The following is a 56,509-nucleotide window of genomic DNA, read 5'->3' on the forward strand; positions in this document are numbered from 1 at the left end:
AGCCGCCCGCCTTGATGACCGCGATCGGCAGGAGCAGCAGCAGGACACCGATCGTCTTGACGACGAACTGCACCATGTCGGTGAGCGTGATCGACCACATGCCGCCGAGCGTCGAGTACGCGACGACGATGGCGCCGCCGAGGATGATCGAGAGGGTCCGGTTCAGGTCGAAGAGGACGTCGAAGATGGTGGCGTACGCGATGGTCGAGGTGACCGCGAGCATCAGCGTGTAGGCCCACATGACGACGCCGGAGATGAGCCCGGCCCGGCCGCCGTAGCGCAGGTCGAGCATCTCGGAGACGGTGTAGACCTTCAGCCGGGCGATGCGGGCCGAGAAGAAGACGGACAGGGCGAGCAGCCCGAGGCCGATGGTGAAGACCATCCAGGCGCCGGAGAGCCCGTACTGGTAGCCGAGGCCGACGCCACCGATCGTGGAGGCACCGCCGAGGACGATCGCGGCCATGGTGCCGGAGTACATCCAGGGGCCGAGCCGCCGGCCGGCGACCAGGAACTCGCTCTTGGACTTGGCGCGGCGCATGCCCCACCAGCCCATGGCGAGCATGCCGGCCAGATAGACGACGATCACTGCGTAGTCGACAGCCATGGGCTTCCTCCGTCTCGTCTCGATACACGGGTCGTGTGTCGTGAAGACGGTAGGTGGCCGGAAGCCGACGCTGAAGTGTACGTTTCATCCACTCTCCGTTCCCCGAATGGATGGACCATCCATGCCGGACTCCCCCGCCGGACCACCGACCCCGCCCATTCCCCTGGCCGAGCTGCTGGCCAGGGAGGAACTCGGGCTGCGCCGGATCGCCGGTCCGGACCACGCGGATCTGCTGTGGGTGCACACCTCGGAGATGGCCGACCCGTACCCGTATCTGCTCGGTGGTGAGCTGCTGCTCAGTGCCGGGGTCCTGCTCACCGACCCGGACACGTATGTGGCCCGGCTGGTGGAGGCGGGGGCGGCGGCGCTCGGCTTCGGGGTGGCCCCGGTGCACGACACGGTGCCGGCAGCGCTGGTGGAGGCGTGCGACCGGCACGGTCTGCCGCTGCTCGAAGTGCCCCCTGAAACCCCCTTCACAGCGATCGCGCGGGCGGTGTGGCGGCTGATGGCGGAGGCCCGCCACCGCGAGCTGCGCCGGGTGACCCGCGCCCAGCAGGCCCTGGCGGCCGCCGCGGCCCGCCCCGACCCGGTGCCCGCGGTGCTCCACCAGCTCGCCGTACAGCTGGAGGGCCGGGTGGTGCTGCTCACCGGCGAGGGCGAGGAGCTGCACGTGGCGGGCGGCCGTCCGCCGCCGGAGGAGCGGGCAGCCCTGGTCCAGCTGTCCCGGGTGGTCTCCTCCCGCCGGAGGGGCTCCCCCGCATCCGCCACCGACACCCTGGAGGGCATGCAGCTCGCCGCCTACGCACTGAGCGGCGGCCAGGGGCTGGCCCTGGCCCTGGCGACCCGTCGGCGCAATCCCGGTGACCACACCGTCGCCGGCATCGCCGTCGTCCTGCTCGCCCTGCTGACCGCCCCGCACCAGGGGGCCGACGCGGCGGGCCGTTCGGCAGCGCTCGTACGGATGCTGCTGGGGGCGCCCCCGCAGGACGTGGCGCCGCTCCTCTCCGACGGCGGGGCCCTGTGGACGGTGGTCCATGCCCGTCGCGCGGACGGCACGGCCCCCGACCCGCTCACCGCCGGAGCTCTCGGTACGTCGCTGGGCTCCGCCCTGGTCGACGCGGACTGCGAAACGGTACGGGTCCTGCTCACCGACCGCCGCGAGGCGACGGCGCAGACGGGCTGGATCCTCGGCGCCTCCGCCCCCTCCCCCGTCACCGCCCTGTCCACCGCCGACATCGAGGCGGCCCGCGCCCTGGGCCGCGCGGAGGCCACCCGCTCCCCGCTGGCCACGCACCGCACCGGTGTCGGAGGCCTGGCCGCCCTGATCCCCGCCGACCGGGCCGAGGCCCACGCCCGTACCCTCCTGGCCCCGCTCACCGAACCGCTGACCGAGACACTGCGGTGCTGGCTGAGCCTGCACGGCAGCTGGGACCGGACGGCGGTCGCCCTCAAGGTCCATCGCAATACGGTCCGCCAACGCATTGCACGCTGCGCGGAGTTGCTGGACGCGGACCTGGACGACATGGACGTACGAGCGGAGTTGTGGCTGGTGCTGCGCTGACGGACGCCGCCGGACAGGCCCTGACCGCCGTGGACCGCCTTCGACTCCCCGAGCGTGTCCGCGAGGTCACGTGCGGGAACGGCAGTGACGGCGGCCGGCTTCGGCGGACCCGCGGGGGGCTCTGACGCCCCCGAGACCCTGATCCGGCCGAGTACCGCGCGGTCGAACGGAGCAGAGGAGACCGAAGGCTCGTGCCACCCGGTCCGCACGGGGGCCCGGACCTGTTGTCAGTACCGCCTGACAAGATCGTGAGTATGACCAGCAGCACCGGAACTCCCGTCCCGTTCCCGGCCGATCACCACAACTCCGAGACGTACGCCGACTGGGCGCGCACTCAGGGACCGGGCGTCGAAACCGACGCCCGTGACACGCTGGAACGGGCGGGCAGCAGCCGACACCGGTCCTGGGAGAAGCCCGGCCGGTTCGTGGACGATGCGGAGCGCGTGGCCCGGGGTCTGCCGACTGCCCATCTGCCCTGGTTCTGGGACACCATCGGCCATTGGATGTTGGAGACGCACCGGCGTTCCGCGGCGCGCGCCTACGGGCTGGCCCGTACCGCCGAAAGCGCCCACGGGCTGCCGGTCGCCCCGGGCTGGCGCCGGGCAAACGCAGCGTTGTTCGCCCGCTTCGGCGCCCTGCCGGCCACCGAGCTCAGCAAAGCCCCCGTCTGGCTGGCCGATGTCCTCGAACCGGGCGACGCACACCACGAGTTCGTCGCCCTGCTGACCGCCTGGGCCGCGTCACCCGGCGAGCTCCCCGCCGACCTGGCCCGCCGGATCCGGGACTCGGCCCGCGCCGCCGGTCTCGGCATCGAGGAGGAGGCCCGGGTACTGGGCGGGCTGCTGGCCGCTTCCCGCGGCAAGGCCGTGCCCGACCGGCTGCTCGACGCGGCCGTCGGCCCGCTCACCGCGCACCCGCCCGCCGACGAGCAGGCCGCCGCCCTTCTCGACATGTTTCCCGAGTCGAAGAACGACGCGGCGGCCTGGCTGCGGCTGCTCATCGCCTGCGGAGCCGCCGACGCGGCCGCGGCCGGCCGGATCGCCCCGAAGGACGGCCTCGGGGACTGGCTGCGCCGGTACGCCGCCGGGTACTCGCACCGCACGGTCGCCGGAGGCGGGGTGACCGGACAGCCCATGCCGTCGGAACTCTTCGAGCTGGTACGCCGGTTCGCCCCGCGGCTGCGCGCGGACGGCGCCCCGGTCCGGCTGCACGAGGACCGCTACCGATGGCCGCATCTCGACGCCGACCTGCTCGACCTCTGCCTCGCCGAGGGCATGGCCGTGCACGACCCCGGTCCTGCGATCGGCCTGGAATTCTGGGGCGACCGCTCCCGGCGCGATCTCAAGGCGCTCGCCGCCGACCCGGTGTTCGGCCCCCGGCTGGAAGGCACCGTGCACGCCGGGCTCCGCACCCGTGGCGGCACCGCCATCAGCCGGCTCCCGCACAATCCGGGCATCACCGCCGAGGTGCACGCCCGCGTCGAGAAGCTGCTCGACGCCCTGCGCGGTGGCGGACTCGCCGCCGCCGACGAGGCCCTCGACGAACTGCACGGCCTCCTCGACCGGCCCACCGCCATCGCCCTGGACGGCATCGAGGAAGCCCTCGACGCCCTCGATCTCACGGGCCCGCTGGCCCGCGCCCTGCGGGCCGGGCTGCCCGAGGAGTTGGGCTGGCCCGCCCTGGAGCAGGCCCTTGCCGAGTTCCGGCCCGACGAAACCGTGCATGTCACCTGCACCTGGCCGGTGCTCACCGTGTACGGGGAGACGCGCGCCCTCGCCGTCGATCACGCCGGGCTGCGCGGCGACCACGTCCTGGATCTGCCCGACGGCTCGCTGGGGCACACCGTGCACTGGGTCGGCGGCCAGTTCCTCGTCGCCTGGAACGAGGAGCACGAGGACAACGTCCCCAGCACCGCCTACTGGTCCGGCCGCCCCGACGAGACGTTCGAGCCGGAGCAGACCTACGGGCTGCGCCCCTACGGCGGCAGCATCCAGGGCGGCCTCGGCTACCAGTTCGAAACCCTGGACGGTGGCGGCCGGTTCGACGGCGAGCGCGTCCTTCGGGCCGGGGGCCGTGAGGGCATCGGCCATCGCGACTACCAGATGAGCGACGGCCACGCCTTCTGGAGCACCGCGGTGTTCAGCGAGGACCACGGCGGCTGGAAGCGGCTGGACACGGCCACCGGCGTTCCCACCGCCGACCGCACCCTTCCCGCCTTCCACGACCCCGCCGATCCCCCGGCCGGCACCAAGCCCTTCCCCGACCACCGGATCCTCGCCGCGCTGCCGCCCGGCGCCCCGCCCTCCCCGCTCGGCCAGGACAAAGGACTCACCGGCTGCCGGGTCGACTACCGCACGCCGTACGGGGGGCCGTCGCCCCGCGAGTTCGTACTGGAGTCCATCGACGGCCGTACCGCCCCCTACCGCAGCCGCAACTGGGGCCGCCGCCCGTGGGGCATCCTCGCCCTGCCGCTCGACGGCGAGGACGCCGTCCTGGCCGGCGGGACCACCATCCGCTGCCACGCCGCCGACGACAACTCGCTGCTCTGGCAGGTCCGGGGCTTCCCCGGAAGCCGCAACAGTTCCCGGGGCCGCGCCACCCTGGGCGAGCTGGCCGGGCCGGTGCCGCCGCCCGCCTTCTGGCACTTCCTCACCCCGCGCGACGAGCCCTCCTCCCGCGCCCTGCGGACGGTCGCGGACACCGCCGTACACGAACTGCTGCACCCCGGCACCGGGAGCGCCCTGCCCGGGGTGACCGACCCGAGGGTCCGGGACGGCGTGGACCGCGCCGCCCGGCTCGCCGCGGACCTACTGCGCCGCCGCCGGGAGCTGTCCCACCGGGTCGCCGTCATGCGGGCCGGACCGGTCGTGGACCTGCCCGACCCGGAGCCGGACACCCGGCTCGTCCCGGCCCTCCACGGCTTGCTGCCCCAGCTGCGCGGCTACGAGGAACGGCGGCTGCAGCCGCAGCCCGCCCTCCTCACCTCGGTCGCAGCCGACGGCCGGCACCTGCGCGGCGAGATCGACGACGAGGTGCGGGTGCTCGCCCTGCCCGCCCCGCCGCCCGAGTGGGCGGTGCTGACCGGCCGGATCGATGCCGTGGCCTGGCGGGCCGTCGTCGCGGCCACGCCCGACGAGCAGCGGCAGGCGCTCACGGCGTTGCTCGGCATCTGGAGCAGGCAGCCGTTCGCGGAGGCCGGCAGCACCTGGCGGACCGGCCGGTCACCGGAGCGACGGATCGCCGAACTCCGCGCGGACGGCGTCACCGTGGCCTCCGGGCCCGTCCGCAGCGACCTCGCCCCCTTCCTTCAGCGAGCAGCCGATCCGGCGCCCGCCGACGCCGAGGAGTGCGCCACGCACACCATCACCTCCGACGACACCGTCCGGCTCCCCCGCCTGCTGGCCCTGCTCGCCGAACAGGGCCCGCTGCCGGTGTCCGAGGAGGCCGTGGACCTGTTCCGCTGGCGCACCGGAGTGCCGCGCCCCGTCGCCGCCCTGGTCCTCGACGGATTCGCCGGCAGCGACGACTACGAGGCGCACCGCAAACTGCTCCGCTCCAAGCCGTACAAGGCGGACCGGACCATCTCGTTCGCGTACGACGAGTTCCAGCGGCGGCTCGGTCCGGCCGGCCGGCGCACCGTGCTCGCGGCCGCTCTGCCCGGCGACCCGGCGGAGCTCTGGGCCCCTGGTGGGACGACCGAGGCCGCGGACCGGATGGCCGCCGCCTGGGCCGAGCTGCTCGGCACGTCTCCGTACACCGATGACGGCAGCCACGCCGCGGCCCTCGCCTCGGAACACGGCCTCCCGGAGACCTGGGCGACGGCCCTGCTCACCGGCCGCGTCGAGGAGCGGCTGGACGCCGACGGCATACGGGCTGCTGCCACCGCCGCCGCGTGGGCTCTCGCCGAACGCCCGGTCGGGGACCCCGCGGCGGAGGGCGCCCGCGCCCTGCTCGACCGGCTCACGGACCTTCCCGCCGATCTGCTCGCCGCTCTGCGCAGGCTCGCGGACCGGTCCGCCGCCACCCCGGTCCCGCCCGGCCAGTACGAGGCCAACCCGCTGTTCGGCGCCCCGGACCTGGTGGACGAGGTGGCGGGGGACCTCGGTGTCAGCCGTGACGCGGCCGCCCTCCACCTCCAGCTGCACGCCTTCGACCGCCCGGCCGATCGCACCGTCCGCCGCTGGAACTCCTGGTCCCTCGACCACCACCGCGCCGTCCGCAAGGAGTTGACCGCCGTGAAGGCCCCGCGCCCGGCACCCGCCGCGCCGGCGGAAGCCCCCGCCGCGGTACCGCCGCCCGCGCACGAGCGGTTCGCCCGCGCCTGGGCGCAGGGGGCGGCACGGCCTCGGACGAAGGCATGACGCCGCTGCTGTGAGCCGTCCGCTCAGCCGTGAGGACGTGCCGGGGTGTCACCGATCGGCGCAGGCGTCAGGGCCATCCTCACGAGCGTGCCCGAGTCGTTGATCAGCAGCTCCGGCACATGGTCCTCGTAGAACCGGATCTGCCCGATGACGCCCTCGGTCCGGCAGTGGTGGGCCAGCCGCTCCAGGAGCGCGTCCAGATCGGGCAGGAGTTCGGCGTGCACCTCCTGCCGCGCGGTCAGTGACCAGCCGTCGCCGGTTCGGGCGATCTCTCCCACCAGGAGCCCGCCGATGCGCATCGCGGGCCCGCGTTCGGCGAGCAGCGGCACCGGGTCGTCCTGCCCGTCGTCCTGCCCGTCCGGATGTGTCCCGAGGTGCCGGCGAAGATCGTCCATCACGGCGCCCGGCACGGAGGCCGGAAGGTCCAGTGCGAGATCCACTGCGTACATGTCACCCATTCACGCAGCCTAAGGGCCCTCGGACGCGCGGGCCGACCGAAAAGGCGAGGCGTGGGCGGAGAACTCTTGTGAGGATGAGGGCACTTCGACCGAGGAGGCCTGGACACGATGCCCGGTACCGTCACGTTGATCCGTTCCGCCCAGCTGTCCGACGTCGCCGAGTACGCCTACGCGGCCACGGCTCCCGCCGGCGCACGTCCGGTCTTCCTCGCCGGGGCGTGCCCGCTGAACGAGGACGGCTCGACGGCGGCTGTCGGTGACTACGCGGGCCAGGCGGCGAAGGCGTTCGAGAACATGCGGACCGCTCTCGCGGCTGCGGGCGCCTCCCTGGAGGACGTCATCAGTACGCGGGTGCTCGTCGCATCCACGCGACAGGAGGACCTGGTAGCCGCCTGGGACGTGGTCCGGGCGGCGTTCGGAGAGCATGACGCCCCCAGTACGTTGCTGGGCGTCACCGTACTCGGCTACGCCGACCAGCTCGTGGAGATCGAAGCCGTCGCTGCGGTGCTCGACTCCTGACGCGGCTCCCGATACCGCCCCCGCCCTCCGTCACCACTCCCGGGTGGCGATCAGCTCCTCCACGTCCGCGTCCGCGAACCCGTACGCCGTCGCGATGCACCAGAAGTCCTCGGCTATCTCCTCGCGGGCGACGGTCTCGATCTCACTGCCGGCTGCCTCGAACTCCGCCTCCAGGGCGTTGAACTCGTCGGTCGCCGCCGTCGTCAGCACGTACAGCGCCGCCAGGCCGGCGGGGCGCTCGGCCTCGATCCGTTCGCAGAGCCGGACCAGGACGGCCCTGCCCTTGTCCACGACGCGGTCGGGGAAGTACCCGTCCTCGTAGAGCCCCCGCAGGAACGCGTACTCCGTCATGCGCTGGTTCGTGATCGCCACGGCGATCCCCCCGTCCACTCGGTGATCCGTCGTCCCGATGCTGCACCAGACCACTGACAACACCGGGCGGAATGTATCCGCTGTGTATGCCCGCCTCCTTCAATCGCCGTGTCACCCGACGACAAGGGGAGAACCATGCACAGGAATTTTCGCCGGTCGCTGATCACCATGAGCGCGGTCGCGGCCGCCGTGCTCACCGCTCCGGCCGCTGTCGCGGCGCCGGTCGTGGACTCGTCGGAGGCCGCCGTGGCCGCTCGGCCCGCCTTCAAGATGCCCTTCGAGTGCAACCAGACATGGCTCGGCAGCAACTGGTCGGGGCACAGTCCCGCGCACGCGATCGACTGGAACCACTACGACGCGAACGGCACCCCTGACGACGAGGGCCGCCGGGTGTTCGCCAGTGCCGGTGGCACGGTGCTCGAATCGTATTACTCGACGGGCGCCGGATACGGGAACACCATAGTCATCGGCCACGGGGGCGGCTGGCAGACGCGGTACGCGCATCTGAAGACTCGTTCGGTGGCCGCGGGCGCCACGGTGAACGTGGGCCAGCTGATAGGCGAGGTCGGCAATACCTCCGCCCTCTACGACCTGTCCCCGCACCTGCACTACGAGCAGAAGCTCAACGGCGCGGTCGTCGTCGCAGTAGTCCAGGGCGTCACGTGGAGCGACTACCTCAAGCGCAACCAGGTCAGCAAGAACAGATGCTGACGTACCGCCGGGTGCCGGCGGGAGGACGGGCCGGCACCCGGTGACCCGTGTGCCAGGTGCGGGTGCGACGGCGGTTGCACCCGCACCTGTCCTCCATCGGCGCCGCTCAGCGCATCGAGCGGAGTTTCGCGTCCACCAGTCCGGCCTCGTCGGACAGGCCCAGGCGGCGCCAGGTCGCGAGGGAGCGGTGGAAGTAGTGCCGCGCGGTCTGCTTGCGGCCGGTCGCGTCGTGCAGCTCGCCCAGCAGGCCGGCCACCCGGGCCTCGGCGCGGCGGTCCCCGAGCTGCTGCTGCACGGCGAGTGCCCCGATCAACAGCGCCGACGCCTCACCGGCATCGCCCTGCCGCAAGCACAGTTCCGCGATGCTCTGCTGCACGTATGCGGCGCAGTGCAGGTCGGCCAGCTCGTCGAAGGTGCCGAGGGCCCGCTCCAGTTCGCCACGCGCCGACTGCGGTTCGCCGCGCAGCTCGTGCAGTACGGCGACCCTGCGGCGCACCTGTGCCTCGCGGTGGCGGTCCCCGTCGGCACGGGACAGCTCCAGGGCCCCGCGCAGCCAGCCGGCCGCGGTCTCCGGGTCCTTGCGCTCCAGCCAGACGGAGGCGATCGCGTTGCGTGCCACCGCCTCGCCGTGCCGGTCGCCGGCCGCGGCGAAGTCCTGGAGCGCGGCGGTGAACGTCCCGAGTGCGGTGCTGAGATCACCCACGACACGGTGGACCGAGCCGGCCCCCACCGCGGCGATCGCTTCCCCCGTCGGGTGGCCGAGCTCGGCGAAGAGCGCCCTGGCCCGGTCGAAGGAGGCGAGCGCGTCGGGGTACCGGTCCTGGTAGAGATGCAGCTGGCCGAGGTTGCGCAGCAGCGCCGCCGCCCTGAGGTCGTCGTGGTGCGGCATGGCGTCGAGCACGAGCCGGTGGGTCCGCAGCCAGTCACCGTAGTAGCCCCGCATGTCGAAGAATCCCGCCAGTTCGATCGCGAGGTCGGCGGCCCGGTCGGTCCGCCCGAGCCGGACGGCTGCGTCGACGGCGGCGACGAGGTTGCGGTGCTCGCTCTCGAACCAGTCCACGGGCCGGGCGCGCACCGTGGAGGCGACAGCGTGCGCCGGTCCTTCCGGTAAGCCCCGCTCGTCGGGCTCGCCCAGCACGCCGAGGAAGCGGGTGGGCATGGCGGCGTTGGCGGAGCGGGAGAGGGCGGTGAGCGCGTCGATGACCCGGAGGCGCCGCCGCAGCCGTATCTCCTGATTGTCCGTCAAGGCGATTTCGCGGGCGTAGGACCGCAGCAGGTCGTGCATGCGGTAACGGTTCAGACCGAGATGATCCCTGCCCACGACTTCGACGAGATGTTCGTCGAGCAGGGTCTCCAGACCCCCCTCCGTATCGCTGTCGCACCCCGTCGCAACGGCGACGAGCCAGCCCGGGACGGCGTCGTCGGGCAGGTCACCGAACGTGCGGAAGGCATGGGCGGCGGGCTCGGGCAGATGGCGGTAGCTGAGTTCGGCGCCGGCCCGCACCTCCAGCTCACCCCCGGATCCGACCGCTCCGAGGCGACCGCGCTCGTCGCGCAGCGAGTCGGCCAGCGTGCCGACGCTCCAGCCGGGCCGGTTCACGAGCCGGGCGGCCGCGATCCGTACCGCCAGCGGCAGTGATCCGCACTCGGCGAGGACACGGTCGGCGTCGGCCCCCTCCCGGCGCAGCCGGTCCGCGCCGACGATGGCTCCGAACAGGGCACGGGCGTCGTCGTGCCGCATCAGCCCGAGCGGGCAGGCGTGCGCCGGCAGACCGGGCATCCGGCGCCGCGAGCTGACCAGCACCGCCGAGCCGCCGGTGCCCGGGAGCAGCAGGCTCACCTGTGCGCCGTCCAGGGCGTCGTCGAGCACGATGAGGAATCGCCGCTGGGCCAGGCGGGACCTGAACATCGCGGCACGTTCGCCCGGTTCCCCGGGTATCGCGCTGTCGATGACGCCCAGGCCACGCAGCATCTCGGCCAGGACGTCCGCCGCCTCACGGGGGCACTCGCTCGTTCCGGCCAGGTCGACGAAGAGCTGCCCGTCGGGGAACGCGTCACGCACCCGGTGGGCGACATGCACGGCCAGCGTGGACTTCCCGGCACCCGGCGGCCCCGACACCGCCGCGACCACGGGCTGCCGGCCGGCGGTGGACAGTAACTCCTCCAGGTCGGCGACCTCGACGGCGCGGCCGGTGAAGTCGGGTATGTCCATCGGGAGTTGGCAGACGGGAACGGGCGTTGCTGCGCGGCGGCGGCCAGTGTAGCCGTTGACCTCGGCGCCGATGGCCCGCAGCGGTTCGCTCGGCCCGATCCCGAGCTCGGCGGCGATCACGTGCTCCGCCTCGGCGTACGCGGACCGCGCCTCGGCGCTGCGGCCCGCGTCGTTCAGCGCGTGCACGAGCATCCGCCACAGGTCCTCCCGCAGAGGGCTCTCGGTCAGCCGGGACCGCAGGCCGGAGACCAGGTGGGCGTAGTCCCCGAGCCGGAGCCGCAACTCCAGGCACTCGTCGGCCGCGAGCGACCTCAGCCCCTCCAGGCGCGTGACGGCCGGGTCCCACACCACGCTGGAGGCCACGTCCTGGAGCACCCCGCCGCGCCACAGCCCCAGGGCCGACTCGTAGGCGCGCAGTGCGGCGGCGTCCTCACCGCGCTCGCGCGCGGCACGGGCCGCCGCGAGCTGCTGCTCGAAGAGCAGCATGTCCACCTGGCCGGGTGCGACGTCCAGCGAGTAGCCGGAGGGCTCGGTACGCAGTCCGTCGACCGCCTCGGGGGGCAGCCGCAGCCGTAGCGTCCGTACATACGTGCGCACGTTGGCGACCGCGGACCGAGGTGCGCCACCGGGCCACAGGACCTCCGTCAGCAGGTCCAGTGAGACGAAGCCGTTCGGCTGGAGCAGCAGAGTCGCCAGTACGGCGCGGGGCTTGGCTCCGCCGATCCGTACCGGGACACCGTGCGCCTTCACCTGGAGCGGCCCCAGGACTCCGAATGTCGGCTCCCCCACCGCAGGCCTCCGCGCTCTCGGCAACTGCGGTGCAGCGTAACGATGTTCGAAGACTCTCCAGACGAAATCCGGGTGACGACTCCCAACCGATTCGTTCAGCGCTCGCCGCCGGTCCCGACGCCTCGGTGGGCAGAACCGGCGGGCGGGCGCGCGGCTCACTGCACGCGGGCGGACGCCCGGCGGCGGCTCTCCTCGTCCTCGCTGTCTTCGTCCTCGTCCTCGTCCGGGACATGGACGTCGAAGACGTTGATGTTGATCTCGACGACTTCCAGGCCGGTCATCGTCTCCACCGCGTCCGTCACATGGGTCCTGACCTGCTCGGCGAGCTCATGGATCGGGACGCCGTACTCCACCTCGATGTCGACATCGATCGCCGTCTGCTTCTCCCCCACTTCCACCTTGACGGAGCGTCCGTGTCCGGACGACCCGGACACCCGCCCGGTGACGGCACCCAGGGCCTTCGCTGCTCCTCGGCCGACCGAATGCACGCCGTCGGTCTCGCGGATGGCGATTCCGGCGATGGTGGCCACCACGTTGTCGGCGATGGTGGTCCTGCCGCGCCCGCCTTGTCCCCCACTCCTGCCTGTCGTTGAACTCCCGTCCTGGGACTCGACATCAGCCATGACTGCCTCACAGAGGGTTGTTGCGACGAGGCTGCCCTCGTCCTCGTCGGCTCCTCATTCACTCTGCGCCCGACCGTCGCGCACCGCCATTCGGGTGTACGCAGCGCTCGGCGTCAGCACTCTCTGCTACGGGTGCCTCAGGAGGTGCGGGCGTGCTGAGCATCACCCTGGACAGCCGCTGTGACCGCCGGGTAACTTTGACCAGGACTGAGCAAGCGCTTAGCCACCCCGCATCGAAGCTGCAGCTGACACCAGGAGGCATCCCGTGCGCCGTACGGTTTACAACGAGGACCACGAGGCGTTCCGGGAGACCATCCGCGCCTTCATCGCAGCCGAGGTCGTCCCCGTCTACGACGAGTGGTTCGCCGCGGGTCAGACGCCGCGCGAGTTCTACCTCAAGCTCGGCGAGCTGGGTGTCTTCGGCATCGAGGTGGACGAGGAGTACGGCGGCGCCGGCATCGACTCGCACAAGTACGAGGCCGTGATCTACGAGGAGACCGCCCGCGCCGGTGTCTCCTTCGGCGGCTCAGGTGTGCACACCCTGCTCGGCCTGCCGTACATCAAGATGCTCGCCAGCGACGAGCAGAAGAAGCGCTGGCTGCCGAAGTTCGCCACCGGCGAGGAGATGTGGGCCCTCGCGATGACCGAGCCGGGCACCGGCTCCGACGTCGCGGGCATGAAGACCACCGCCAAGCTCTCCGAGGACGGCACGCACTACGTCCTCAACGGCTCCAAGACCTTCATCACCGGTGGCGTGCATGCCGACCGCGTGATCGTGTGCGCACGCACGTCCGCGCCCCGCGAGGACGACCGCCGCTTCGGCATCTCCCTGTTCGCCGTGGACACCAAGTCGGCGGGCTACTCCGTCGGCCGCAAGCTGGACAAGCTCGGCCTGAAGGTCTCCGACACCGCCGAGCTCGCCTTCGTCGACGTCAAGGTGCCCGTCGAGGACCTGCTCGGCGAGGAGAACAAGGGCTTCGGCTACCTCGGCACCAACCTGGCGTCCGAGCGCTGGGGCATTGCCTTCGGCGCCTACGCGCAGGCCGCTGCCGCTGTCCGGTTCGCCACGGAGTACGTGCAGGACCGCACGGTCTTCGGCAAGACCGTCGCCTCGTTCCAGAACACCAAGTTCGAGCTGGCCGCCTGCCAGGCCGAGGTGGACGCCGCCCAGGCCGTCGCCGACCGCGCGCTGGAGGCCCTCGACGCCGGCGAGCTGTCCGCCGCCGAGGCCGCCTCCGCGAAGCTGTTCTGCACCGAGGTCGCGCACCGCGTGATCGACCGCTGCCTCCAGCTGCACGGCGGCTACGGCTTCATGAACGAGTACCCGATCGCCCGCCTGTACGCGGACAACCGGGTCAACCGCATCTACGGCGGCACCAGCGAGGTCATGAAGTCGATCATCGCCAAGTCCATGGGTCTGTAAGAGCGGCTACGTTCTCCTCCATGAGCGCAGCACTTGAATCCCTGCTCGATCTGCTCGATCTGGAGCAGATCGAGCAGGACATCTTCCGGGGCATGAGCCGCAGCGCGGTCGTGCCCCGGGTCTTCGGCGGCCAGGTCGCCGCACAGGCCCTGGTCGCCGCGGGCCGTACGGTCCCGGCGGACAGGTCGGCCCACTCCCTGCACGCGTACTTCCTGCGCCCCGGGGATCCGGGGGCGCCGATCGTCTACACCGTGGACCGCATCCGTGACGGGCGGTCCTTCGCGACCCGCCGGGTCGTCGCGGTGCAGCACGGCAAACCGATCTTCCACCTCTCGGCCTCCTTCCAGGCGTACGAGGAGGGCATGGACCACCAGGCGCCCATGCCGTCCGCCCCGGACCCGGAGACGTTGCCCACGGCTGCGCAGATGCTGCCCCGGTACGCGGACCGCTTCACCGATCCCCTCATGGTGGACCGGCTGATCGAGGCGCGGGCGGCCGTCGATCTGCGGTACGTGGACGCCCCGCCGTTCGCCACCGCAGGCGAACCGCGCGAGCCACGGTCCCAGGTGTGGTTCCGGACGCACGGCAAGCTGGCGGACGATCCACTGCTGCACGTCTGCATGGCGACGTACGTCTCCGACATGACCCTGCTCGACTCGGTGCTGCTCGCCCACGGGCGCGGCGGCTGGGCGGTCGGTGACGTGGTGGGGGCCAGCCTGGACCACGCCATGTGGTTCCACCGGCCCTTCCGCGCCGACGAATGGCTGCTGTACGACCAGGAGTCGCCGTCGGCCTCCGGCGGACGCGGTCTCGGCCAGGCCCGGATCTACACGGCGGACGGGCAGCTGGCCATCACGGTCATCCAGGAGGGTGTGGTCCGCGTCCCGCGGGACTGAAACCCCGTATACGGACATACTCCCCACCATGAGTGACGAGAAGAGTCATGGTGGGGAGTCCACGTTCACCGTCGTCGTCGCGGCCAACCTCGGTATCGCCGTGGCGAAGCTGGTGGCGGGTCTGATCAGCGGTTCGAGCGCCATGCTCTCGGAGGCCGCGCACTCGGTCGCCGACACCGTCACCGAAGTCATGCTCCTCACCGCGCTCAAGCGCAGCCGGAAACCCGCCGACGAGGAGCACCCACTGGGTTACGGCCCCGAGCGGTACATCTGGGCGATGCTCGCCTCCGTCGCCACGTTCGTCGGCGGCGCGGTCTTCTCGCTCTACGACGGCATCCACACCCTGGTCCAGGGGGAGGATCTCGGCGACCCGTTCGTGTCCTACCTCGTGCTCGGCGTCGCCTTCCTGCTGGAGGGCTACTCGCTGCGTACGGGGGTCCGGCAGGTCCGGCGCGAGGCGGCCGGCCTCGGTGTCCCCGCATCCCGCTATCTGCGCCGCACCCCCGACACCGCGGTCAAGGCCGTCGTGATGGAGGACTCGGCCGCCCTTGTCGGTCTCCTGCTGGCCGCCGGCGGTCTGCTCGGCGGCCGGCTCTCCGGATCGGGGGTGTGGGACGGCATCGCATCGGTTCTGATCGGAGTCCTGCTGGTGTACGTGGCCTGGGTGCTCGGCCGGTCCAACGCCCAGCTGCTGATCGGACGGCCGCTGCCGGCGGCGATGCGGGCGGGGGTGCGGGAGGAGCTGCTCTCCGTACCGCACATCATCGACGTCCTGGAGCTGACCACGCTCATCCAGGGCCCGGACGAGATCCTGATCGCGGCCAAGGTCGACTTCCGGGACGTGGCAAGTGCCGCGCAGGTCGAATGGGCATGCGAGGAGGCCGACGAGCAGCTGCGGGAGCGGTATCCGTCGGTCCGCCGGGTCTACCTGGATCCGACGCCGGGCCTCGGTCGGCGGCGCCGGGCCCGGCGCGGTCCGGAGGCGGGGCCCTAAAGACCCGCGAAGAACTCCCGCACGTCCTCGACCAGCAGTTCCGGCTGCTCCAGGGAGAGGAAATTGCCACCGCGTTCGAACTCGGTCCAGCGCACCACGTGGTGGTCGCGCTCGGCGTAGCGGCGGATGGCGACGTCCGACGGCAGCGCGACGACCACGGCGGTCGGGACCGTACCGCGCTCCTTGGGCGCCCAGGCGCCCGGGTCGTGGGCCGTCTCGTAGTACAGGTGGGCCGAGGAACCTGCCGTACCGGTGAACCAGTACAGGCTGACGTTGGTCAGCAGCCGGTCGCGGTCCACCGCGTCCTCGGGCAGTTCCTTCGCGGTGTCGGTCCACTCCTTGAACTTCTCCACGATCCAGGCGAGCTGGCCGACCGGTGAGTCGTGCAGTCCGTAGGCCACCGTCTCGGGGCGGGTCGACTGGATGGCGTTGAAGCCCATCTTGTCGTCGCGGAACTGCTGCAGCCGCTCCAGCCGGGTCTGCTCGCCCTCGGTGAGGCCGGCGAAGTCCGCGGGGTCGTCCGACGGGAAGGTGACCAGGCCGTTCACATGGATGCCGACCACGTGTCCGGGCGCGATCCGGCCCATCTCGCCGGCGATCCAGGCGCCGCCGCCGTTGCCCTGCACGCCGTACTGCTCGTAGCCGAGGCGGGCCATGAGGGCGGTGAACGCGGCGGCGATCCGGCCGGTGTTCCAGCCGGGCGAGGAGAGCGGCCCGGAGAAGCCGATGCCGGGCGTGGACGTGACGACGACGTGGAAGTCGCGCGACAGCGGCTCGATGACGTCGATGAACTGGACGAACGAACCGGGCCAGTCGTGGATCAGCAGCAGCGGGGTGGCGTCCGCCCTGTCCGAGCGGACGTGCGCGAAGTGGATGTCCTGGCCGTCGATCTCGGTGACGTACTGCGGGAACTCGTTCAGCCGCGCCTCGGCCTTGCGCCAGTCGAACCCCTCCGCCCAGTACTCGGCGAGCCCCTTCAGATAGTCGGCGGGTACGCCGCGCGACCAGCCGTCGACGCCCGGCACGCCGGTGTTCCAGCGGGTGCGGGACAGCCGGTCGTGGAGGTCGTCGATATCGGCCTGGGGGATCTCGACCCGGAAGGGCCGGACGGCGTCGGCGTGGGCGTTCGAGCTGGTGCTGCTGGTGCTGTTCTCCATGAGCAGAATTCTAGGATTCCAATAGGAAGACTCCGTTCCTATTCGCGCCTCAGAGTAGGGGCATGTTGGAAACCTCCGCCCGCCTGCTGCGGCTCCTGTCCCTGCTCCAGTCACCCCGCGAGTGGCCCGGCACCGAACTCGCCGAACGGCTCGGTGTGAGCGGCCGGACGGTGCGCAACGACATCGAGCGGCTGCGCACGCTGGGGTACCCGGTGGACGCCACACGCGGATCTGCCGGCGGTTACCGGCTGGCGGCCGGCAGCGCGATGCCGCCGCTGCTCCTGGAGGACGACGAGGCGGTCGCGGTGACCATCGCGGTGCGCAATGTCGCCGGGAGTGCGATGGCCGGCATGGAGGAGACCTCGCTCCAGGCACTCGCCAAGCTGGAGCAGGTGCTGCCGCCCCGTCTGCGCCGCCGCGTGCGGGCGCTGCAGCAGTACACCGTGCCGGTGCCCGCCGACCGGCCCGCCCCGGCCGTCGACACGGACCTCCTCATGACGCTGACGGCCGCCTGCCGCGACCACGAGCGGCTGCGCCTCGACTACCGCGACCACGCGGGGGCGTCGACGCGCCGGCTGGTCGAACCCCAGCGCGTCGTCAACTGGGGCCGCCGCTGGTACCTGGTCGCCTGGGACATCGACCGGGACGACTGGCGCACCTTCCGCGTGGACCGAATAACCCCGCGCACCCCGTCCGGCCCGCGCTTCGCACCGCGCGAGGACCCCGACGGCAACGCGGCGGCCTATGTCGCAGGCAAGGCGTCGGCCGCCGCCTGGCGCCATCGCGCCCGGGTGACGGTGCACGCGCCCGCCTCCGCGGTGCTCGATCGGATCAATCCCGCGGTGGGTTCGGTGGAGGCCGTCGACGCGGAGACCTGCGTCCTGGACACCGGGGCCGACTCACTGGACACGCTCGCCGTCCATCTGGGCATGCTCGGCTTCGACTTCACGGTGACGGAGCCTGCCGAGCTGGTCGAGCACCTGCGTGAGCTGGCGGCCCGCTACGCCAGGTCGACGGCCGGGAGCAGTCCGGCCGCGTCCAGCAGGTAGTCGGTCATCGGGTCGTAGAACCGCGGGTCGGTGACGTGGTCGTCCAGCGGCACGGTGACCTGGAGGGTGCCCTCGGCCTCGCCCAGGAACAGCGCCGGGTCGTTGCTGTCCGCGTACCCGATCGAGTCGAGCCCGCGCTGTCCTGCGCACCCGGCCCATCCGTGGTCGGCCACGACCAGATCCGGCTGCGGCCTGCCCTCGCGCTCCAGTCCGTCCAGGATCGCGGCCATCGGCGCCGGGGAGTGCGTGTGCCACAGCGTCGCGCCGCGTTCCAGCACCGCCACGTCCGCGAACTGGAAGACCATGCCCTCGTCCGCCATGAGCCCCCCGGGGATCCTCACGATCTCGCACCCGGCGGCCCGCAGGGCGGCCGCGGTCTGCCGGTGCACATCGAGGAGCCCGCCCGGGTGCCCCGTCGCGAACAGCACCCGCTCCGCGCCCGCCGCCGCCTTCCGCAGCCGGGCCGCCATCCGGTCCAGGGCGTCGACGGTGAGCTCCGGGTCGATGGTGTCCTGGCCCTGCCGATGCTCGGGGTCGTCGCTGACCCCGCATCGCTCGGCCATCACGGCCAGCACGTCCTGCTCGTCGCGCCACCGGTCGCCGAGCTCGAGCCCCAGCCAGTAGTGGCGGTCTCCGTTGGCGAGTTTGCGGTAGTGGGAGAGGTTGTTGTCGCGAGGAGTGGCTACGTTGCCCGCGATACGCGTACGGACGAGGTGCTCGACGAGGGCGGCGCGGCTGGGTATCGGCATGAACCCATTGTGCCGTCAGGGACGCGCTGTGTACCGGGCGTCTTGCACCGCGGAATCCCTGCGCCACCCTGTCCGCCCGCACACCGGCACCGCGCAGGAACACCGCGGGCGCCGGGCGGTCCTTTCCGGGGCTCACACCGCGGCGGACCGGGACGCGGGCGCCGGCACCGCGGCCGCGTCGCCACGGATCCCGCCGCGGCCGGCCATCCGGCAGCCGAGGCAGCCGGGGTGGCCGTGGCGGGCGGCGGTGTCCCGGGACCGCCGGTCCTGGGCGCCCGCAGGGCGTGGCCCCGCGGCCTTGCCCCATCCCGCGAGATGAAGTGCCCAGCAGGTAGGCGCAGCCAGTACGGCGATGCGACCGCGCCGGAGCAGGAATCCCTCGACGGGATCAGGGCCGGCGCGGACCGAAGCGGCGCCTGACCAACCCCTCGATCAGGCGGCCGCCGCCGCGAAGGCCCCACGCGCGAGCCGGTGCAGCAGGGCAGCCGTGGCCGTGCGGTCCGGAAGGGCTTCGGGGCGGGTCAGGTGGGGGGTGGAGTTCAACAGGCCGAAGACCGCGTGCACCGTGACCCGGGCCTCGCTCTCCGCGAGGTTCGGATAGAGGGCGCGGACGACCTCGACCCACACCTCCACGTACTGCCGCTGGAGCTGGCGCACCCGCTTGCGGTCCGTGTCGCGCAGCCGGTCCAGCTCGCGGTCATGGAGGGTGATCAGGGGGCGGTCGTCCAGGGCGAAGTCGATGTGTCCCTCGATGAGGGCGTCCAGGAGGGCCTGGGGAGAGCTGCCCGATGAGGCCGCGTCCTCGGTGACCCGCAGCCTGCCACCCGCGAGCAGGCGCTCACTGATGCCGACCAGCAGCTCGGCGAGCATCGCGTCCTTGCCGGGGAAGTGGCGGTAGAGGCCGGGGCCGCTGATGCCGACAGCCGCACCTATCTCGTCGACGCCGACCCCGTGGAAGCCACGCTCGGCGAAGAGGCGGGCGGCCTCCCTGAGGATCTGCTCGCGGCGGGTGGGAGCCGCGACACGGGAGACGGCACGGGCGGCGGTGCGGTCGGCGGCATGGGTGCTCATGGAGATTCATTCTAGACAGGCGCGTTAGCGCTCGTTAACCTGGGCGTAATGCGTTAACGCTTATTAACTTCAGCGGTACGGGCAAGGGGGCTCGACACGATGCAGCAGGCACCGGTCCTGGCGAGCGCGGCCGATCCCGCCTCGGAGGCCTGGCAGGCCAATGAGGCGGCGCATCACGCGCTCGCCGAGGAGCTGCGCACGCGGCTCGCCACGGCACGGCTCGGCGGGGGTGAGAAGGCCCGCGCCCGGCATGTGGCACGCGGCAAGCTGCTGCCCCGGGAGCGGGTGGACACGCTGCTCGATCCGGGTTCGCCGTTCCTGGAGCTGGCACCTCTGGCAGCCGAGGGGCTGTACGGGGGCGCTGCCCCGGCGGCCGGGGTGATCGCCGGAATCGGACGGGTCAGCGGCCGGGAGTGCGTGATCGTCGCCAATGACGCGACCGTCAAGGGCGGCACGTACTACCCGATGACGGTGAAGAAGCACCTCCGCGCCCAGGAGGTGGCCCTGGAGAACCGGCTGCCCTGTCTGTATCTGGTGGACTCCGGCGGCGCGTTCCTCCCGATGCAGGACGAGGTGTTCCCCGACCGGGACCACTTCGGGCGCATCTTCTACAACCAGGCCCGGATGTCCGGGGCCGGTATCCCGCAGATCGCGGCCGTGCTGGGTTCCTGCACGGCGGGCGGGGCGTACGTCCCGGCGATGAGCGACGAGGCGGTCATCGTCCGGAACCAGGGGACGATCTTCCTGGGCGGCCCGCCGCTGGTGAAGGCCGCCACCGGCGAGGTCGTCACGGCCGAGGAGCTCGGCGGCGGCGAGGTCCACTCCCGTACCTCCGGAGTCACCGACCACCTCGCCGAGGACGACGCGCACGCGCTGCGGATCGTACGGAACATCGTCGCGACGCTCCCCGAGCGTGCGGCGCTCCCCTGGTCCGTGGAGCCCGCCGACGAGCCCAAGGTCGATCCCGCGGGGCTGTACGGGGCGGTGCCCGTCGATTCGCGCACGCCGTACGACGTACGCGAGGTGATTGCCCGGGTCGTGGACGGCTCGCGCTTCGCCGAGTTCAAGGCTGAGTACGGCCAGACGCTGATCACGGGCTTCGCCCGGATCCACGGGCACCCCGTCGGCATCATCGCCAACAACGGGATCCTGTTCTCCGAGTCCGCCCAGAAGGGCGCCCACTTCATCGAGCTGTGCGACCAGCGCGGCATCCCGCTGGTGTTCCTGCAGAACATCTCCGGGTTCATGGTCGGCCGGGACTACGAGGCGGGCGGCATCGCCAAGCACGGCGCGAAGATGGTCACGGCCGTGGCGTGCACCCGGGTGCCGAAGCTGACCGTCGTCGTCGGCGGTTCGTACGGCGCCGGCAACTACTCGATGTGCGGCCGTGCCTATGCGCCGCGCTTCCTGTGGATGTGGCCCAACGCCAAGATCTCCGTCATGGGCGGCGAGCAGGCCGCCTCCGTGCTGGCCACGGTCAAGCGGGACCAGATCGAGGGGCGCGGCGAAGAGTGGCCCGCCGAGGACGAGGAGGCCTTCAAGGATCCTGTCCGCGCACAGTACGAACAGCAGGGCAACGCCTACTACGCCACCGCCCGGCTCTGGGACGACGGTGTGATCGACCCGATGGAGACCCGGCAGGTGCTGGGGCTCGCCCTGACGGCCTGTGCCAACGCCCCGCTGGCCCAGAAGGACCCCAACGGCCCCGGCTTCGGCGTCTTCCGGATGTGATGTGAGGACTTCCATGTTCAGCACTGTTCTGGTCGCCAACCGTGGCGAGATCGCGGTCCGGGTCATCCGGACCCTGCGCGAGCTCGGCGTACGGTCGGTCGCCGTCTTCAGCGACGCGGACGCGGACGCCCGGCATGTCCGGGAGGCCGATACGGCGGTACGGATCGGGCCCGCGCCCGCCGCCGAAAGCTATCTGTCCGTGGAGCGGCTCCTGGATGCCGCCCGCCGTACGGGCGCAGAGGCCGTCCACCCCGGATACGGCTTCCTCGCCGAGAACGCCGGCTTCGCCCGGGCCTGCGAGGACGCGGGGCTCGTCTTCATCGGCCCGCCCGCCTCGGCGATCTCGCTGATGGGCGACAAGATCCGGGCCAAGGAGACGGTCGCGGCGGCCGGGGTTCCGGTCGTGCCCGGCTCGTCCGGGAGTGAGCTCACGGACGGGCAACTGGCCGAGTCCGCCCGGGAGATCGGCATGCCCGTGCTGCTGAAGCCGTCCGCGGGCGGTGGCGGCAAGGGCATGCGGCTGGTGCGCGAGGCGGCGCTGCTCGCGGACGAGATCGCGGCAGCCCGGCGCGAGGCTCGCGCCTCGTTCGGCGACGACACGCTCCTGGTGGAGCGGTGGATCGACCGGCCGCGCCATATCGAGATCCAGGTCCTCGCCGACGGACACGGCAATGTGGTGCATCTCGGCGAGCGCGAGTGCTCGCTCCAGCGCCGCCACCAGAAGATCATCGAGGAGGCGCCCTCGGTCCTGCTCGACGAGAGGACCCGGGCGGCGATGGGCGAGGCGGCCGTCCAGGCGGCACGGTCCTGCGGGTATGTGGGCGCGGGCACGGTGGAGTTCATCGTCCCGGGTAGCGACCCCGCCTCGTACTACTTCATGGAGATGAACACCCGCCTCCAGGTCGAGCACCCGGTCACCGAGCTGATCACCGGTCTCGACCTGGTGGAGTGGCAGCTGCGGGTCGCCTCCGGCGAGCGGCTCCCGTACACCCAGGACGGCATCACGCTCACCGGGCATGCGATCGAGGCCCGGGTCTGTGCGGAGGACCCGGCGCGCGGCTTCCTGCCGTCCGGTGGGACCGTGCTCGCCCTGGACGAGCCGCAGGGCGGCGGGGTGCGCACGGACTCGGGACTCAGCGAGGGCGTGCCGGTCGGCAGCACGTACGACCCGATGCTGTCGAAGGTCATCGCGTACGGCCCCGACCGGGCCACGGCGCTGCGCCGGCTGCGGGCGGCGCTGGCGGACACGGTGGTGCTGGGCGTCCCGACGAACGCCGGGTTCCTCCGGCGGCTGCTGGCCCATCCGGCGGTCGTCGCGGGCGATCTGGACACCGGGCTCGTGGAGCGCGAGGCGGACAGCCTGGTGCCGGTGGGTGTGCCCGAGGAGGTGTACGCGGCGGCGGCGCTGCTGCGGCAGCCGACGTCCGGAAGCACCTCCGGCTGGGTCGATCCGTTCTCCGTGACCGACGGCTGGCGCCTCGGCGGCACGCCCGCCGCGACCTTCCACCACTTCCGCGTACCGGGCCATGATCCGGTGCGGGTGAGCCTGCGCACGGCTGCGGAGGGCACGGCCGAGCTGGCGTTCGGCCACGCCGGGGACCGGGACGAGCGGGCCGACGCGTGCGGGCCGGTGCCCTCACTGCCCGGTGCGCAGGTGTCCCGGCTCGTCGGGGCGACCGCGCAGCGCGTCACCGTCGAACTCGACGGCCTCACCCATACGTTCAGCCGGGCGGCGTCCGCGGAGGGCGTCTGGCTCGGCCGGGACGGGGACACCTGGCACATCCAGGACCACGACCCGGTGGAGGCCTCTCTCAGCGGCGCCGCCCGGTCCGGGGCCGACACGCTCGCGGCGCCCATGCCGGGGACCGTGACGGTGGTGAAGGTGGCCGTCGGGGACGAGGTCGCGGCCGGGCAGAGTCTGCTCGTCGTCGAGGCGATGAAGATGGAGCACGTCATCTCCGCCCCGCACGCAGGAACGGTCACCGAGCTGGACGTCACCGCCGGTGCCACGGTCGCCATGGACCAGATTCTGGCCGTGGTGGCCCCGAGGGAGGAATCGTGACCGACCCAGACCTGCCCATGACCGTGCCCGCTCCGGGGCTGCCCGCCCGGGTCCGCATCCATGAGGTCGGGGCCCGCGACGGACTGCAGAACGAGAAGACCGTGGTGCCGACGGAGGTGAAGGCGGAGTTCATCCGCCGGCTCGCCGTCGCCGGGCTGTCCACGATCGAGGCGACGAGCTTCGTCCACCCGAAGTGGGTGCCCCAGCTCGCCGATGCCGAGCAGTTGTTCCCGCTGCTCGGGGACGTCGCGGATGTCGGGGACGTGGCCCTGCCCGTCCTCGTACCCAACGAGCGCGGTCTGGACCGTGCGCTGGCGCTGGGCGCCCGGAGGATCGCGGTGTTCGGGTCGGCGACGGAGACGTTCGCCGCCCGCAACCTCAACCGCACCGTGGACGAGTCGCTCGCCATGTTCGAACCGGTCGTGGCCCGAGCGAAGGCGGAGAAGGTCCATGTGCGGGGCTATCTGTCGATGTGCTTCGGCGATCCGTGGGAGGGCGCCGTGCCCCTCGCCCAGGTCGTCCGTGTCGCGAAGGCACTGATGAACCTCGGCTGCGACGAACTCTCCCTCGGCGACACCATCGGCGTCGCCACCCCGGGCCATGTGATCGCCCTGCTGTCCGAGCTGAACGGGGCGGGGGTGCCCACCGACACGATCGGCGTGCACTTCCACGACACGTACGGCCAGGCGCTCTCCAACACCCTGGCCGCGCTCCAGCAGGGGGTGACGACGGTGGACGCCTCCGCGGGCGGCCTCGGCGGCTGCCCGTACGCGAAGAGCGCGACCGGCAATCTCGCCACCGAGGATCTCGTGTGGATGCTCGACGGCCTCGGTGTCGAAACCGGGGTCGATCTCGGCGCACTCACCGCCACGAGCGTGTGGATGGCCGAACAGCTGGGCCGCCCCAGTCCGTCCCGAACCGTCAAAGCGCTCTCGGCGCCACAAGCGCCGTCCCACAAGGAGTGACGTCCCATGTCCCTGGACCACCGGCTGACCGCCGAGCACGAGGAACTGCGCCGTACCGTCGAGGAGTTCGCCCACGACGTCGTCGCGCCGAAGATCGGTGACTTCTACGAGCGCCATGAGTTCCCGTACGAGATCGTGCGGGAGATGGGGCGGATGGGTCTGTTCGGCCTGCCGTTCCCGGAGGAGTACGGCGGCATGGGCGGGGACTATCTCGCCCTCGGGATCGCCCTGGAGGAGCTGGCCCGGGTCGACTCCTCCGTGGCGATCACCCTGGAGGCCGGGGTCTCGCTCGGCGCGATGCCGGTCTACCGCTTCGGTACCGATGAGCAGAAGCAGCGCTGGCTGCCGAAGCTCTGCTCGGGCGAGGCCCTCGGCGCGTTCGGGCTGACGGAGCCGGACGGCGGGTCGGATGCGGGCGGCACCCGGACGACGGCCGTCCTGGACGAGGCCACCGACGAGTGGGTGATCAACGGTTCCAAGTGCTTCATCACCAACTCCGGTACGGACATCACGGAACTGGTCACGGTCACGGCGGTGACCGGCCGCAAGGAGAACGGCGCCCCCCGCATCTCCTCGATCATCGTGCCGTCCGGCACTCCCGGTTTCACGGTCGCGGCGCCCTACTCCAAGGTCGGCTGGAACGCCTCGGACACCCGTGAGCTGTCCTTCTCCGACGTCCGCGTCCCGGCGGCGAACCTGCTGGGCGAGGAGGGCCGGGGCTACGCACAGTTCCTGCGGATCCTGGACGAGGGCCGGATCGCGATCTCCGCGCTGTCGACGGGCCTGGCGCAGGGCTGTGTGGACGAGTCGGTGAAGTACGCGAGGGAGCGGCACGCTTTCGGGAAGCCGATCGGCGCCAACCAGGCCATCCAGTTCAAGATCGCGGACATGGAGATGCGGGCGCACATGGCCCGGATCGGCTGGCGGGACGCGGCCTCGCGGCTGCTGGCGGGCGAGCCGTTCAAGAAGGAGGCGGCGATCGCCAAGCTGTACTCGTCGACGGTGGCGGTGGACAACGCCCGCGAAGCCACCCAGATCCACGGCGGCTACGGCTTCATGAACGAGTACCCGGTGGCTCGAATGTGGCGTGACTCCAAGATCCTGGAGATCGGCGAGGGCACGAGCGAGGTCCAGCGGATGCTGATCGCACGGGAGTTGGGGATGGACGCCTGACGGACGGTGATCCCTGGCCGAGGAACGCCTGCGCCGGCGTGAGCGGGTGGGAATCGGCCGTCACCGAGGTCTCCCGCCCGTCGGCATCCTCTTCGCGCCGACCGCGCGGCAGCACCGTCCACCGGTGCTGCACCTCGACGACGACATCGGTTCCATCACCACGACGTAGCCCCGGAATCTCCGTGGCGCACCACGGCCGAAGGCCGCTCAGCCACACTGTCGGGCCGCCCGCCGGACAACGGCAGGGCGGCCTTTCGCACCCCCCACCTGCTGCTATCTGAGGTTAGGCTAACCTACCTTCGAACCCGTCGGCGGCCAGCCACGACCCGCACGAAAGCAGACAGCCCATGCCCAACGTCCGGCCCACCTCCCTTTCCCGTCGCGGCCTGCTGGCAGCCGGCGGAGCCGTCGGCCTCGGCGCCGTGCTTGCCGCGTGCGGCGACAGCGACTCCAAGGAGTCCGGCTCGGGCTCGGAGTCCGCCAAGTCCGGTCCGTGGACCTTCAAGGACGACCGCGGTCTGACCGCGAAGGCCGATGCGACCCCGAAGAACATCGTGGCCTTCGTCGGTGTCGCCGCGGCCCTTCACGACTACGGCATCGAGGTCAAGGGCGTTTTCGGCCCGACGAAGACCGCTGACGGCAAGGCCGACGTACAGGCCGGCGACCTCGACATCAGCAAGGTCGAGGTGCTCGGCAACGTCTGGGGCGAGTTCAACGTCGAGAAGTACACCGGTCTCGCGCCGGAGCTGCTCGTCACCGCCATGTGGGAGAAGGACGCCCTCTGGTACGTGCCGGACGAGTCCAAGGACACGATCCTCAAGCTGGCCCCGAGCGTGGCCCTGTGGGCCGCCCGGACCACAGTTCCGAAGGCGATCCAGCGCCACGAGGACCTCGCGGCCTCCCTCGGCGCCGACGTCAAGGCCACGAAGGTCACCGACGCCAAGGCCCGCTTCGAGAAGGCCGCCGCCCGGCTGCGCGCCGCCGCCAAATCACAGCCGAACATCAAGGTCATGGTCGGCTCGGCCAGTCAGGACCTCTTCTACGTCTCGCTCGCCAAGACGTCCGCGGACACCCTGTACTTCCAGGAGCTCGGCGTGCAGTTCGTCGAGCCGAAGGTCAACGCGGCCGGCTTCTTCGAGGAGCTGAGCTGGGAGAACGTCGACAAGTACGAGGCCGACATCATCATGATGGACAACCGGTCCTCGGCCCTGCAGCCCGGCGCCCTGACCTCCAAGCCGACCTGGGCGCAGCTGCCCGCCGTCAAGGCCGGCCAGGTCGTCCCGCGTACGACGGAGCCCATCTACTCGTACGACAAGTGCGCACCGATCCTGGAGGACCTGGCCAAGGCCATCGAGAGCGCCAAGAAGGTCAGCTGATCCCCGGCCCGGCCCGGAGCGACTCCGGCCCGGCCCGGAGCGACTCCGGGCCGGGCCGCTGCCGTTGTCGTTCCCGGTTCCTGGGAGGAGCTCTCGTATGACGACTGCCGCCGCACCCGCCGTCGACCCCTTCCGGTTCTTCGGCCTGACGGTCCTTCGGGCCCGCCGGCTGAGCCCCTCCATGTGCCGGATCACCTTCGGCGGCCCGGGGCTCGACGGCTTCGCCGCCGGAGGCCGGGACCAGAGCCTCTCGCTGTTCCTGCCGCACCCGGGCCGGAGCGAGCCCCTGGTCCCCGTCGACGGGAACGGCGACTGGTTCACCGCGTGGCGGGCCCTCCCCGAGGACGTACGGGCGGTCATGCGCTCGTACACGGTGCGGGCACAGCGCCGCACCGACGACGGTTCCACCGAGGTCGACATCGACTTCGCACTGCACGAGGACGGCGGGCCTGCCTGCCGCTGGGCGGCCGCAGCCGCACCGGGGCAGCTGCTCAAGGCACTCGGTCCGGCCGTCGAGGACAACACCGCGGTCCGCTTCCGGCCGCCGCAGGACACCGGCTGGGTGCTGATCTGGGCCGACGAGACGGCACTGCCCGCCGCGTCGGCCGTCCTGGAGTGGCTGCCGGCCGGGACGAAGGCCCGGGTCTGGCTGGAGATCCCGCACGCCCAGGACCGCCAGGCGCTCCGCACGGCGGCCGATGCCCGCATCAGCTGGCTCGTGCGGGACGAGGGCGCACCCTCGGCCGTGGAGGCCGTTCGCTCCGCCGAGCTGCCCGAGGGCACCCCGTACGTCTGGATCGCGGGCGAGTCGTCCGGGGTCCGGGCACTGCGCCGCCATCTCGTGCAGGAACGGCAGTTCGACCGCAAGCGGGTGACGTTCGTCGGTTACTGGCGGCGCGGGCTCAGCGAGGAGCAGCTGAGGGCCGAAGCGGCTTCCCAGGACGCGTAGTCCCGGTCGGTTTCCACTTCCCCCGGGCCGTTTCCGGATGCCCGGCCCCCGCGTCCTCGGCCGCCGGGCAGGCGGATCGCCCGGCGGCCGAGGACAAGGGGCGGTAGCCGGTTACCTCACTCCGTGCGCCAAGGGACCTGCGGCGACCGGTAGAAGTCGATCCCCAGCGCCGACAGCCGCGGCCCCTGCGCCGCGAGGCGCACCTTGTAGGTGTCCCAGTCGTGCGTGGCGGCGGGCGACCATCCCAGTTCCGCGACCCCCGGGAGCCGCGGGAACGCCATCTGCTCGATGTCCGCGCTGTTGGTCAGGGTCTCGGACCAGATCGGTGCCTCCACCCCGAGCACGGCCTCCTCGGGGACGCCCTCCAGATACGTCGCCGGGTTCCAGTCGTAGGACCGCTGGACCTCGACGTAGCCCGCCCAGGCCAGACCGAGCTTCGTCTCCTTGGTGTACTTCATGTCCAGGTACGTCCGGTCCGCCGGGGACAGCACCAGCTTCGTGCCGTTCTTCGCGGCATCCGCCACCTGCTTCCGTTCCGCCGCGCCCGTCTGGTCGTAGCCCCAGTACTGCGCGATCGCGCCGTTCACCGGGTCCGCTCCGGTCAGCTGGTGCCAGCCGACGACGGTCTTGCCGTACGTGCCGACGACGGCCTGCGCCTTCTCCATGAACGCCACATAGTCCTCATGGCTCGTGGAGTGCGCCTCGTCGCCGCCGATGTGGAGATACCGGCCGGGCGTGAGCGCGGCCAGCTCGCGGATCACGTCGTCCACGAAGTCGTACGTCACCGCCTTGGGCGCACACAGCGAGCTGAAGCCGACCGAGGTGCCCGTGTAGAGCGGCGGAGCGACGCCGTCGCAGTTCAGCTCGGCGTAGGAGGCGAGTGCCGCGTTCGTGTGGCCGGGCATGTCGATCTCGGGGACGACCTCCAGATAGCGGGAGGCCGCGTACCGGAGGATCTCCTTGTAGTCGCTCTTCGTGTAGTGACCGCCGGGGCCGCCCCCGACCTCGGTGGAACCGCCGTACTCGGCGAGCCGGGGCCAGGAGTCGATGGCGATGCGCCAGCCCTGGTCGTCGGAGAGGTGCAGATGCAGCTTGTTGATCTTGTAGAGGGCGAGCTGGTCGATGTACCGCTTCACCTCGGCGACCGAGAAGAAGTGCCGTGAGACATCGAGCATCGCGCTCCGGTACGCATAGCGCGGGGTGTCCGTGAGCGTGCCGCCCGCGATCTCCCAGGGCCCCTTCTGCCTGCTGTCCTTCTCCACGGAGGCCGGGAGCAGCTGCCGGAGCGTCTGGACGCCGTGGAAGAGCCCTGCGGGGGCGCGTGCGGTGATGGTCACGGAGCCGCGGGTGGACTTCAGGCGGTAGCCCTCGGCGCCCAGACCGCTGTCCCGGGAGGCGAGTTCGAGCCGTATGCCGTCGTGCCCGTCCCGTTCGGTGACCGGCAGCGCGTACCCGGTGGAGGGCCGCAGTACGTCCGCCAGGTACTCACCGATCCGCCGGGCTTCGCGGGAGTCGCCGTCGACCCGTATGCGCGTGCCTCCCGTGACGGCGTACGCGGGTCCGCCCGGCTTCAGCGACGCGGGGGCGGGCACGATCTCGCCGAGCGGCCGGGGCGACTCGACGGGCGCCGGGCCGCTGCCGACGGGGGCCGCGGCGACGCTGGATATGCCGGCCGCCACGACGAGCAGCAGCGAGCCGAACAAGCGGGGAATCGTTCCGTGTTGTCTCACAAGCCAGTCCCTTTCGACGGGTTCACACCTGTGGATCTCCTGAGCAACCGAACGGTCACCATCCGTATCGCGCGTCACACCGGGCGGTCAAGGACTAGACCACTTCTCGTCGGGGCTACTGGCAGAATCGGCAGATGGCGGAAATCATCCAGCGCGACGGCACCTGGACGTTCGACGGGGACACGGTGCGCATCGTGCCGGGCAGCAAGGTGCATCCGGTCCGGCAGGACCTGGGCGAACTCGCCATCCCCGTACAGGCGTTGGCGGGGGTCTCGTTCGAGCCCGACCGGAAGGGCGGCCGGCTGCGACTGCGGCTGCGCACCGGCGCGTGCCCGGTACTGCGGGCCGCGGACGGCCGGCTCAAGGACGCCTCCGACCCCTACCAGCTCGCCGTGGAGAAGGACCGCACGGGCGTCGCGGAGTACTTCGTCGACGAGGTGCGCAACGCCCTGGTCATCGAGCAGGTGCCCGGCACACCCGCGGAGGGCTTCCTGCTGCCGGGCCCCTCGGTGCCGGTCTCCGGTGGCGGCGGGGACGGCACGGCATCGTTCGACGGGGAGACCGTACGGCTCACCTGGAACTGGAAGGCCGCCGAGTCGAAGTCCTCGGGCGGCTCGGTCACCTTCCCGGTGTCGGAGGTGACGGGCGTGCACTGGCTGCCCGCGATCGGCCTGGAGAACGGCTGCCTGCGCTTCGAGAGGGGTCCCGGCAGCTCCTCGGCACCGCCCAAGTTCGACCCGTACTCGCTGGACCTGTGGGGGCTGTCCAAGAAGGAGTACTCCGCCGTCCTGGTCGCGGCGGCCGTCCTGACGCGGCTCCCCGGCCCGAAGACGGTGCCGGAGCTGCCCGTGGCGGACCTCGCAAAGCCTGCCGTTCCGCCCGCCGACGATCACGACGCACTGCTGCGGAGGCTGCGCGATCTCGGCGAGCTGCATCAGGCCGGGATCCTCACGGATGACGAGTTCAGCACCGCAAAACAAGCGGTTCTGAAGCACCTCTGACCCGGACACCGACGTATTCCTGTGTGACCTTGCCCGATATCGGGCAGATTTCTTGCGCAATACGGCCGCGCAAAGCAATATCGACGGGTGCTCGAACGCCGCCCGTCGCATGACGACCTCATTGACCACCTCGTACGCTCCACCGCGCTCCAGCGCGGCGAAGCCGCCAGGGTGATCCTCGATGTCCTGGCGTACTTCGACGAGACGACCGAGGACTTCGTCCGCCGCCGCCACCGCGAGCTGCAGTCGGGCGGCCTGGTGAACACGGACATCTTCGAGCGGATCGCGGCCGAGCTGCCGCACCGGGCAGTGGCGCCGCAGGAGCTCTCGCTCCGCCAGCTGCGCCGCATCGTCTACGGCTGATCCGGACGAGCAGGGCCGGGCACACACTTTTGTACGTCGATGGAGGGGCAGAGACTCTATGTGCGGGATCGTCGGTTATATCGGAAAGCGTGACGTGGCTCCACTGCTGCTGGAGGGCCTGCAGCGGCTGGAGTACCGGGGGTACGACTCCGCGGGCATCGTCATCACGGGCAAGGCGGCCGCGGGCAAGCCCGGCGCCCTGAAGATGGTCAAGGCCAAGGGCCGGGTCCGCGAGCTGGAGGCCCGCGTGCCCAAGCGGTTCGCCGGCACCACCGGTATCGCCCACACCCGCTGGGCCACCCACGGCGCCCCGAGCGACGAGAACGCGCACCCGCACCTGGACGCGGAGAACAAGGTCGCCGTCGTCCACAACGGCATCATCGACAACGCCTCCGAGATCCGCGCGAAGCTCGTCGCCGACGGTGTCGTCTTCCTCTCCGAGACCGACACCGAGGTGCTGGTCCACCTGATCGCCCGGGCACAGGCCTCCACCCTGGAGGAGAAGGTCCGTGAGGCGCTGAAGTCCGTCGAGGGCACGTACGGCATCGCCGTCCTGCACGCCGACTTCAACGACCGCATCGTCGTCGCCCGCAACGGCTCCCCCGTCGTGCTCGGCATCGGCGAGAAGGAGATGTTCGTCGCTTCGGACGTCGCCGCGCTCGTCGCCCACACCCGTCAGATCGTCACCCTGGACGACGGCGAGATGGCCACCCTCAAGGCCGACGACTTCCGTACGTACACGACGGAGGGCTCGACCACGACGGCGACGCCGACCACCGTGGAGTGGGAGGCCGAGTCGTACGACATGGGCGGCCACGACACGTACATGCACAAGGAGATCTCCGAGCAGGCCGAAGCCGTGGACCGCGTACTGCGCGGCCGGATCGACGACCGCTTCTCCACCGTTCACCTGGGCGGCCTGAACCTGGACGCGCGTGAGGCCCGCGGGGTCCGCCGGATCAAGATCCTGGGCTGCGGCACGTCGTACCACGCGGGCATGATCGGCGCCGGCCTCATCGAGGAGCTGGCCCGCATCCCCGCGGACGCCGAGCCCGCGTCCGAGTTCCGCTACCGCAACCCGGTCGTGGACCCCGACACGCTGTACGTCGCCGTCTCGCAGTCCGGTGAGACCTACGACGTGCTCGCCGCGGTCCAGGAGCTCAAGCGCAAGGGCGCCCGCGTCCTCGGTGTGGTGAACGTCGTCGGCTCGGCGATCGCCCGCGAGGCCGACGGCGGCATGTACGTCCACGCGGGCCCCGAGGTCTGCGTCGTCTCCACCAAGTGCTTCACCAACACCGTCGTCGCCTTCGCGCTGCTCGCCCTGCACCTGGGCCGCATCCGTGACCTGTCGGTCTCCGACGGCAAGCGGATCATCGAGGGCCTGCGCAAGCTGCCCGAGCAGATCGGTCAGATCCTCGAGTCCGAGGAAGAGATCAAGAAGCTGGCCGAGGAGTACGCGGGCGCGCAGTCGATGATGTTCATCGGCCGTGTGCGGGGCTACCCCGTTGCGCTGGAGGCCTCCCTGAAGCTCAAGGAGATCTCGTACATCCACGCCGAGGCCTACCCCGCCTCGGAGCTGAAGCACGGCCCCCTCGCGCTCATCGAGCCGGCGCTCCCCACGGTCGCGATCGTCCCGGACGACGACCTGCTGGAGAAGAACCGCGCCGCGCTGGAGGAGATCAAGGCCCGCAGCGGCCGCATCCTCGCCGTGGCCCACCGCGAGCAGGAGAAGGCCGACCACACGATCCTCGTCCCGAAGAACGAGAACGAGCTGGACCCGATCCTGATGGGCATCCCGCTGCAGCTGTTCGCGTACCACACGGCGCTGGCCATGGGCCGCGACATCGACAAGCCGCGCAACCTGGCGAAGTCCGTCACCGTCGAGTAGGAACCCGTCGGGCAGGCCCCCGTCGAGAGACGGGGAACAGCCCGTACGTGGAGCAGCCCGTACGCACAGAGCGGCCCCCGCACCATGCCACCAAGGGTGCGGGGGCCGCTCTCTCCCGTTGGGCGGGCGCCGCCCGAGGCGCCCCGCCCGCCCGGCTGCTAGCCGATGGCCGTCACACCCCGGCCGGCAGCGCGCTTGGGAAGCGCGGTCGGCCACTTGGCCAGCGCCGCCGTCGCCCCGTACCACGCGGCGAGCCCGGCCACCGCTGCTGCCCAGCCGCCGACCTCGCCGAGGCCGTCACTTCCCGCGAACTGCCCGACGCCCAGGAGCAGCAGCCCCAGGAAGAGCAGCCCGTACGTCCCCCGGGCGAGCAGGCCCTCGCCGGCAGCCCCCAGGGTGAGACTGAGCGCGAAGAGGGCCCAGAGCAGCAGGAAGAGCCCTGCGGCATGGTCCGAGACCGACGCACCTGCGCCGGCGCCCCACGTGAACCAGAAGGCGCCGAGACCGGCGAAAGCCGTACCGGCGAAGGCGTTGCCCGCGCGGAACTCCAGGAGTCCCGCGACGAACAGCGCGATGCCGCCGACATAGAGCGCGAGTGTCACGGCATCGCCCGCGGTGACACCGTCGATGGCCCCGGTATGACCTATACCGAACGCCAACAGAGTGAGTCCCAGGGCGAGATGGCCGAGGGTGCTGATACTGGCACTTCCCGCAGAGACGTCGTTGTCCACGGCGGGCTCCCTTCAACTTCTGTGCTGCTGCTTCCTGATGCAGTACAGATACCCTTCACAAGCGCACAATCCACCTCCGCGCACGGGTGGATCCGCCGCACACACAGGGCAATTGACGCCGACTCGAAGAGTGTCGCCGCAGGAGCGCCCCGGGGCGAGCCGCCCGAGGACGGCGCCCGGGGAGGCAGGACCGAGCCTCAGGGGATGACGATGACCGGGCGCTGGGCGCGCCGCGCGAGACGGCCGGCCACCGAGCCGAAGATCCGTCCCACGATGCCGTGCGTGGAGCCGACGACGATCGCGTCGGCCGAGTACTCCCGGCCGACCTCCTCCAGCTCGTGACAGATGTCCCCACCGCGCTCCACGAGCACCCATGGCACCTCGGCGAGGTAGTCCGCACAGGCCAGCTCGAGCCCGAGGACCTCGGTGCGGTGATCGGGCACATCGACGAAGACGGGCGGCTCGCAGCCTGCCCAGACGGTGGTCGGCAGCCGGTTGGCGACATGGACGATGATCAGCCCGGAGCCCAGCCTGTTCGCCATGCCGATGGCGTACGCGAGGGCTCGCTCGCTGGACGTGGAGCCGTCGAAACCGACCACGACCCCATGCCGGAAGGCGGGATCGCAGGAAGGGCGCGACTCTGCGACCGTCTGCGGGTCCGACCGTGAGTCGGCTACCTGCTTGCGGTCTGCGGGTTCAGGGATTTCGTGACCGGCCATCGATGTCTCGGCGAAGAGAGTCCTCGTGAGGAGAGAGCGGTTCGGAGATTCGTTTAGGGATGAAGCTGTGTCCGGGAATCATCTTCCCAACCCCCTACCCCCAAGGGTACGGCGCCACTCCTCCACTGCCCAGAACCTCGCAAAGCGCATGCGGCGATGGAGGGAGCATGCCCGAGCCGGCCCCGTATGGCAATGCCGGTTGTGTCGTACACCCAGCTAGCGCCGCACGGAGGGTCCCCGCCCCCCATTTCCTTCCGGCCGCAAGAGCCGACCGCCGCGGACGGCTGGATGCGACGCACGCCCCGCCGGCCGGGCCGTCACGCCACGCCATCGGACGGCTCCGCTTCGTCTCCGTCCGGGGGCATTACGGTCCACGGGGGCCACAGGGGCGCACGGAGGCTGCCGGTGCACGGAGTGGTGCGCCGGTCGCATGACTGGAATACGCGCACGCAACCGCTACTTTTCAGCCAACTTCACATATCCCTTACGTGCTTGGCGTTTTGGCCGACCAACCCACGTGTCGCCAGGCAGGAATAGACCGCGCGGTACGCTTTGACCCGACGGGGACGGGCCATGATCGCAATGCGCACTTCCCTGTGGGGCTCGTGAGTGAAACGCTTCGTGATCGAATGCTTCGGGCCAAGTTGTCTTGTCGACATAGTGCCGGTGGGGGAACGTGTCACGTCGGCACCACGGAACGCAGTAGATTCGATCATGAGTGTCGAAGACTGGGGACGCGTGCGAGACCGAGGGGAAACGTGCAGGAGCGACAGGCCCGTAGGGACCAGGGAGACGCGAACACCGAGGGGGGCTTAGCGTCATGAGCGAGGACTCCGCCACCGCAACGGAGGCCGCACGGAAGCTGACCGGGCGGCGACGCCGGGAAGTTGTAGCCGTACTGCTGTTCAGTGGTGGCCCTATCTTCGAGAGCTCGATCCCGCTCTCCGTCTTCGGAATCGACCGGCAGGACGCGGGCGTTCCGCGCTACCGCCTGCTGGTCTGCGGGGGCGAAGAGGGGCCGCTGCGCACCACGGGCGGACTCGAACTCAGTGCGCCGTACGGCCTGGAGGCGATCAGCAGGGCCGGCACCGTCGTGGTGCCCGCCTGGCGGTCCATCACATCGCCGCCGCCGGCCGAGGCACTGGATGCGCTGCGCCGCGCACATGAGGAGGGCGCACGCATCGTCGGACTGTGCACGGGGGCCTTCGTGCTCGCGGCAGCCGGCCTGCTGGACGGCCGTCCGGCCACCACACACTGGATGTACGCACCGACGCTGGCCAAGCGTTATCCGTCGGTGCACGTCGATCCGCGCGAGCTGTTCGTCGACGACGGCGATGTGCTCACCTCCGCCGGAACGGCGGCCGGAATCGATCTATGCCTTCACATAGTCCGTACCGACCATGGCACAGAAGCAGCCGGGGCACTCGCCCGCCGGCTGGTCGTACCGCCGCGGCGCAGTGGCGGCCAGGAGCGCTATCTCGACAGGTCTTTACCGGAAGAGATCGGCTCCGACCCGCTCGCCGAGGTCGTGGCCTGGGCACTGGAGCATCTCCACGAGCAGTTCGACGTGGAGACGCTGGCCGCGCGCGCCTATATGAGCAGGCGGACCTTCGACCGAAGGTTCCGTTCGCTCACGGGCAGCGCACCGCTCCAGTGGCTCATCACCCAGCGCGTGCTGCAGGCGCAGCGGCTGCTCGAGACCTCCGACTACTCGGTCGACGAGGTTGCGGGCCGCTGCGGCTTCCGCTCGCCGGTTGCGCTGCGCGGGCACTTCCGCCGCCAGCTGGGCTCCTCCCCCGCCGCGTACCGGGCCGCCTACCGGGCCCGTCGTCCGCAGGGCGGGGCGCTGGAGAGCGTCGCCACGGTGCTGGAGTCGTCCGTGCCCGCCCAGGGCTCGGCACCGGGCCGGCGGACCGCTGCGGCGGCCTCCCCCGGCCTGTCTCCCATCACCGCGGCTGCGACCTCCGCCGGTCCTGCGGAGCAGCTGAAACCAGGCCCTGAGTCGTACGTTCCGGGACGCCCGGCACTGCCGGGGCAGCGGAGCGCCCCGTAGGGTGGGGCCATGAACGATCGCATGGTGTGGATCGACTGCGAGATGACCGGGCTCTCGCTGACGGACGACGCACTCATCGAGGTGGCCGCACTGGTCACCGACTCGGAACTGAACGTGCTCGGCGAAGGGGTGGACATCGTGATCCGCCCGCCGGACGCGGCCCTGGAGACCATGCCCGAGGTGGTGCGGCAGATGCACACCGCCTCGGGCCTCCTCGACGAGCTGGCCGGGGGCACGACCCTGGCCGACGCCGAGGAGCGGGTCCTCGCCTACGTACGCGAACATGTGAAGGAGCCCGGCAAGGCCCCGCTGTGCGGGAATTCGGTCGGCACCGACCGCGGCTTCCTGTCGCGGGACATGCCGTCACTGGAGGGGTACCTCCACTACCGGATCGTCGATGTGTCCTCGGTCAAGGAACTGGCACGCCGCTGGTACCCGAGGGCGTACTTCAACAGTCCGGACAAGAACGGCAACCACCGGGCACTGGCGGACATCCGCGATTCGATCACGGAGCTCCGCTATTACCGGGACGCGGTCTTCGTACCGCAGCCCGGCCCGGACTCGGCGCACGCCAAGGAGATCGCGGCCCGCCACGCACCGCCCGCCGGGCAGTAGGAAAACGCCCCTGGTCACGGGCCCTACGGGGCCTGTGATCCGGTCCGGAAGAACTCGGGCGCGAGCACCCTCCCGGACCCTGTACACTTTTTCTCGGCCGGTCGGAAACGACCGGACGACATGGTGGGTATAGCTCAGCTGGCAGAGCACCTGGTTGTGGTCCAGGATGTCGCGGGTTCAAGTCCCGTTACTCACCCTGATTGATCAAGGGCCGGTCTGTGAAAACAGACCGGCCCTTCTTCATGTTCCGGCCGGCCCGGCGGTCGGCACATGAGTGTTCCTGCTCACCTGCCACCTACCCCCCTGAGATCGCCGCCGAAAGTGACCGTCGGGCAGCAGCCATCAGGGCACCTCGTCGGTCCGCACCTTCTGCGTCCTGTCAGGCGACGCGGAGGATGCTCTTGCCGTGGGTGGTGCCCTCGGCGAGGCGCTGCACGGCGATGGCCAGGTCTGCCAGGTCGTACTCTGCGGTGATGTCCACGCGCACCCGGCCGTCCGCGACGAGGCCGAGTGCACGGCGGGCACTGTCGGCGAGCCGCTCGGGGTGGGTCCGGCTGAGCAGGTTGCTGTTGTAGGTCACGAGCGATGTGCCCTGCATGAGCAGGTCGTTGGTGTCGGCCAGGACAGGTTCGTACGTGCCGAGGTTGCCGTATGCCACCAGTCGGCCGTGCGCTGAGAGCGCCTCGAGGCCGGCTCGGCGGGTCACGCCGCCGACCGGGTCGAGGATCACGTCGAACTTCTCGTCGCCGAGCCCGGCCGGGAAGTCCTCGCGCAGCAGGACCTGGTCATAGCCGAACCGGGCGGCGTACTCGGCCCTGCCGCCGTTGCCGGCCACGCCGACGATCCGGCCGGCCCCGGCCAGTCGGGCGAACTGGGCGGCGAGCGTGCCGACCGAGCCGGCGGCCGCGTGGATCAATACGCTCTCACCGGGCCGCACATGCGCGGCGGTGTTGATCAGGTCGTAGGCGGTCGGTGCACCCCACCCGAGGCCTGCAGCCGTCCGCAGCGGCAGGTCGCCGATGCCCAATGTGAGCACGGAGGGCGCCAGGACCACCTCGGCACAGGCGCCTGCCGTGGTCAGTGCAGTGACGGGCTCGCCGATACGGCTTGCGTCGACGCCCTCGCCGACCGCGACGATGTGCCCGGACGCCTCGAAGCCGGGGACGAAGGGGCGCGGCACGGGGAAGTGGCCGTCCCGGACCATGGTGTCGCCCCACTGGATCCCGGCATGGGCGACGCGGATCGCCACCTGGCCGGGGCCGGGGGCGGGCTCGTCGAGTTCGGCGAGCCGGTAGTGGTCAGTGGTGTCGAGAATGACAGCCTTCATGATTACAGCCCCCTGTGTTGACTCAGTATCCTTACAGTCGAGAACCGTAGATATATAAGGTCCCTGAGTCAACTCATGAACCTGGCAATGGAAGAGGAGTACGCGGTGGAAGCCCCGATCGAGGATGACCTCTGCACCCGGATCAGGCGGTCGGAGCAGGCGCTCATGGCGCACCACGAGGCAGTGCTGCGCGCCTACGGGCTGACCATGACGCAGTACACCGTGCTCCTGGCCCTCGGGCGCGAAGGCGGCCTGTCCGGCGCCCAACTGGCCCGCTCCTGCGGGGTGACGCAGCAGACGATGAGCAGTGTGCTGACCAATATGGACACCAAGGAACTCATCCGCCGCGAGACGTCCCCGGTGCACGCCAAGGTGCAGATCGCCACCCTCACCGATGAGGGCCGGGCGCTGCATGACCGCGCCTACCAGGAGGTGATCATTCTTGAGCGCGCGCTCACGGACGCGTTCACGCCCTCCGAGCACGCCTCACTCTGCGAACTTCTGGAACGCGCCACCACCGTCCTGATCCAGCAGACGCGTCACGCGACGGCTCCGCCCACCACCTGAGCCCTCGGCCGCCACTCGCGCGGGAGCCCCGTCACCGCGTACCCGCTCCGGAGGATTCGGTCACCCGCCTGCGATGCCTGCCTGTTCTGCCGTGCCCGTCGTGCTGACCGCCGCCGAGCGCCGTCGGCCGAAGAAGATGACTCACGGCCGTACCGAGGCATGACCGCCGGTTCGTTCCGGGTTCCGCACGGCGCGGCGGAACGAGAGACTCTCGGCATGACGATCACTGCTCGCGCCCTCAACCGCGCCACTCTCGCCCGGCAGTTGCTGCTCGGCCGGGAGTCGCTCGAGGTCTCCGACGCCGTGCGACGGGTGGTCGCCCTCCAGGCGCAGCAGCCCGCCTCGCCGTACCTCGCGCTGTGGAACCGGATCAGCGACTTCGACCCGGCCCACCTCGATGCTGCCGTGGCCGGCCTGCAGGCGGTCAAGTCGACGCTGATGCGGATCACCTTGCACATGGTCCACGCCGAGGACTACCGGGCCTTCCGCGAGGCCATGGAGCCGACTCTGCGCGCATCCAGGCTCGGCACCCGTTTCACGGCATCCGGGCTCACCGCCGCCGACGCCGGCGCCCTGGTCCCGGATCTGCAGAGGTACGCCGACCGGCCGCGGACCTCCGCCGAGGTGCGGGGCTGGCTCGAGGATCGAGTGGGCGCACCGATGGAGCCCGTGCCCTGGCGGATGCTGCGGCAGTACGCGCCGCTGTGGCACGCGCCCGTCGGAGGGCCCTGGTCGTTCGACACCCAGCAGTCGTACGTCTCGGCCGGCACGCGGCCGACGCTGACTGATCCTGACGCTGCCGCCGAGGGCCTGCAGACCCTGATCCGCCGGTACCTGGAGGGCTTCGGGCCGGCGTCCGTGGTGGACATGGCGCAGTTCGCGCTGGTCCAGCGGGCCCGGGTCAGGGCGGCGTTGCAGGCGCTCGGCGCCGAGCTCGAGCAACTGGACGGCCCCGACGGCACAGTGATGTACGACATCCCCGGTGCGCCACGGCCGGCCGAGGACACTCCGGCCCCACCCCGGCTGATGGCGATGTGGGACAGCATTCTGCTGGCGTACGACGACCGCAGCCGCGTCATCCCACCCGCGTACCGCAAGCATGTGACCCGCATGAACGGCGACGTGCTGCCCACCCTGCTGGTCGACGGCTACGTCGCCGGCGTCTGGCGTCCCGTGGACGGGGGAATCGAAGCCACCGCCTTCCACCCCCTTCCCAGCCACGTCTGGCAGGAACTGGCCGCAGAGGCCCGGTCGCTCACGGCGCTCCTCGCCGACCGCGACCCCAGGGTCTACCACCGCTACGGCCACTGGTGGGCCAAGGGGCTGCCGGCCGCCGAGACACGCCTGCTCCCCGCCGACCGACCTGACACCGCCCCCGGTTGAACGTGCGGTCCGCGCCGGTCCGGCACATCGAGTCGCCCTCGGTCATCACGACCGCCCGCCGAACTGCCAGTTGTGCACCTCGACGGCGGCGTACCGGTCGGGGGTCAGGACGGCGCGGGCCGTGTCCGGGTCCGGCGCTCGGACCAACGCAGCCGTGCCCAGCCAGGTGGCACCGTCGTCGGACAGCAGGGGTCCGTAGGCGATCAGTTCGTCCCGGTCGGACGGCACCGCGAGGTCGGCGGCCGGCCCCTCGCCGAGGCCGAGCACCAGGTACCGGTTGCCACCGGTCCGGCCGCCGGGGAATTCCCACATGGTGCGCCCCATCGTGTTGCGCCACCGTCGCAGCAGCACGTCCCGGTATACGCCGGCCTGGTAGGTCGGCTCGTCGAAGGCGAACGCGCGGGCAGCGGCGGGATCGGGCAGGGCGACGATGTGCACGCTCCCCGTGGGTGTGTCGCCGTCGTCGGCGAGGGTCGGGCCCCGGGCGATCATCTCCTTCGCGTACCGGTCCATATATGACCGATGCTTCTCCAGCAGCTCGTTGCGCAGCGGCAGGGAGCCGGGCCGGTCACGGTGGTAGCAGAGGAATTCCATGCCCAAGGATCTCGCCAGCTAGGTGACCGGGTCGAGTGGGTTTCACCGCGATCGCTGCTCGGCAGCCTCGACGCCAATCAGTTTCTGGGGTAATGACCGAGAAGTCCTACGGCCTTGCCGCCGAACGGCGGCAAGGCCCCAGGACTGCCGGGCTCATGTAGAGCCGGACAATCCCGAACTCTCTTCCTCGGCCATGTGGCCACGTCCGATCGTCATTGACCACCGCACTGTTGAAGAAGCTTGCACGGAAACAGTGCCCGCTTTCTCTACCCCTCGTACACCGACTTGATTGTACGTGGTCGTCACTTCACCCTTGAGGCATTCCAGCGGGAACTCGACAGCGACGGAATTCACCATGACCTTGACGTCGCCCTCGCCTTTGCATCTCACCGCGACAATGAGAGCATCCCCCTTCTCCCCCGCGCCGAACTCGATAGTGCGCCCACCCTGTGTCTCGCCTTGCCGAGCAGCGAGGGTTTCGTCGCCGTCAAGTTCGGGCGGTTGTGTCACGGAAGGCTGCGAGGGGCTGGCTGACGCGGAAGGGACCGCAGGACTGGAGTCCGATTCATGAGACGGGGAAGATGCTGATTTGTTGGCGTCGGAGGAAGCAGACGTACAGCCAAGCATTGATGCGAGCAGGACTGCCGGGAGCAGGAGGCCTGATTTATGCATCGGCCGAATTCGCATCACTTCTTCTCCCAGATCGCCCAGCCGACCCGACGCGGAGTGTAGACGGTTGCGGTCGTCTTGGCTCCCCTGGTGCAGTTCGCGTAGAGGTACTGTCTGTAGCCGGCGCTCTTCAACCGGTAAACACCGTACGCGGCGTACGTGGTGTACTTCGACGGAGTATCCACCGCGATCTTGTTCCCCAGCTTCGCCGTGAGTTTGGCAGACAGCTCTACGTTGTACTCACCTTCGATCTCCGCCATCAACACAGAACCCGACACCTTGACCGAAACGCTCGATGCGATACCCACCTCGCCCGTAACCTCGGATATGAACTCCGATCTGGCTACACGCGACGTGCCGTTGTAGTTGGCCTGCTGAGCCCCCACTCCTTTGTGATAGTCCTTGTACTTTGCAGTGGACTCCCACCTCCAACCCGGCTCGCACGGCTGGGCATTGGTGCCGTCCTTCGGTGGCTTCCCCGTGGGGAAGGCGTCCTCCGGCGGCGGTGCCTGACCCTCCCCCACTCCGCCCTCGACGAGGTCCGGCTCCTCCGGCGGAGCCGTCTCGATCGGCGCTGCCGACTCAGTGGGAACCGGGTCCGCAGCAAAAGCCGGACTGCCGGCCCCCAAAACGGCTATAGCCGCGCCCGGCGCAATCAGCATCGATGCGATTCCAGATGGACGCATAACGAAATCCCCCTGGTTGGCGCGAATCATGGGTTGGTCGGCCCCCTCGCGCAGAAGCCTGATCTTGCAGGAGGCTCACTTGCTGTACAAGGCCGCCGCGAGAACTCTGAGGGGAACTTGATGTCCCATGTGCGGCAACCTCGCGGCGCCAGGAACTCGTCACACGATCTTGTTGAGATGTCTTGGCGGGGCGTACCGGTGTGTCGATTCGGCCGTTCGTGATGGTGCGGGTACTCGACCGTGGATCGTTGACGATGAGTTGTGGGCGCAACCACCACCTGATCCAGGACGGTCACGGCACCCCGCTCAAGGTCATCACCTCCGCGGCCAACGTCAACGACGTCACCCAGACCCTCGCCCTGGTCGACGGCATCCCGCCCGTCGTGGGTCGCCCCGGCCGACCACGCCGACGTCTGAGACCGGCCTCGTACCGGGGCCCCCTTCACCGGGTCGCGGAAACGCGCGACCCGGTTGCCCGCGACGCGGTAACGCGCGACGTAAAAGCTTTTGAGAACCAGGGAAATCACCCTCCCCACCCAAACCCGACCCCACCCCGGCCGCCGTCACTCACAAGGGTGACTTATGGCAACTCGGCTGGATTTCAGGTGGGTTGACTGGCATATGCTCGCCGCGACAACCCCAGACATGCGACGGCCCCCGACCGGGACAGCGAATCCTGATCGAGGGCCTGACCACCGAGGAAGTAGACCCCTTCCCGATGGATACCCAGCAGATTACCGCGCCCCCGTGCGCCCCGACCCCCGCATCCGGGGGCTCCACGCCGTCATCCGGTGTCATCCACATCAACGTCCGGCACGTCGCCGGTTTTACGGTCATCGGCAACCACCTCAGCCGGCACCGCGGCCTCTCACTCGCCGCGATCGGGCTCGCCGTGCACATCCAGTCGCTGCCCGCCGGAGCCAGGATCGGCATCAAGGTCCTCGCCGGCCGCTTCCCGGACAGCGAGACCCGCATCGCCGCCGCCCTGCGTGAACTCGAAGCCACCGGCTACCTCCACCGCAGCCGCGTACGCCTCCCCAACGGCCGCATCGCGACCCGTACGGTCTCGTACAACCAGCCGGGCGCCGACGCGTCCACCGCAGCAGCGCACGCGCCTCGGACCAGGCCCAGCCACCCGGCCCCGCTGCCCGCGCCACCGGCCACACCCGTCCCGGCCCCCACTCCCGCGCCGCAGCGCACCCCGGCTCCCGTACCCGTACCGCAGGCCGTCCCCACCATGGCCGCACCGGAGCCCGCGCAGCTGCCCGCGCCTGTCCTCGTACCGGCGCCCACCGCACGCCGGGCACCGCCCCCGCCACTCCCCCAGCCGCAGGCGCCCACCCCGGAACTGCACCGGACAGCCGCTGCGCTCCTCGCCGACCTGCGCCGGTACGCACCCCAACTCGCCCTCTCCGAGAGCGACATCGACGCACTCGCACCCGGAGTCACCGCCTGGCTCGAACGCGCCGCCCACCCCGACACCATCCGCCACGCCCTCACCGCCGACCTGCCGGTCCCGCTGAAACACCCGGCAAGGCTTCTGCGGCACCGGATCACGGCCCTCCTCCCGCCTCCGCTGCCCGGAGCCCAGGACCTTGCCCCTGCGCGCCGCAGCGTCATCGTCATCCCGCTCCAGAACTGCGACCGCTGCGACCGCGCCTTCCGGGCACGCGAGCCCGGCCACTGCCGCGACTGCCGCACCGACCTCACCCGGGCCGCCTGACCAGGAGCAGTCGGAACCGTCACACGGGATCCATTCGATTGCGGCAGGACGCGAGGCCCGGCATCGTTCGCGGACAACTCCCTGTTCGTGCAGGTCCGATCCTCAAGGAGGAGCCGCTGTGGCCATCGCTCCCGTGCGTCGTCCGGCGCTGCTCGGTGGAGGCTTCTCGACCGACGACGACGGGCTGCTGGACGACTGGGTGCTCACCCACGCGCGTACGCCCCGGCCCAGGGTGTGCTTCCTACCCACGGCGAGCGGGGACGCCCCCGCCTATGTGGAGAGGTTTCGCGCCGCCTTCCAGTCACGCACGGACTGCGAGTCCTCTGTACTGCCTTTGTTCCGTCGGGAGTTCGACGATGCCGCCCTGCGCGCGTTCCTGCTCGCCCAGGATGTCGTGTACGTGGGCGGCGGCAACACCGCGAACCTGCTCGCCGTCTGGCGCACGCACGGCGTCGACCAGCTGCTGCGGGAGGCGTACGACCGCGGGACGCTGCTGTGCGGGATCAGTGCGGGTGCCAACTGCTGGGCGCAGGGCTCGCATACCGATTCCTTCGGCCCGCTCACCTTCCTGCAGGACGGCCTGGACCTGCTGCCCGGCTCGGTGTGCCCGCACTACGACAGCGAGCCGGGCCGCCGCCCCTCCTACGGGTCAGCCGTGGCGAGCGGGCAGCTTCCCCCGGGATGGGCCGTGGACGACGGCGCGGGAGCCCTCTTCACGGACGGACGGTGTGCTCGTGGAGGCAGTGACCCGGACTCGCGATGCACGGCTGCACCGGGTGGAGCCGGACGGGCTGGGCGGGGCTGCCGAGCGTGCGCTGCCGTGCCGCCTGCTCACGGGCCGCTCCGTCGCATCTCCCGTGGACCCGGGCTGATGTGTCTGGGGGCCCTGGCCCATAGCCGCCCGCGCACCCACGTGAGCCCCGCCACAGAGCACTCCGTACCGCATGGAAGCGCATCGGCCGGGCATGCGACACAACGGTCCTGCCGCGCTCTCCCCCGACGCGGCAGGGCCGCCCCGTTCACCGAGAAGTTGTGAAAGCTGCGCCGCCCCTGACAGGAGAAGCGGTCGCCCGCGCCGGATCAGGACGACTCGCGCACCACCAGCTCCGTGGGCAGCACGATCCTCGGCCGTTCCTCCGTGCGTTCCTCCGACCGGTTCGCGATCTCCTGGAGCAGGACCCGGGTCATCGTGCGGCCCATCTCCTCGATCGGCTGGCGAACACTCGTCAGCGGGGGGTCCATGTGGCGGGCCACGGCGGAGTCGTCGAAGCCGATCAGGCCCACGTCGTCCGGGATGCGGCGGCCTGACTCGCGCAGGACCTGGCGGGCACCTGCCGCCATCACGTCGGAGGCGGCGAAGACCGCGTCCACGTCGGGGCGGCGGGCCAGCAGCTCCCGCATGGCGCGGGCGCCTCCCTCCTCGCTGAAGTCGGCCGGGGCGATGAGCCGTTCGTCGGGGTCCAGGCCGGCCGCGGCGATGGCCTTGCGGTAGCCGTCGAGGCGGCGCTGCGCGCCGTACACGTCGAGGCGTCCGGTGATGGTGGCGATGGCGCTGCGGCCTCGCGATATGAAGTGGTCGACCGCCGCGCGTGCGCCCTCGAAGTTGTCGGAGTCGACCGAGGGCAGCGGCTCCGCGGCGTGCCTGCGGCCGCTGATCACGGAGGGCATGCCGAGCTGTTCGAGGAGATCCGGTAGCGGGTCGTCGGCGTGGACGGAGACCAGCAGGACGCCGTCGACCCGGTGGGCGGTCAGGTACTGGGCCAGCCGACGGCGCTCGCGGTCGCTGCCCGCCAGGGTCAGCAGCAGCTGCATCTCCGTGTCGGCGAGGGCCGCCCCCACCCCTCGTACGATGTCGGAGAAGTACGGCTCGGCGAAGAACCGGGTCTCGGACTCGGGTACGACGAGGGCGATGGCGTCCGTCCGGTTCCCGGCGAGCGCCCTGGCCGCCCGGTTGGGTACGTATCCCAGCTCGGCGACGGCCGCCTCGACGGCCTCCCTGGTCTGTGCACTGACCCGTGGCGAGCCGTTGATGACGCGTGAGGCCGTGCCCCGCCCCACGCCGGCCCGTGCCGCTACTTCTTCGAGCGTGGGCCGCCCGCCACTCCGTACTCGCGCTGCCGCCATGGCTGCCTCCCGTTCGCGGTCAATTTCTCACAGCCGGATAGCCAAACCAAGTCTCGCTGTCCGATCCCTTGACGCTCACCCGGGCCGACCGGCCCATTCGTAGCGCCACACCTTTTGGGAGCGCTCCCAAGCCTACGGGGTCACTGTGACGAACGCGTAAGGCGGACACAAAAAAGCGAGACCCGGCGCACGGCCGGGTCTCGCTGATCGTGCAGGTCAGACGGTTCCGTCGGCCGGGGGCAGGGCGTGGCGGCGGATCACGTCGGAGTACCAGTGGGCGCTGGCCTTGGGAATGCGGCGCTGGGACGCGTACTCGACGTACACCGCCCCGAAGCGCTTCGAATAGCCGTACGCCCACTCGAAGTTGTCCATCAGCGACCACAGGAAGTAGCCGCGGACGTCCGCACCGTCGGCGATGGCCCGCTGTACGGCGTCGAGGTGCCCGTGCAGGTACGCGACGCGCTCGGGGTCCTCCACCTTGTCTTCGGGCGAGAGGTAGTCGTCGAACGCGGCACCGTTCTCGGTGACCATCAGCGGCAGGCCGGGGTGCTCCCGGTGGGTGTCCATGAGCAGGTTGTAGAGCCCGTTGGGGTCGATCGACCAGTCCATCGCGGTGCGCTCCTTCCCCTCGGCGAGGTGGAAGGCGACGTGCTCGGAACCGGGCCACGGGGAATGGTCGCTGCTGCCGTGGGCGTCGCTACGCGCGTAGTCGGCCCCTGCCACCGGGTTGGAGACCAGCGTCGGTGTGTAGTAGTTGATGCCGAGGGCGTCAACCGGACGCGAGATGGTGGCGAGGTCGCCGTCATGGACCAGCTTCGACCAGTCCACCAGGTGCGAGGTGTCGGCGATCAGGTCCTCGGGGTACTCGCCGCGCAGCATCGGGCCGGTGAAGATGCGGTTGCCCACGGCGTCGATCCGGCGGGCGGCGTCGGCGTCGGCCGTGCTGCCGGTCAGCGGGCGGACCTGGTGGAGATTGAGGGTGACCGAGGTCTGCGCAGCAGCGGGGAGTTGGGCGCGCAGAACCTCGATCGCCCGGCCATGGGCGAGATTGAGGTGATGGGCCGCCTGCAGCGCTGCTGCGGGCTCGGTACGGCCCGGGGCGTGCACACCGGATCCGTAACCGAGGAAGGCCGAGCACCACGGCTCGTTGAGGGTGGTCCACATGCCGACGCGGTCGCCGAGGGCGCCGGAGACGATGGCGGCGTAGTCGGCGAAGCGCTCGGCGGTGGCGCGCTCGGGCCAGCCGCCGGAGTCTTCGAGCTCCTGGGGCAGGTCCCAGTGGTAGAGGGTGGCGACGGGCGCGATGCCGGCGTCCAGCAACTCGTCGACGAGCTTGCGGTAGAAGTCCAGGCCGCGCTCGACGGCGGGGCCGCGGCCGGTGGGCTGGACCCGGGACCAGGAGACGGAGAAGCGGTACGCCTTCAGCCCGAGCTGCTTCATCAGCGCCACGTCGTCGCGGTAGCGGTGGTAGTGGTCGGCGGCGATGTCGCCGGTGTCACCGTTGTGGATCTTGCCGGGGGTACGGCTGAAGGTGTCCCAGATGGACGGCGTGCGGCCGTCCTCGGCGGCGGCACCCTCGACCTGGTAGGACGCGGTGGCCGCACCCCAGATGAAGCCCGTGGGGAAGTTCGTTGCCTCGGGCGCCTGCTTCGGGGTGATGTCGGGTCGTACTGCAGTCATGCGGGAGCGCTCCCAAGAATGGACGAACGGGGACAGGGATGAGGGGGCCGAGGATCCCGTACGGCCTGTGGTCAGGCACAGGCCGTACGGGACGACCGGGAGTGGAGCGGGGAGGGCCGGGGAAGTCAGCCCTTGACGGCGCCGGACATGATTCCCCCGACGATCTGCTTACCGAAGATCACGAAGACGACGAGCAGAGGCAGGGTGCTGATCAGCGCACCTGCCATGACGATGCTCTGGTCGGGGACGTAGGACGCGCTCAGCTGCCCGAGTGCGACCTGGAGCGTGGGGTTCTGCTGGTTCAGTGCCAGGTAGGGCCAGAAGAAGTCGTTCCAGGACTGGACGAAGGTAAGCATGCCGAGCACCATCATGGCCGGTCGGGCGACCGGGAGCACGATGCTCCACACGATGCGGAGGTTGTTCGCCCCGTCCACCCTGCCCGCCTCGATGAGCTCGTACGGCAGTGCCTCGATCAGGTACTGACGCATGAAGAACACGCCGAAGGCGCTCACCAGGGTCGGGAAGATCACCGACTCCAGCTGCCCGCCCCAGCCGATGTCGGCCATCATCATGAACAGCGGTACGACGCTGAGCTGCGGGGGAATCGTCAGCGTGGCGATGACCGCCGTCATCAGCGCGCCGCGGCCCCTGAAGCGCATCTTGGCGAAGGCGTAGCCGGCCAGGGTGCAGAAGAACAGGGTCGCCGCGGTGATGCTGCCGGACACGATGACCGTGTTGAGGATGGCCTTGCCGAGGCTGGCCTGCTCCCAGGCCGCCTCGATGTTGTGGAACAGGTTGCCGCCCGGGAGGAACGGCGGGGTGGTGTCGAGCACTTCCTGCTGGGTGCGGGACGCGGCGACCAGCGTCCAGTACAGCGGGAACAGCGAGCCGAGGCCGACGACGGTGAGGGCGAAGTACGCGAAGGGGCCCGCGTGGTGCTGACGGCCCGCTCCGGGCTTGAACCGGCGCCGTCGCGGGGGGGCGCTGTGGGCGGCGGCGGTTTTGGTGACGCGGCGGTCCGGAGTGGTGATGGGGCTTGTGGTGGTCATGGATTTCGCTCCCCGTCAGGCCGCGGTCTTGCGCGCGAGGCGCCCGATGAGCCAGTTGATCGCGGCAATGAGCAGCAGCAGGACGAGCATGGCCCAGGCGACTGCGGCGGCCGGACCGAGGTGTCCGAGGGTCCAGCCGTAGTTGTGGAGGTAGATGCTGAGGGTTTCGTACTGGTTCTCGGTGCCGCCCTGTGCGCCGTTGGCGCCTCCTTCGAGCAGGAGGGGCTCACCGAACAGCTGCATCGATCCGATGGTCGAGATGACGATCGTGAAGAGGATCGTCGGCCGGAGCGCGGGAATCGTCACGTTGCGGAACTGCTGCCAGCGCGAGGCTCCGTCGAGCGAGGCCGCCTCGTACAGGTCGGACGGCACCGCCTGCATCGCGGCCAGGTAGATCAGGGTGTTGTATCCCGTCCAGCGCCAGATCACGATGACCGCGATGGCGATCTTGGAGGTCCAGTGGCCGTTGGCCCAGTTCGTGTCGCCGGCGCCGAAGAAGCCGAGGACCCAGTTCAGCAGGCCGCCGTCGGCCCGGAACACCAGGGCGAAGACGATGGCGGCCGAGGCCACCGAGGTGGCGTACGGCGTGAGGATCACGGTGCGCCAGAAGGTGCTGGCGCGCAGTTTGTAGTTCAGCAGGTGCGCCAGTCCCAGCGCGACCATCAACTGCGGAACGGTGGAGATGACGCCGATGACGAACGTGTTGGAGACCGCGGTCCAGAACTCGTCCTCCTGCAGGATCTTGCTGAAGTTCTCGAAGCCGACCCATTCCATCTGGTCGAGGCCGGTCATCTCCACCCGGTGGAGGGCGATCCAGCCGGTGTACACGAGCGGGTAGAGCCCGAAGGCCCCGAAGACGAGGAAGAAGGGCGCGATGTAGGCGTACGGCGACGCCTTGTCGTCGAAGCGCCACAGTCGACTGCGCCAGGCCTGGCGGCCGGGAGTCATGGGCTTCGGGGCACGGCGGCTGGGCCGGGATCCGTGTGCGCCCCTGGTGGGAGTGGTGGTTGCCACAGGTGGGAGTCCTTCCCTGGGGTGTGCCGACACCGCAGGGGCAGGCCGGACCTTTGGTCAGGTCCGGCGGAGGTGTCGGAAATGGTGCGCGGTGCCGATGCGGGAACCGGCACCGGTGCGGCCGCCCGGGACGTGGAAGACGTCCCGGCCGCCCGCACCGGCGAGGATCAGCCGATCACCTTGTCGACCGCTTCGGTGGCGGCGTCCCAGGCCTTGTCCGGCTTGGTGCCCCGCTGCTCCATGTTGTTGATCTGGGTGGAGATGGTGTCCTTGATGACCCCGTCCTTCGGGCCGAGCACCGCGGCGGGGATGGCCTGCGCCTCTTCGGCGTAGATCTCACCGATCGGGGCGTTGTTGAAGTACTCCAGCGTGGCGGTCTTCACTTCGGGGAGCTCGTAGGCGCCCTTGTTCGACGGGAAGAGACCGGCGGCCTTGAAGATGGCGGCCTGCTGCTCCGGAGCGGTCAGCCACTTGACGAGCTCACCGGCCTCCTTGACGTGCTTGCCCTTCGCGGGCACGACGAGGAACGAACCTCCCCAGTTGGCCGCGGTCTGACCCGGGGTGCGGGCGATGTCCCACTTGCCCTTGAACGCGTCACCGGCGTCCGTGGAGATCCGCGCGGCCATCCATGCGGGGCAGGCCACGGTGGCGATGGTGCCCCTGCGCAGGGCCGCCGTCCACGCGGGGGTGAACTGGGCCAGGCCCTGGGTCAGCTTCTTGTCGGCGGCCTCGGCGGCGAGGTTCCAGCCCGCCTTGACTCCGGCGCTCTCCTTGTAGATCGCCTTGCCGTCCTTGGCGTAGTACTGCTCCTCGCTCGAGCTGACCACGCCGTTGTACATGGCGCTGGCGGAGTCCATGAAGTAGGTGCCCTTGGGAGCCTTCTTCATGTACTCCTCGCCGAGCTTGAGGTAGTCCTCCCAGCCGCCGGCGAACTTCGCGGCGACTGCCTCGCGGTCGGCCGACAGTCCGGCCTTCTCGAAGAGGTCGCGGCGGTAGCAGATCGACATCGGGCCGATGTCGGTGCCCGCGCCGATGACCTTGCCCTCGTCGGTGCTGGCCTGCAGGGACTTCCAGCTCACCCACTGGTCGGCGTCGATCACCTTGGACAGGTCGACGAAGGCGTCCGCCTTCGTGTCGACAAGTTCCTTCACGCGGCCGACCTCGACGCCGTGGATGTCGGCCAGACCGCTGCCCGTGTTGAGCTGCTGGAGGAACTTGGGGTAGTAGATCTTCTCGTCGGATGAGGTGTTCGCCTTGACCGTGATGTTCGGGTGAAGCTCGTGGTACTTCTCGAAGAGCTTCGCCTCCTTGTAGCCGAACTGTCCGAAGTCGGCGAGGGTCAGGGTGATGTTCCCGTCCGCGTCTGCCCCGTCCGAGTCCGAGCCCGAGTCGCTGCAGCCGGTCAGCAGCAGGGCGGCGGCCGTGAGGCCCGTGGTGGCTATGACGGCGGTTCTGCGGCTTCGACCTGCGACGGTGCGGGTGATGCGCATTCCACTACTCCTTGTTCCAGGGTGGGACTGGCGTTCAATCTGCTCGGCATACGCGCTGGTGGGTGCGGTGCCATGGATACGGGAACGACATGGGCCGGTGCCGTCCCCGTACGAGCGAAAACCTCGTTCGTTATGGGAGCGCTCCCATGCGCTGATGCCGGAAGATTGCTGCCTCAAGGGGGTGGGTGTCAAGAGTTGAAGACGCTTCCGTTGCCCGAGTGTGTCCTGCAAGTCACGCGACTGTGTCCGGTAGAGGTCTTGCGTTAACCTGCGCACCCTGCATGCGTGAGGCGCTGAGATGTGAATCTCCGCAGGTCAGCGGGGTGTTGCTCCGGGAATTGGACTTCCGCCCCGGGGAAGAGCCGTGCGCGGAGCGGATTTCGGGACGGGACTCCCAGAGGTGCCGACTTCTCCGGTCGCCCGGGGAACGCCCGCCGAAGAATGAACGGGGCGGCGCACGGTGGGGGCGTCCTGGGGGCTTGAGGCCGATTCCGCGTTCTTTCCCCGAACTCCGGGGGTGGGGCGGGCGGTTCCGCTTAGCCGTGGGAGCGCGGCGGTCCGGGCCGCGCCGTCCCCCGTCGACGGAGGGGGTGGGGCGGGACCGTGCCGTGGCCTCGATGGGCATTGCGAACGCAAGCGCCGGGCGGGCATATCGAGCCCGCCCGGCGATCGAGGACGTCCTTGGGCCCGCACCGCCACATGAAAGGGGCGCACCCCGGCCGGGTGTGGGGGTGTGGGGCCGGCCGGGATGCGCGCGGGGGGTGGCGGTCTGCGGGAGCGGAGGGCTGCCGGGGTGGCGGTCTGCGGGAGCGGAGGGCTACTTGAAGGCGCCGAACGCCTTCGTGAACGCCAGCGGCTCCTGGAGGATCGAGCTGCAGCTCGCGTCCGCCGTCGGCTTCGTGCCGCCGGCGCACTCCTTGTCGCGGGTGCCGGACCACATGGCGAGCCGGCCGATGCCCTTCTCCTTGGCGAACTTCACCAGCTGCGCGGCGTCGTCGACCTTGAAGATCTCGGTGGCGACGTCGTTCACGCCGATCATCGGGGTGACCGCGACCGCCTCCCAGGCTGCCGCGTCGGACAGCCCGAGCACCCCCTTGATCTGGGCCTGCGTGGCGGTGGCCGCCTGGGTCGCGTAATCGCCCATGTCGCCGCTGTACGAGGCCCCGTAGTCCATCGCCATGACGTTGACCGAGTCGACCCGCACGCCGTTCTTCTTGGCGTCGGCGATCAGGTCGACACCGGGCTGGGTCAGCCCTTCGGGCATCACGGGCAGGGTGAAGGAGACGTCCAGGCCGGGGTGCGCCTTCTGGAGCTGGGCGATGGCCTGCGAGCGGCGGGAATTGGCCGCGGTGTCGGGCAGGGCACCACCCTCGATGTCGAAGTCGACCTTGGTGAGCTTGTACGTGTCGATGACCTTGCCGTACGCGGCGGCGAGGTCGGCGGCCGAGGAGCAGTGCAGGGCCAGCTCCGCGCCCGCCGCACCGCCGAAGGAGACCCGGACGTCGCCCCCCTGTGCCCGCAGCGCGTCGATCTGGCCGGCCACCTTGTCGTCGCCGAGGCCGGTCACCCCGCCCCAGAGCGGGGTGCAGCTGCCGTCGGAGGTGATGAAGGCGAGGTTGAACTCCTTGACGCCGGTCTTCCCGACGGTGTCCAGCAGGTCGTACGCCGGGTACAGCGACGTGTCGATGTACGGGGCGAATCCGGCACCCGTGGCCGTGCCGCCCTCGTCACCGCCGCCGGACGTCTCGGACGGCGTCGGTGTGGGCGTTGCCGACTCCGTGGCGGTGGGGGTGGGCGTCGGCGCGGGGGTCGCGGTCTCCGTGGGGCGTCCGCTGGGCTGCGGCGTCGCCCCGGTGTCGACGGAGCACGTGGCGTTGTTGATGAGGCAGCCGGCCGGATCGGCAGCGGTTCCGGACGAGGCGGTGACGAAACCGACCGTCACCGACGCGCCGGGGGCGAGGTCCTTGTTCCAGCTCGCGGGCTTCACCGTGACGTGGGTTCCGCTGACGGTGTGCTCGCCGTTCCAGAGCGAGTCGATCTTCGTACCCGCGGGGAGGTCGAATTCGAGCGTCCATCCCGACTGAGCCTTGCCGGTGTCGTTCGTGACGACGTACTGCCCGGTGTATCCGCCGGTCCAGCCGCTCGTCCTGGTGTAGGTGGCACCGACCGCCGCGGCCTGCGCCGTGCCGGTGAGTGCGAAGACCGTGCCACCGATGACTGCCGCGGCGACGACGGCGCCGACGGCCTTGGTGCGGGTGCTCGTCGTACGGCGGTGCGTGCTGGTGCCCATCGCGTTCCTGCCTCTGTCCTGCGGGGGGGGTGATGTTTGCGTCTGCACGCTAGCCGCCCCGAAACGGGCAAAAGTCGCTTCCGGGACCTGAGTTGGTGTTCTTAGGGTTGGCTTAAGGAGCGCATCGGTACTGGTTAAAGGTTCGGCTCGGCCCCGGCGGCTTACGGAGCTCTGCGTTCCGCCCCGTCACTCCGTGTCGCTACCGCTTTCCGATCCGCTTCCCTGTGCGCTTGCCCACCCGGTGCCCACGGCGCCCACGCTCGGAGGGGCCGCCGTCGAGCCCGATCCAGATGCGTACCTCCGTACCGCCGAGTACCGAACGCCCGATCCGCAGATCACCGCCGGTGGACTCGGCGACCCTGCGGACGATGTCCAGGCCGAGGCCGGTCGAGCCCACGGCGCCCGGTTCTTCGCTGCGTCCGCTGGCTCCCCGGGCCAGGGCGGCCTTCGGATCGGCTATGCCGGGTCCGGCGTCCGAGACCAGGACGAGCACCGCATCGCCGCTGTGGTGCACATCGACGGCGAACGCGGTGCCCTCCGGGGTGTGCCGGAAGACGTTGCCGAGCAACGCGTCCAGTGCGGCGGCCAGTTCGGGCCTGGCGACCGGGATCCGTACCGTACGGTCCACTCCCGCGAGGCGGACCGTACGGCCCTCGTCCTCGGCCAGGGCGGACCAGAAGCCCATGCGTTCGCGGATCACCTCGGACGCGTCGCACCCGGCGCCCGCGCCCGTCTGCACGCCCTGGGTCTGGGGGCGCTGTTCCCGGGCGGTACGGATGATCGTGTCGACCTCGCGCTCCAACTGCTCCACCGCCGCCCGGGTCTGCTCGGCGGCGGGGCCCTCCCCCAGTGACGCGGCGTTGAGCCGGAGCACGGTCAGCGGGGTGCGCAGCCGGTGCGAGAGGTCGGCGGCCAGTTCGCGTTCGTTGGCGAGGAGCTGGACCACCTGGTCCGCCATCGAGTTGAACGCGACGGCGGCGGACCGCAGTTCGGTGGGCCCCTCCTCGGGGACCCTGGTGCCCAGCCTGCCCTCCCCCAGATCCTGGGCGGCGCCTGCGAGCCGCTGGGCGGGCTCCACCATGCGTACGCCCAGCCGGTCGGCGACCGCCACCGAGCCGACGATCAGCGCGATGCCGACGCCCGCCAGCATCAGCCAGGCCGTGCCGACGCCGTTGGAGACCTCGCCCTCGGGTACGAACACCTCGACGACGGCGATGTCCCCCGAGCCCAGTGCGGTGGGCTGGAGCAGCACGGAACCGCCCGGGACCTCGGTGATGGAGGCGCGCCCCGATGTCCGTACGGTCTCCAGGACCTTGCGGGTGGCGCGCCTTGTGCCGATCTCCAGGCGCCGGCTGTCCGGCTCCTCGGCGGCGGGGACATGGACGGCGAGCCGTCCCCGGCCGCCGGGTTCGGTGGACAGGACCGCGCGGGTCAGTTCCTCGCGGTCGGTGGTGATGGTGAGCGTCGGGCCGATGGTGGCGGCCTGGCGCTCGGCGTCGGAGAAGGCACGGTCGCGGGCCATCTCCTTGATGACGAGCCCGAGCGGCACCGCGAACGCGATCACCACCATGGCGGTGACGGCCAGACAGACCTTGACCAGGGCCCACCTCATGCGGGCGGTTCCGTCACGGCCGGCGGCGCCGGGGGTTCGAGTTTGACACCGACACCGCGCAGCGTGTGCAGATAGCGCGGCCGGGCCGCCGTCTCGCCCAGTTTGCGGCGCAGCCAGGAGAGATGGACGTCAATGGTCTGGTCGTCGCCGTAGGACTGCTGCCATACCTCGGCCAGCAGTTCCCGGCGCGCGACGACCACTCCGGGGCGCCCGGCGAGAAAGGCCAGCAGGTCGAATTCGCGGCGGGTCAGATCGAGTGTCGCGCCGTCCAGTTCGGCCTGGCGGCGCAGCGGGTCGATGGAGAGCCCGCCGACCTGGATCACGCGCGGGGGCGGTGACTGACCGCCGGTGCCGCGGGTGCGGCGCAGTACCGCGGCCATGCGTGCCGACAGGTGCTCCACCGAGAACGGCTTGGTCAGGTAGTCGTCGGCGCCGTCGTTGAGCAGCCTGACTATCTCGGCCTCGTCGTCCCGCGCGGTCGCGATGATCACGGGAACGTCGGTGATGGACCGCAGCATCTTCAGTGCTTCGGCGCCGTCGAGGTCGGGCAGTCCGAGATCGAGAATGACCACGTCGAACCGGAAGTGCGCCACTTCGCGCAGGGCTTCGAGCGCCGTGCCGACACTCCGAACCGTGTGAGAGGCCTCGGTCAGGTGCCGGATGAGGGCGGAACGTACGAACTGGTCGTCCTCGACCACGAGCACACTAGGCATGGGCGGCACCGTAACCCATGCGGACGGACCCGGTCCTCTCCGGGACAGCACCGGTTCGGGTGGGGCAGGATATGCCCGATGCAACGAGGACTCGTACACGCGATCGCATGGTCGCTGTCCACCGGGGCGGCGGTCACGCTGTCGTGGTGGGGTGTGCACACGGTGATGTCGGGGACGGCGTACGATCCTCCGCGCGCCGTGCCGATCTCTGTCGGCACACGGACCGAACAGGCGGCGGACAAGCCGGTGTCGTCGTCCACCCACCGTGCCCTCCCGTCGCCCGAGCCCAGCGCGACCGCTTCGCCGGCCACGCACCCTCCGTCCCGGCGTCCTTCGTCCCGTGCCCCGTCGAGCAGCCCGGCCGCCCCGCCGAAGTCCTCTGCGCCCGCGGCGTCGTCGGGGGATGTGAAGAGCTATCCGACCCACGGCGGCCGGGTGGTCCTGGAGCTGGCGAGCGCTTCGGCGAAGCTGGTCTCGGCGACCCCGGAGCAGGGCTGGTCGATGCAGGTGTGGACGAACGCGGAGTGGATCCGGGTGGACTTCAGCGACGGGGGCGGGGCGACCGTCTCCGTCTTCTGCACCTGGAACGGTCATCCGCCGACGGTGCAGGTCGTCGACCAGTAGGGCACGTGCGGCCGGGAGAGCCCGTCGTTCGTCCCCTCACGTGGGACCGCGGCGAGCCC

Annotated in this window: 47 protein-coding genes and 1 tRNA gene (1 of these 48 cut by a window edge); 25 read left to right on the plus strand and 23 right to left on the minus strand. The window is 70.6% G+C overall.

Features of this window, described 5'->3' with window-relative positions; genetic code table 11:
- A protein-coding gene (locus ACFWBQ_RS05820; RefSeq protein WP_385484412.1) for a sodium:solute symporter crosses the window boundary here: on the minus strand, positions 1-604 show its beginning. Its footprint begins 890 nt before the window's first position; 604 of the gene's 1,494 nt are visible here — the first part of the coding sequence; it begins with the start codon at positions 602-604; its stop codon lies off the left edge, out of view.
- 121 nt (positions 605-725) lie between these two features.
- Here ACFWBQ_RS05820 and ACFWBQ_RS05825 point away from each other — a divergent pair, with 121 nt between their 5' ends.
- Positions 726-2,165: a PucR family transcriptional regulator ligand-binding domain-containing protein gene (locus tag ACFWBQ_RS05825; protein ID WP_385484415.1), complete on the plus strand. Its 1,440-nt coding sequence runs from the start codon at positions 726-728 to the stop codon at positions 2,163-2,165.
- A gap of 254 nt (positions 2,166-2,419) precedes the next feature.
- Positions 2,420-6,526, plus strand: a complete 4,107-nt coding sequence (locus ACFWBQ_RS05830; protein ID WP_385484418.1) for a hypothetical protein — start codon at positions 2,420-2,422, stop codon at positions 6,524-6,526.
- A gap of 23 nt (positions 6,527-6,549) precedes the next feature.
- On the opposite strand, the gene ACFWBQ_RS05835 is transcribed toward ACFWBQ_RS05830, so the two are convergent.
- Entirely contained in the window at positions 6,550-6,984 is a 435-nt protein-coding gene (locus ACFWBQ_RS05835; protein ID WP_385484421.1) for a hypothetical protein, read from the minus strand.
- Between the two features lie 108 nt (positions 6,985-7,092).
- On the opposite strand from ACFWBQ_RS05835, the gene ACFWBQ_RS05840 reads away from it, so the two are divergent.
- Complete coding sequence (locus ACFWBQ_RS05840) at positions 7,093-7,503, plus strand: RidA family protein (protein WP_385484424.1); 411 nt, start codon at positions 7,093-7,095, stop codon at positions 7,501-7,503.
- Positions 7,504-7,533: 30 nt separating this feature from the next.
- On the opposite strand, the gene ACFWBQ_RS05845 is transcribed toward ACFWBQ_RS05840, so the two are convergent.
- Positions 7,534-7,875, minus strand: a complete 342-nt coding sequence (locus ACFWBQ_RS05845) for a DUF5713 family protein (protein WP_385484427.1) — start codon at positions 7,873-7,875, stop codon at positions 7,534-7,536.
- A gap of 135 nt (positions 7,876-8,010) precedes the next feature.
- On the opposite strand from ACFWBQ_RS05845, the gene ACFWBQ_RS05850 reads away from it, so the two are divergent.
- A complete protein-coding gene (locus ACFWBQ_RS05850) occupies positions 8,011-8,586 on the plus strand; it encodes a M23 family metallopeptidase (protein WP_385484429.1) in 576 nt (191 codons plus the stop codon).
- A 106-nt stretch (positions 8,587-8,692) separates the two neighbouring features.
- Here ACFWBQ_RS05850 and ACFWBQ_RS05855 read toward each other — a convergent pair whose 3' ends face one another.
- Positions 8,693-11,587, minus strand: coding sequence for a BTAD domain-containing putative transcriptional regulator (locus tag ACFWBQ_RS05855; protein WP_385484432.1), 2,895 nt, complete (start codon positions 11,585-11,587; stop codon positions 8,693-8,695).
- A gap of 155 nt (positions 11,588-11,742) precedes the next feature.
- On the minus strand, positions 11,743-12,210 hold the full coding sequence (locus ACFWBQ_RS05860; RefSeq protein ID WP_385484435.1) for an Asp23/Gls24 family envelope stress response protein: 468 nt from the start codon (positions 12,208-12,210) through the stop codon (positions 11,743-11,745).
- Positions 12,211-12,475: 265 nt separating this feature from the next.
- Between ACFWBQ_RS05860 and ACFWBQ_RS05865 the strand changes: the two genes are divergently transcribed.
- Genes ACFWBQ_RS05865 through ACFWBQ_RS05875 form a run of 3 tightly spaced genes read left to right on the plus strand, consistent with a single transcriptional unit; the run spans position 12,476 to position 15,523 of the window.
- A complete protein-coding gene (locus ACFWBQ_RS05865) occupies positions 12,476-13,633 on the plus strand; it encodes an acyl-CoA dehydrogenase family protein (RefSeq protein WP_385484438.1) in 1,158 nt (385 codons plus the stop codon).
- A 20-nt stretch (positions 13,634-13,653) separates the two neighbouring features.
- Entirely contained in the window at positions 13,654-14,529 is an 876-nt protein-coding gene (locus tag ACFWBQ_RS05870) for an acyl-CoA thioesterase (protein WP_385484441.1), read from the plus strand.
- Between the two features lie 28 nt (positions 14,530-14,557).
- Positions 14,558-15,523, plus strand: a complete 966-nt coding sequence (locus ACFWBQ_RS05875; RefSeq protein WP_385484444.1) for a cation diffusion facilitator family transporter — start codon at positions 14,558-14,560, stop codon at positions 15,521-15,523.
- Here the strand turns inward: ACFWBQ_RS05875 and ACFWBQ_RS05880 are convergent.
- Positions 15,520-16,680, minus strand: coding sequence for an epoxide hydrolase family protein (locus tag ACFWBQ_RS05880; RefSeq protein ID WP_385484447.1), 1,161 nt, complete (start codon positions 16,678-16,680; stop codon positions 15,520-15,522). The two genes, ACFWBQ_RS05875 and ACFWBQ_RS05880, sit on opposite strands and share 4 nt — an antisense overlap.
- Before the next feature lie 62 nt (positions 16,681-16,742).
- Between ACFWBQ_RS05880 and ACFWBQ_RS05885 the strand changes: the two genes are divergently transcribed.
- A complete protein-coding gene (locus ACFWBQ_RS05885) occupies positions 16,743-17,729 on the plus strand; it encodes a helix-turn-helix transcriptional regulator (RefSeq protein WP_385484450.1) in 987 nt (328 codons plus the stop codon).
- Here ACFWBQ_RS05885 and ACFWBQ_RS05890 read toward each other — a convergent pair.
- Both ACFWBQ_RS05890 and ACFWBQ_RS05895 read right to left on the minus strand, forming a co-directional pair.
- Positions 17,681-18,478 (minus strand): phosphatase, encoded by a 798-nt coding sequence (locus tag ACFWBQ_RS05890; protein WP_385484453.1) that lies wholly within the window; start codon positions 18,476-18,478, stop codon positions 17,681-17,683. The genes ACFWBQ_RS05885 and ACFWBQ_RS05890 overlap by 49 nt on opposite strands.
- A 432-nt stretch (positions 18,479-18,910) precedes the next feature.
- A complete protein-coding gene (locus tag ACFWBQ_RS05895) occupies positions 18,911-19,549 on the minus strand; it encodes a TetR/AcrR family transcriptional regulator (protein ID WP_385484456.1) in 639 nt (212 codons plus the stop codon).
- A 99-nt stretch (positions 19,550-19,648) separates the two neighbouring features.
- Here ACFWBQ_RS05895 and ACFWBQ_RS05900 point away from each other — a divergent pair, with 99 nt between their 5' ends.
- The 6 genes from ACFWBQ_RS05900 to ACFWBQ_RS05925 all read left to right on the plus strand — a co-directional run bounded on the left by ACFWBQ_RS05900 (position 19,649) and on the right by ACFWBQ_RS05925 (position 27,805).
- A complete protein-coding gene (locus tag ACFWBQ_RS05900) occupies positions 19,649-21,280 on the plus strand; it encodes a carboxyl transferase domain-containing protein (RefSeq protein WP_385484459.1) in 1,632 nt (543 codons plus the stop codon).
- 13 nt (positions 21,281-21,293) lie between these two features.
- Positions 21,294-23,342, plus strand: a complete 2,049-nt coding sequence (locus ACFWBQ_RS05905; protein ID WP_385484462.1) for an acetyl-CoA carboxylase biotin carboxylase subunit — start codon at positions 21,294-21,296, stop codon at positions 23,340-23,342.
- 17 nt (positions 23,343-23,359) lie between these two features.
- Positions 23,360-24,307 carry a hydroxymethylglutaryl-CoA lyase gene (locus tag ACFWBQ_RS05910; protein ID WP_385485017.1) on the plus strand — a complete coding sequence of 316 codons (948 nt, stop codon included), beginning with the start codon at positions 23,360-23,362 and terminating at the stop codon, positions 24,305-24,307.
- 6 nt (positions 24,308-24,313) lie between these two features.
- Entirely contained in the window at positions 24,314-25,480 is a 1,167-nt protein-coding gene (locus tag ACFWBQ_RS05915; RefSeq protein ID WP_385484465.1) for an acyl-CoA dehydrogenase family protein, read from the plus strand.
- Positions 25,481-25,827: 347 nt separating this feature from the next.
- Positions 25,828-26,856 (plus strand): ABC transporter substrate-binding protein, encoded by a 1,029-nt coding sequence (locus ACFWBQ_RS05920; RefSeq protein ID WP_385484468.1) that lies wholly within the window; start codon positions 25,828-25,830, stop codon positions 26,854-26,856.
- Positions 26,857-26,953: 97 nt separating this feature from the next.
- Positions 26,954-27,805, plus strand: coding sequence for a siderophore-interacting protein (locus ACFWBQ_RS05925; protein WP_385484471.1), 852 nt, complete (start codon positions 26,954-26,956; stop codon positions 27,803-27,805).
- A 116-nt stretch (positions 27,806-27,921) separates the two neighbouring features.
- On the opposite strand, the gene ACFWBQ_RS05930 is transcribed toward ACFWBQ_RS05925, so the two are convergent.
- On the minus strand, positions 27,922-29,508 hold the full coding sequence (locus tag ACFWBQ_RS05930) for a beta-N-acetylhexosaminidase (RefSeq protein WP_385484474.1): 1,587 nt from the start codon (positions 29,506-29,508) through the stop codon (positions 27,922-27,924).
- 161 nt (positions 29,509-29,669) lie between these two features.
- Between ACFWBQ_RS05930 and ACFWBQ_RS05935 the strand changes: the two genes are divergently transcribed.
- The 3 genes from ACFWBQ_RS05935 (at position 29,670) to glmS (ending at position 32,787) form a co-directional block, all read left to right on the plus strand.
- Positions 29,670-30,536 carry a DUF4429 domain-containing protein gene (locus tag ACFWBQ_RS05935; RefSeq protein ID WP_385484477.1) on the plus strand — a complete coding sequence of 289 codons (867 nt, stop codon included), beginning with the start codon at positions 29,670-29,672 and terminating at the stop codon, positions 30,534-30,536.
- Between the two features lie 87 nt (positions 30,537-30,623).
- A complete protein-coding gene (locus tag ACFWBQ_RS05940; RefSeq protein ID WP_385484479.1) occupies positions 30,624-30,899 on the plus strand; it encodes a hypothetical protein in 276 nt (91 codons plus the stop codon).
- 58 nt (positions 30,900-30,957) lie between these two features.
- Positions 30,958-32,787 (plus strand): glutamine--fructose-6-phosphate transaminase (isomerizing), encoded by a 1,830-nt coding sequence (gene glmS / locus ACFWBQ_RS05945; RefSeq protein WP_385484482.1) that lies wholly within the window; start codon positions 30,958-30,960, stop codon positions 32,785-32,787.
- A 158-nt stretch (positions 32,788-32,945) separates the two neighbouring features.
- On the opposite strand, the gene ACFWBQ_RS05950 is transcribed toward glmS, so the two are convergent.
- On the minus strand, positions 32,946-33,518 hold the full coding sequence (locus ACFWBQ_RS05950) for an acetate uptake transporter (RefSeq protein WP_385484485.1): 573 nt from the start codon (positions 33,516-33,518) through the stop codon (positions 32,946-32,948).
- 197 nt (positions 33,519-33,715) lie between these two features.
- Positions 33,716-34,237: a universal stress protein gene (locus ACFWBQ_RS05955; protein WP_385484488.1), complete on the minus strand. Its 522-nt coding sequence runs from the start codon at positions 34,235-34,237 to the stop codon at positions 33,716-33,718.
- An 820-nt stretch (positions 34,238-35,057) separates the two neighbouring features.
- Between ACFWBQ_RS05955 and ACFWBQ_RS05960 the strand changes: the two genes are divergently transcribed.
- The 3 genes from ACFWBQ_RS05960 to ACFWBQ_RS05970 all read left to right on the plus strand — a co-directional run bounded on the left by ACFWBQ_RS05960 (position 35,058) and on the right by ACFWBQ_RS05970 (position 37,101).
- Entirely contained in the window at positions 35,058-36,290 is a 1,233-nt protein-coding gene (locus ACFWBQ_RS05960) for a helix-turn-helix domain-containing protein (protein WP_385484491.1), read from the plus strand.
- Between the two features lie 9 nt (positions 36,291-36,299).
- Positions 36,300-36,905 (plus strand): oligoribonuclease, encoded by a 606-nt coding sequence (orn, locus tag ACFWBQ_RS05965; RefSeq protein WP_329210829.1) that lies wholly within the window; start codon positions 36,300-36,302, stop codon positions 36,903-36,905.
- A 123-nt stretch (positions 36,906-37,028) separates the two neighbouring features.
- Positions 37,029-37,101: transfer RNA gene (locus ACFWBQ_RS05970), tRNA-His, on the plus strand.
- A 183-nt stretch (positions 37,102-37,284) separates the two neighbouring features.
- Here the strand turns inward: ACFWBQ_RS05970 and ACFWBQ_RS05975 are convergent.
- Positions 37,285-38,232: a zinc-binding alcohol dehydrogenase family protein gene (locus tag ACFWBQ_RS05975; RefSeq protein ID WP_385484494.1), complete on the minus strand. Its 948-nt coding sequence runs from the start codon at positions 38,230-38,232 to the stop codon at positions 37,285-37,287.
- A 75-nt stretch (positions 38,233-38,307) separates the two neighbouring features.
- On the opposite strand from ACFWBQ_RS05975, the gene ACFWBQ_RS05980 reads away from it, so the two are divergent.
- Positions 38,308-38,799, plus strand: a complete 492-nt coding sequence (locus ACFWBQ_RS05980; protein WP_385484497.1) for a MarR family winged helix-turn-helix transcriptional regulator — start codon at positions 38,308-38,310, stop codon at positions 38,797-38,799.
- 216 nt (positions 38,800-39,015) lie between these two features.
- The gene (locus ACFWBQ_RS05985; protein ID WP_385484500.1) at positions 39,016-40,182 is read left to right on the plus strand and encodes a winged helix DNA-binding domain-containing protein; all 1,167 of its coding nucleotides are present in this window, start codon (positions 39,016-39,018) and stop codon (positions 40,180-40,182) included.
- Positions 40,183-40,227: 45 nt separating this feature from the next.
- On the opposite strand, the gene ACFWBQ_RS05990 is transcribed toward ACFWBQ_RS05985, so the two are convergent.
- From ACFWBQ_RS05990 to ACFWBQ_RS06000, 3 genes are all read right to left on the minus strand, one after another.
- Positions 40,228-40,776: a YciI family protein gene (locus ACFWBQ_RS05990; protein ID WP_385484503.1), complete on the minus strand. Its 549-nt coding sequence runs from the start codon at positions 40,774-40,776 to the stop codon at positions 40,228-40,230.
- Positions 40,777-40,929: 153 nt separating this feature from the next.
- Positions 40,930-41,286, minus strand: a complete 357-nt coding sequence (locus tag ACFWBQ_RS05995) for a hypothetical protein (RefSeq protein ID WP_385484505.1) — start codon at positions 41,284-41,286, stop codon at positions 40,930-40,932.
- A gap of 176 nt (positions 41,287-41,462) precedes the next feature.
- Positions 41,463-42,107 (minus strand): hypothetical protein, encoded by a 645-nt coding sequence (locus ACFWBQ_RS06000; protein ID WP_385484508.1) that lies wholly within the window; start codon positions 42,105-42,107, stop codon positions 41,463-41,465.
- Positions 42,108-42,849: 742 nt separating this feature from the next.
- Here ACFWBQ_RS06000 and ACFWBQ_RS06005 point away from each other — a divergent pair.
- Positions 42,850-43,854 (plus strand): helix-turn-helix domain-containing protein, encoded by a 1,005-nt coding sequence (locus ACFWBQ_RS06005; RefSeq protein ID WP_385484511.1) that lies wholly within the window; start codon positions 42,850-42,852, stop codon positions 43,852-43,854.
- A 118-nt stretch (positions 43,855-43,972) separates the two neighbouring features.
- Entirely contained in the window at positions 43,973-44,890 is a 918-nt protein-coding gene (locus ACFWBQ_RS06010) for a Type 1 glutamine amidotransferase-like domain-containing protein (RefSeq protein WP_385484515.1), read from the plus strand.
- 44 nt (positions 44,891-44,934) lie between these two features.
- Here ACFWBQ_RS06010 and ACFWBQ_RS06015 read toward each other — a convergent pair whose 3' ends face one another.
- From ACFWBQ_RS06015 to ACFWBQ_RS06050, 8 genes are all read right to left on the minus strand, one after another.
- Positions 44,935-45,978, minus strand: a complete 1,044-nt coding sequence (locus tag ACFWBQ_RS06015) for a LacI family DNA-binding transcriptional regulator (RefSeq protein WP_385484518.1) — start codon at positions 45,976-45,978, stop codon at positions 44,935-44,937.
- Positions 45,979-46,194: 216 nt separating this feature from the next.
- Complete coding sequence (locus tag ACFWBQ_RS06020; protein WP_385484521.1) at positions 46,195-47,658, minus strand: GH1 family beta-glucosidase; 1,464 nt, start codon at positions 47,656-47,658, stop codon at positions 46,195-46,197.
- 125 nt (positions 47,659-47,783) lie between these two features.
- Positions 47,784-48,707: a carbohydrate ABC transporter permease gene (locus ACFWBQ_RS06025; protein ID WP_385484524.1), complete on the minus strand. Its 924-nt coding sequence runs from the start codon at positions 48,705-48,707 to the stop codon at positions 47,784-47,786.
- Between the two features lie 15 nt (positions 48,708-48,722).
- On the minus strand, positions 48,723-49,721 hold the full coding sequence (locus ACFWBQ_RS06030; RefSeq protein ID WP_385484527.1) for a carbohydrate ABC transporter permease: 999 nt from the start codon (positions 49,719-49,721) through the stop codon (positions 48,723-48,725).
- A gap of 167 nt (positions 49,722-49,888) precedes the next feature.
- A complete protein-coding gene (locus ACFWBQ_RS06035; RefSeq protein WP_385484530.1) occupies positions 49,889-51,211 on the minus strand; it encodes an extracellular solute-binding protein in 1,323 nt (440 codons plus the stop codon).
- A gap of 817 nt (positions 51,212-52,028) precedes the next feature.
- Positions 52,029-53,501, minus strand: a complete 1,473-nt coding sequence (locus ACFWBQ_RS06040; RefSeq protein WP_385484533.1) for a cellulose binding domain-containing protein — start codon at positions 53,499-53,501, stop codon at positions 52,029-52,031.
- Between the two features lie 199 nt (positions 53,502-53,700).
- Complete coding sequence (locus ACFWBQ_RS06045) at positions 53,701-55,113, minus strand: sensor histidine kinase (RefSeq protein WP_385484536.1); 1,413 nt, start codon at positions 55,111-55,113, stop codon at positions 53,701-53,703.
- Positions 55,110-55,826 (minus strand): response regulator transcription factor, encoded by a 717-nt coding sequence (locus ACFWBQ_RS06050; RefSeq protein WP_385484539.1) that lies wholly within the window; start codon positions 55,824-55,826, stop codon positions 55,110-55,112. The genes ACFWBQ_RS06045 and ACFWBQ_RS06050 overlap by 4 nt, the downstream gene beginning before the upstream one ends.
- Positions 55,827-55,904: 78 nt before the next feature.
- On the opposite strand from ACFWBQ_RS06050, the gene ACFWBQ_RS06055 reads away from it, so the two are divergent.
- Positions 55,905-56,450: a hypothetical protein gene (locus ACFWBQ_RS06055; RefSeq protein WP_385484542.1), complete on the plus strand. Its 546-nt coding sequence runs from the start codon at positions 55,905-55,907 to the stop codon at positions 56,448-56,450.
- The last annotated feature ends 59 nt before the right edge of the window (positions 56,451-56,509 follow it).

Source organism: Streptomyces sp. NPDC060035 (genome assembly GCF_042736635.1).
Classification (GTDB): domain Bacteria; phylum Actinomycetota; class Actinomycetes; order Streptomycetales; family Streptomycetaceae; genus Streptomyces.

What these genes read in the sequence shown, in the direction of transcription:
- ACFWBQ_RS05825 (WP_385484415.1), top strand. Translation starts at nt 726, where the DNA reads ATGCCGGACTCCCCCGCCGGACCACCGACCCCGCCCATTCCCCTGGCC.
- ACFWBQ_RS05830 (WP_385484418.1), top strand. Translation starts at nt 2,420, where the DNA reads ATGACCAGCAGCACCGGAACTCCCGTCCCGTTCCCGGCCGATCACCAC.
- ACFWBQ_RS05835 (WP_385484421.1), bottom strand. Translation starts at nt 6,984, where the DNA reads ATGGGTGACATGTACGCAGTGGATCTCGCACTGGACCTTCCGGCCTCC.
- ACFWBQ_RS05840 (WP_385484424.1), top strand. Translation starts at nt 7,093, where the DNA reads ATGCCCGGTACCGTCACGTTGATCCGTTCCGCCCAGCTGTCCGACGTC.
- ACFWBQ_RS05850 (WP_385484429.1), top strand. Translation starts at nt 8,011, where the DNA reads ATGCACAGGAATTTTCGCCGGTCGCTGATCACCATGAGCGCGGTCGCG.
- ACFWBQ_RS05860 (WP_385484435.1), bottom strand. Translation starts at nt 12,210, where the DNA reads ATGGCTGATGTCGAGTCCCAGGACGGGAGTTCAACGACAGGCAGGAGT.
- ACFWBQ_RS05870 (WP_385484441.1), top strand. Translation starts at nt 13,654, where the DNA reads ATGAGCGCAGCACTTGAATCCCTGCTCGATCTGCTCGATCTGGAGCAG.
- ACFWBQ_RS05875 (WP_385484444.1), top strand. Translation starts at nt 14,558, where the DNA reads ATGAGTGACGAGAAGAGTCATGGTGGGGAGTCCACGTTCACCGTCGTC.
- ACFWBQ_RS05880 (WP_385484447.1), bottom strand. Translation starts at nt 16,680, where the DNA reads ATGGAGAACAGCACCAGCAGCACCAGCTCGAACGCCCACGCCGACGCC.
- ACFWBQ_RS05885 (WP_385484450.1), top strand. Translation starts at nt 16,743, where the DNA reads ATGTTGGAAACCTCCGCCCGCCTGCTGCGGCTCCTGTCCCTGCTCCAG.
- ACFWBQ_RS05890 (WP_385484453.1), bottom strand. Translation starts at nt 18,478, where the DNA reads ATGCCGATACCCAGCCGCGCCGCCCTCGTCGAGCACCTCGTCCGTACG.
- ACFWBQ_RS05895 (WP_385484456.1), bottom strand. Translation starts at nt 19,549, where the DNA reads ATGAGCACCCATGCCGCCGACCGCACCGCCGCCCGTGCCGTCTCCCGT.
- ACFWBQ_RS05900 (WP_385484459.1), top strand. Translation starts at nt 19,649, where the DNA reads ATGCAGCAGGCACCGGTCCTGGCGAGCGCGGCCGATCCCGCCTCGGAG.
- ACFWBQ_RS05905 (WP_385484462.1), top strand. Translation starts at nt 21,294, where the DNA reads ATGTTCAGCACTGTTCTGGTCGCCAACCGTGGCGAGATCGCGGTCCGG.
- ACFWBQ_RS05910 (WP_385485017.1), top strand. Translation starts at nt 23,360, where the DNA reads ATGACCGTGCCCGCTCCGGGGCTGCCCGCCCGGGTCCGCATCCATGAG.
- ACFWBQ_RS05915 (WP_385484465.1), top strand. Translation starts at nt 24,314, where the DNA reads ATGTCCCTGGACCACCGGCTGACCGCCGAGCACGAGGAACTGCGCCGT.
- ACFWBQ_RS05920 (WP_385484468.1), top strand. Translation starts at nt 25,828, where the DNA reads ATGCCCAACGTCCGGCCCACCTCCCTTTCCCGTCGCGGCCTGCTGGCA.
- ACFWBQ_RS05925 (WP_385484471.1), top strand. Translation starts at nt 26,954, where the DNA reads ATGACGACTGCCGCCGCACCCGCCGTCGACCCCTTCCGGTTCTTCGGC.
- ACFWBQ_RS05935 (WP_385484477.1), top strand. Translation starts at nt 29,670, where the DNA reads ATGGCGGAAATCATCCAGCGCGACGGCACCTGGACGTTCGACGGGGAC.
- glmS (WP_385484482.1), top strand. Translation starts at nt 30,958, where the DNA reads ATGTGCGGGATCGTCGGTTATATCGGAAAGCGTGACGTGGCTCCACTG.
- ACFWBQ_RS05955 (WP_385484488.1), bottom strand. Translation starts at nt 34,237, where the DNA reads ATGGCCGGTCACGAAATCCCTGAACCCGCAGACCGCAAGCAGGTAGCC.
- ACFWBQ_RS05960 (WP_385484491.1), top strand. Translation starts at nt 35,058, where the DNA reads ATGAGCGAGGACTCCGCCACCGCAACGGAGGCCGCACGGAAGCTGACC.
- orn (WP_329210829.1), top strand. Translation starts at nt 36,300, where the DNA reads ATGAACGATCGCATGGTGTGGATCGACTGCGAGATGACCGGGCTCTCG.
- ACFWBQ_RS05975 (WP_385484494.1), bottom strand. Translation starts at nt 38,232, where the DNA reads ATGAAGGCTGTCATTCTCGACACCACTGACCACTACCGGCTCGCCGAA.
- ACFWBQ_RS05980 (WP_385484497.1), top strand. Translation starts at nt 38,308, where the DNA reads ATGAACCTGGCAATGGAAGAGGAGTACGCGGTGGAAGCCCCGATCGAG.
- ACFWBQ_RS05985 (WP_385484500.1), top strand. Translation starts at nt 39,016, where the DNA reads ATGACGATCACTGCTCGCGCCCTCAACCGCGCCACTCTCGCCCGGCAG.
- ACFWBQ_RS05990 (WP_385484503.1), bottom strand. Translation starts at nt 40,776, where the DNA reads ATGGAATTCCTCTGCTACCACCGTGACCGGCCCGGCTCCCTGCCGCTG.
- ACFWBQ_RS06000 (WP_385484508.1), bottom strand. Translation starts at nt 42,107, where the DNA reads ATGCTGATTGCGCCGGGCGCGGCTATAGCCGTTTTGGGGGCCGGCAGT.
- ACFWBQ_RS06005 (WP_385484511.1), top strand. Translation starts at nt 42,850, where the DNA reads ATGGATACCCAGCAGATTACCGCGCCCCCGTGCGCCCCGACCCCCGCA.
- ACFWBQ_RS06015 (WP_385484518.1), bottom strand. Translation starts at nt 45,978, where the DNA reads ATGGCGGCAGCGCGAGTACGGAGTGGCGGGCGGCCCACGCTCGAAGAA.
- ACFWBQ_RS06020 (WP_385484521.1), bottom strand. Translation starts at nt 47,658, where the DNA reads ATGACTGCAGTACGACCCGACATCACCCCGAAGCAGGCGCCCGAGGCA.
- ACFWBQ_RS06025 (WP_385484524.1), bottom strand. Translation starts at nt 48,707, where the DNA reads ATGACCACCACAAGCCCCATCACCACTCCGGACCGCCGCGTCACCAAA.
- ACFWBQ_RS06035 (WP_385484530.1), bottom strand. Translation starts at nt 51,211, where the DNA reads ATGCGCATCACCCGCACCGTCGCAGGTCGAAGCCGCAGAACCGCCGTC.
- ACFWBQ_RS06040 (WP_385484533.1), bottom strand. Translation starts at nt 53,501, where the DNA reads ATGGGCACCAGCACGCACCGCCGTACGACGAGCACCCGCACCAAGGCC.
- ACFWBQ_RS06045 (WP_385484536.1), bottom strand. Translation starts at nt 55,113, where the DNA reads ATGAGGTGGGCCCTGGTCAAGGTCTGTCTGGCCGTCACCGCCATGGTG.
- ACFWBQ_RS06050 (WP_385484539.1), bottom strand. Translation starts at nt 55,826, where the DNA reads ATGCCTAGTGTGCTCGTGGTCGAGGACGACCAGTTCGTACGTTCCGCC.
- ACFWBQ_RS06055 (WP_385484542.1), top strand. Translation starts at nt 55,905, where the DNA reads ATGCAACGAGGACTCGTACACGCGATCGCATGGTCGCTGTCCACCGGG.